The sequence below is a fragment of the Cuneatibacter sp. NSJ-177 genome (assembly GCF_022867805.1).
In the GTDB taxonomy this organism is placed as follows: Bacteria; Bacillota; Clostridia; order Lachnospirales; family Lachnospiraceae; genus Pseudolachnospira.
Window position 1 is genome coordinate 1,152,717 of the sequence record NZ_JALIFO010000006.1, and the last position, 56,634, is coordinate 1,209,350.

General features: G+C 53.0%; 59 protein-coding genes (2 of these 59 running past the window's edge). 52 read left to right on the forward strand and 7 right to left on the reverse strand.

What is annotated here, in order from left to right; translation table 11 throughout:
- The 8 genes from MUB23_RS13175 to MUB23_RS13210 all read left to right on the forward strand — a co-directional run.
- On the forward strand, positions 1-652 hold the 3' portion of the coding sequence (locus MUB23_RS13175; RefSeq protein WP_244801054.1) for an MFS transporter. Its footprint begins 530 nt before the window's first position; only the last 652 of its 1,182 coding nucleotides appear in the window; the start codon falls outside the window, past its left edge; its stop codon occupies positions 650-652.
- A gap of 35 nt (positions 653-687) precedes the next feature.
- Entirely contained in the window at positions 688-1,485 is a 798-nt protein-coding gene (locus MUB23_RS13180) for an acyl-CoA dehydratase activase (RefSeq protein ID WP_244801055.1), read from the forward strand.
- Between the two features lie 14 nt (positions 1,486-1,499).
- Entirely contained in the window at positions 1,500-2,897 is a 1,398-nt protein-coding gene (gene lpdA, locus MUB23_RS13185; protein ID WP_244801056.1) for a dihydrolipoyl dehydrogenase, read from the forward strand.
- Positions 2,898-2,930: 33 nt separating this feature from the next.
- Complete coding sequence (locus MUB23_RS13190; RefSeq protein WP_244801057.1) at positions 2,931-4,094, forward strand: 2-hydroxyacyl-CoA dehydratase subunit D; 1,164 nt, start codon at positions 2,931-2,933, stop codon at positions 4,092-4,094.
- Positions 4,087-5,511 (forward strand): 2-hydroxyacyl-CoA dehydratase family protein, encoded by a 1,425-nt coding sequence (locus MUB23_RS13195; protein ID WP_244801058.1) that lies wholly within the window; start codon positions 4,087-4,089, stop codon positions 5,509-5,511. Before MUB23_RS13190 ends, MUB23_RS13195 begins: the two co-directional genes overlap by 8 nt.
- Before the next feature lie 234 nt (positions 5,512-5,745).
- The gene (locus MUB23_RS13200) at positions 5,746-7,164 is read left to right on the forward strand and encodes a 2-hydroxyacyl-CoA dehydratase family protein (protein ID WP_244801059.1); all 1,419 of its coding nucleotides are present in this window, start codon (positions 5,746-5,748) and stop codon (positions 7,162-7,164) included.
- 74 nt (positions 7,165-7,238) lie between these two features.
- A complete protein-coding gene (locus MUB23_RS13205) occupies positions 7,239-7,820 on the forward strand; it encodes a TetR/AcrR family transcriptional regulator (protein WP_244801060.1) in 582 nt (193 codons plus the stop codon).
- Between the two features lie 17 nt (positions 7,821-7,837).
- Positions 7,838-9,202 (forward strand): 2-hydroxyacyl-CoA dehydratase family protein, encoded by a 1,365-nt coding sequence (locus tag MUB23_RS13210; protein WP_244801061.1) that lies wholly within the window; start codon positions 7,838-7,840, stop codon positions 9,200-9,202.
- Between the two features lie 97 nt (positions 9,203-9,299).
- Here MUB23_RS13210 and glgA read toward each other — a convergent pair whose 3' ends face one another.
- The gene (glgA, locus tag MUB23_RS13215) at positions 9,300-10,739 is read right to left on the reverse strand and encodes a glycogen synthase GlgA (protein ID WP_244801062.1); all 1,440 of its coding nucleotides are present in this window, start codon (positions 10,737-10,739) and stop codon (positions 9,300-9,302) included.
- A 194-nt stretch (positions 10,740-10,933) separates the two neighbouring features.
- Here glgA and MUB23_RS13220 point away from each other — a divergent pair, with 194 nt between their 5' ends.
- From MUB23_RS13220 to pgeF, 14 genes are all read left to right on the forward strand, one after another.
- Positions 10,934-11,215 (forward strand): hypothetical protein, encoded by a 282-nt coding sequence (locus MUB23_RS13220; RefSeq protein WP_244801063.1) that lies wholly within the window; start codon positions 10,934-10,936, stop codon positions 11,213-11,215.
- 72 nt (positions 11,216-11,287) lie between these two features.
- Positions 11,288-11,629: a YlxM family DNA-binding protein gene (ylxM, locus tag MUB23_RS13225; protein ID WP_244801064.1), complete on the forward strand. Its 342-nt coding sequence runs from the start codon at positions 11,288-11,290 to the stop codon at positions 11,627-11,629.
- Positions 11,630-11,632: 3 nt separating this feature from the next.
- Complete coding sequence (ffh, locus tag MUB23_RS13230) at positions 11,633-12,973, forward strand: signal recognition particle protein (protein WP_244801065.1); 1,341 nt, start codon at positions 11,633-11,635, stop codon at positions 12,971-12,973.
- 35 nt (positions 12,974-13,008) lie between these two features.
- The gene (gene rpsP / locus MUB23_RS13235) at positions 13,009-13,254 is read left to right on the forward strand and encodes a 30S ribosomal protein S16 (protein ID WP_244801066.1); all 246 of its coding nucleotides are present in this window, start codon (positions 13,009-13,011) and stop codon (positions 13,252-13,254) included.
- A 21-nt stretch (positions 13,255-13,275) separates the two neighbouring features.
- Positions 13,276-13,503 carry a KH domain-containing protein gene (locus tag MUB23_RS13240; RefSeq protein WP_244801067.1) on the forward strand — a complete coding sequence of 76 codons (228 nt, stop codon included), beginning with the start codon at positions 13,276-13,278 and terminating at the stop codon, positions 13,501-13,503.
- A 92-nt stretch (positions 13,504-13,595) separates the two neighbouring features.
- Positions 13,596-14,108 (forward strand): ribosome maturation factor RimM, encoded by a 513-nt coding sequence (gene rimM, locus MUB23_RS13245; protein ID WP_244801068.1) that lies wholly within the window; start codon positions 13,596-13,598, stop codon positions 14,106-14,108.
- On the forward strand, positions 14,105-14,839 hold the full coding sequence (gene trmD / locus MUB23_RS13250) for a tRNA (guanosine(37)-N1)-methyltransferase TrmD (protein WP_244801069.1): 735 nt from the start codon (positions 14,105-14,107) through the stop codon (positions 14,837-14,839). Before rimM ends, trmD begins: the two co-directional genes overlap by 4 nt.
- A 90-nt stretch (positions 14,840-14,929) precedes the next feature.
- Positions 14,930-15,277, forward strand: a complete 348-nt coding sequence (gene rplS, locus MUB23_RS13255; RefSeq protein ID WP_244801070.1) for a 50S ribosomal protein L19 — start codon at positions 14,930-14,932, stop codon at positions 15,275-15,277.
- Between the two features lie 108 nt (positions 15,278-15,385).
- Complete coding sequence (gene lepB / locus MUB23_RS13260) at positions 15,386-15,997, forward strand: signal peptidase I (RefSeq protein WP_244801071.1); 612 nt, start codon at positions 15,386-15,388, stop codon at positions 15,995-15,997.
- 84 nt (positions 15,998-16,081) lie between these two features.
- Positions 16,082-16,942, forward strand: a complete 861-nt coding sequence (ylqF, locus tag MUB23_RS13265) for a ribosome biogenesis GTPase YlqF (protein ID WP_244801072.1) — start codon at positions 16,082-16,084, stop codon at positions 16,940-16,942.
- Positions 16,939-17,523: a signal peptidase I gene (gene lepB / locus MUB23_RS13270; protein ID WP_244801073.1), complete on the forward strand. Its 585-nt coding sequence runs from the start codon at positions 16,939-16,941 to the stop codon at positions 17,521-17,523. The genes ylqF and lepB (MUB23_RS13270) overlap by 4 nt, the downstream gene beginning before the upstream one ends.
- 9 nt (positions 17,524-17,532) lie before the next feature.
- Positions 17,533-18,177 carry a ribonuclease HII gene (locus tag MUB23_RS13275; protein WP_244801074.1) on the forward strand — a complete coding sequence of 215 codons (645 nt, stop codon included), beginning with the start codon at positions 17,533-17,535 and terminating at the stop codon, positions 18,175-18,177.
- Positions 18,174-18,527, forward strand: a complete 354-nt coding sequence (locus MUB23_RS13280; protein WP_244801075.1) for a YraN family protein — start codon at positions 18,174-18,176, stop codon at positions 18,525-18,527. Before MUB23_RS13275 ends, MUB23_RS13280 begins: the two co-directional genes overlap by 4 nt.
- A gap of 1 nt (position 18,528) precedes the next feature.
- Positions 18,529-19,356: a peptidoglycan editing factor PgeF gene (gene pgeF / locus MUB23_RS13285; RefSeq protein WP_244801076.1), complete on the forward strand. Its 828-nt coding sequence runs from the start codon at positions 18,529-18,531 to the stop codon at positions 19,354-19,356.
- A 41-nt stretch (positions 19,357-19,397) separates the two neighbouring features.
- On the opposite strand, the gene MUB23_RS13290 is transcribed toward pgeF, so the two are convergent.
- Positions 19,398-20,180 carry a sirohydrochlorin cobaltochelatase gene (locus MUB23_RS13290; RefSeq protein ID WP_244801077.1) on the reverse strand — a complete coding sequence of 261 codons (783 nt, stop codon included), beginning with the start codon at positions 20,178-20,180 and terminating at the stop codon, positions 19,398-19,400.
- 144 nt (positions 20,181-20,324) lie between these two features.
- Here MUB23_RS13290 and MUB23_RS13295 point away from each other — a divergent pair, with 144 nt between their 5' ends.
- Both MUB23_RS13295 and MUB23_RS13300 read left to right on the forward strand, forming a co-directional pair.
- Positions 20,325-21,227 carry a S8 family peptidase gene (locus MUB23_RS13295; RefSeq protein ID WP_244801078.1) on the forward strand — a complete coding sequence of 301 codons (903 nt, stop codon included), beginning with the start codon at positions 20,325-20,327 and terminating at the stop codon, positions 21,225-21,227.
- Between the two features lie 96 nt (positions 21,228-21,323).
- A complete protein-coding gene (locus MUB23_RS13300; protein WP_244801079.1) occupies positions 21,324-21,920 on the forward strand; it encodes an SOS response-associated peptidase in 597 nt (198 codons plus the stop codon).
- Here MUB23_RS13300 and MUB23_RS13305 read toward each other — a convergent pair.
- Together MUB23_RS13305 and MUB23_RS13310 are read right to left on the reverse strand one after the other, a co-directional pair.
- The gene (locus tag MUB23_RS13305) at positions 21,881-22,669 is read right to left on the reverse strand and encodes a type III pantothenate kinase (RefSeq protein WP_244801080.1); all 789 of its coding nucleotides are present in this window, start codon (positions 22,667-22,669) and stop codon (positions 21,881-21,883) included. The two genes, MUB23_RS13300 and MUB23_RS13305, sit on opposite strands and share 40 nt — an antisense overlap.
- A 13-nt stretch (positions 22,670-22,682) precedes the next feature.
- A complete protein-coding gene (locus tag MUB23_RS13310) occupies positions 22,683-23,456 on the reverse strand; it encodes a type III pantothenate kinase (protein WP_244801081.1) in 774 nt (257 codons plus the stop codon).
- A 125-nt stretch (positions 23,457-23,581) separates the two neighbouring features.
- Here MUB23_RS13310 and coaBC point away from each other — a divergent pair, with 125 nt between their 5' ends.
- The 3 genes from coaBC to MUB23_RS13325 all read left to right on the forward strand — a co-directional run bounded on the left by coaBC (position 23,582) and on the right by MUB23_RS13325 (position 26,702).
- A complete protein-coding gene (gene coaBC, locus MUB23_RS13315; RefSeq protein ID WP_244801082.1) occupies positions 23,582-24,778 on the forward strand; it encodes a bifunctional phosphopantothenoylcysteine decarboxylase/phosphopantothenate--cysteine ligase CoaBC in 1,197 nt (398 codons plus the stop codon).
- Between the two features lie 15 nt (positions 24,779-24,793).
- Positions 24,794-26,383 carry a peptide chain release factor 3 gene (locus MUB23_RS13320; protein ID WP_244801083.1) on the forward strand — a complete coding sequence of 530 codons (1,590 nt, stop codon included), beginning with the start codon at positions 24,794-24,796 and terminating at the stop codon, positions 26,381-26,383.
- A 64-nt stretch (positions 26,384-26,447) separates the two neighbouring features.
- Entirely contained in the window at positions 26,448-26,702 is a 255-nt protein-coding gene (locus MUB23_RS13325) for a PRC-barrel domain-containing protein (protein ID WP_244801084.1), read from the forward strand.
- Here MUB23_RS13325 and MUB23_RS13330 read toward each other — a convergent pair.
- Positions 26,671-27,600, reverse strand: a complete 930-nt coding sequence (locus MUB23_RS13330; protein WP_244801085.1) for a LysR family transcriptional regulator — start codon at positions 27,598-27,600, stop codon at positions 26,671-26,673. The genes MUB23_RS13325 and MUB23_RS13330 overlap by 32 nt on opposite strands.
- Before the next feature lie 215 nt (positions 27,601-27,815).
- Between MUB23_RS13330 and MUB23_RS13335 the strand changes: the two genes are divergently transcribed.
- From MUB23_RS13335 to MUB23_RS13360, 6 genes are all read left to right on the forward strand, one after another.
- Positions 27,816-29,342, forward strand: coding sequence for an HAL/PAL/TAL family ammonia-lyase (locus MUB23_RS13335; RefSeq protein ID WP_244801086.1), 1,527 nt, complete (start codon positions 27,816-27,818; stop codon positions 29,340-29,342).
- A gap of 2 nt (positions 29,343-29,344) precedes the next feature.
- Positions 29,345-30,337, forward strand: coding sequence for an ornithine cyclodeaminase family protein (locus tag MUB23_RS13340; protein ID WP_244801087.1), 993 nt, complete (start codon positions 29,345-29,347; stop codon positions 30,335-30,337).
- 237 nt (positions 30,338-30,574) lie between these two features.
- Positions 30,575-31,054 (forward strand): MarR family winged helix-turn-helix transcriptional regulator, encoded by a 480-nt coding sequence (locus MUB23_RS13345; protein ID WP_244801088.1) that lies wholly within the window; start codon positions 30,575-30,577, stop codon positions 31,052-31,054.
- Positions 31,051-33,171: an ABC transporter ATP-binding protein gene (locus MUB23_RS13350; RefSeq protein ID WP_244801089.1), complete on the forward strand. Its 2,121-nt coding sequence runs from the start codon at positions 31,051-31,053 to the stop codon at positions 33,169-33,171. The genes MUB23_RS13345 and MUB23_RS13350 overlap by 4 nt, the downstream gene beginning before the upstream one ends.
- Entirely contained in the window at positions 33,164-35,011 is a 1,848-nt protein-coding gene (locus tag MUB23_RS13355) for an ABC transporter ATP-binding protein (RefSeq protein WP_244801090.1), read from the forward strand. The genes MUB23_RS13350 and MUB23_RS13355 overlap by 8 nt, the downstream gene beginning before the upstream one ends.
- A 301-nt stretch (positions 35,012-35,312) precedes the next feature.
- Positions 35,313-36,128, forward strand: a complete 816-nt coding sequence (locus MUB23_RS13360) for a prolipoprotein diacylglyceryl transferase (protein ID WP_244801091.1) — start codon at positions 35,313-35,315, stop codon at positions 36,126-36,128.
- On the opposite strand, the gene MUB23_RS13365 is transcribed toward MUB23_RS13360, so the two are convergent.
- Positions 36,125-36,682 carry a biotin transporter BioY gene (locus MUB23_RS13365; protein ID WP_244801092.1) on the reverse strand — a complete coding sequence of 186 codons (558 nt, stop codon included), beginning with the start codon at positions 36,680-36,682 and terminating at the stop codon, positions 36,125-36,127. The genes MUB23_RS13360 and MUB23_RS13365 overlap by 4 nt on opposite strands.
- A gap of 161 nt (positions 36,683-36,843) precedes the next feature.
- On the opposite strand from MUB23_RS13365, the gene yfcE reads away from it, so the two are divergent.
- The 9 genes from yfcE (at position 36,844) to MUB23_RS13410 (ending at position 43,452) form a co-directional block, all read left to right on the forward strand.
- Complete coding sequence (gene yfcE / locus MUB23_RS13370; protein ID WP_244801093.1) at positions 36,844-37,389, forward strand: phosphodiesterase; 546 nt, start codon at positions 36,844-36,846, stop codon at positions 37,387-37,389.
- Entirely contained in the window at positions 37,364-38,023 is a 660-nt protein-coding gene (locus MUB23_RS13375) for an HAD family hydrolase (protein ID WP_244801094.1), read from the forward strand. Before yfcE ends, MUB23_RS13375 begins: the two co-directional genes overlap by 26 nt.
- Before the next feature lie 25 nt (positions 38,024-38,048).
- Positions 38,049-38,480 (forward strand): CBS domain-containing protein, encoded by a 432-nt coding sequence (locus tag MUB23_RS13380; protein WP_244801095.1) that lies wholly within the window; start codon positions 38,049-38,051, stop codon positions 38,478-38,480.
- Between the two features lie 41 nt (positions 38,481-38,521).
- Positions 38,522-39,808 carry a Na+/H+ antiporter NhaC family protein gene (locus MUB23_RS13385; protein WP_244801096.1) on the forward strand — a complete coding sequence of 429 codons (1,287 nt, stop codon included), beginning with the start codon at positions 38,522-38,524 and terminating at the stop codon, positions 39,806-39,808.
- A gap of 9 nt (positions 39,809-39,817) precedes the next feature.
- Positions 39,818-40,537, forward strand: coding sequence for a tyrosine-protein phosphatase (locus MUB23_RS13390; protein ID WP_244801097.1), 720 nt, complete (start codon positions 39,818-39,820; stop codon positions 40,535-40,537).
- 320 nt (positions 40,538-40,857) lie between these two features.
- The gene (locus MUB23_RS13395) at positions 40,858-41,238 is read left to right on the forward strand and encodes a GntR family transcriptional regulator (protein ID WP_244801098.1); all 381 of its coding nucleotides are present in this window, start codon (positions 40,858-40,860) and stop codon (positions 41,236-41,238) included.
- Complete coding sequence (locus MUB23_RS13400) at positions 41,235-42,092, forward strand: ABC transporter ATP-binding protein (RefSeq protein ID WP_244801099.1); 858 nt, start codon at positions 41,235-41,237, stop codon at positions 42,090-42,092. The genes MUB23_RS13395 and MUB23_RS13400 overlap by 4 nt, the downstream gene beginning before the upstream one ends.
- A complete protein-coding gene (locus MUB23_RS13405) occupies positions 42,089-42,724 on the forward strand; it encodes an ABC-2 transporter permease (RefSeq protein WP_244801100.1) in 636 nt (211 codons plus the stop codon). The genes MUB23_RS13400 and MUB23_RS13405 overlap by 4 nt, the downstream gene beginning before the upstream one ends.
- A 92-nt stretch (positions 42,725-42,816) precedes the next feature.
- Positions 42,817-43,452, forward strand: a complete 636-nt coding sequence (locus tag MUB23_RS13410) for a DUF4317 family protein (RefSeq protein WP_244801101.1) — start codon at positions 42,817-42,819, stop codon at positions 43,450-43,452.
- A 108-nt stretch (positions 43,453-43,560) separates the two neighbouring features.
- On the opposite strand, the gene MUB23_RS13415 is transcribed toward MUB23_RS13410, so the two are convergent.
- A complete protein-coding gene (locus MUB23_RS13415; RefSeq protein WP_244801102.1) occupies positions 43,561-44,748 on the reverse strand; it encodes a ribose-phosphate pyrophosphokinase in 1,188 nt (395 codons plus the stop codon).
- A gap of 317 nt (positions 44,749-45,065) precedes the next feature.
- Between MUB23_RS13415 and MUB23_RS13420 the strand changes: the two genes are divergently transcribed.
- From MUB23_RS13420 to spoIVA, 10 genes are all read left to right on the forward strand, one after another.
- The gene (locus MUB23_RS13420; RefSeq protein WP_244801103.1) at positions 45,066-45,635 is read left to right on the forward strand and encodes an RNA polymerase sigma factor; all 570 of its coding nucleotides are present in this window, start codon (positions 45,066-45,068) and stop codon (positions 45,633-45,635) included.
- Complete coding sequence (locus tag MUB23_RS13425) at positions 45,632-47,095, forward strand: serpin family protein (RefSeq protein WP_244801104.1); 1,464 nt, start codon at positions 45,632-45,634, stop codon at positions 47,093-47,095. The genes MUB23_RS13420 and MUB23_RS13425 overlap by 4 nt, the downstream gene beginning before the upstream one ends.
- A gap of 143 nt (positions 47,096-47,238) precedes the next feature.
- Entirely contained in the window at positions 47,239-48,591 is a 1,353-nt protein-coding gene (locus MUB23_RS13430) for a DUF512 domain-containing protein (RefSeq protein ID WP_244801105.1), read from the forward strand.
- Between the two features lie 11 nt (positions 48,592-48,602).
- Positions 48,603-49,925, forward strand: a complete 1,323-nt coding sequence (gene der, locus MUB23_RS13435; protein WP_244801106.1) for a ribosome biogenesis GTPase Der — start codon at positions 48,603-48,605, stop codon at positions 49,923-49,925.
- 1 nt (position 49,926) lies between these two features.
- On the forward strand, positions 49,927-50,574 hold the full coding sequence (gene plsY, locus MUB23_RS13440; RefSeq protein ID WP_244801107.1) for a glycerol-3-phosphate 1-O-acyltransferase PlsY: 648 nt from the start codon (positions 49,927-49,929) through the stop codon (positions 50,572-50,574).
- Positions 50,575-50,577: 3 nt separating this feature from the next.
- Entirely contained in the window at positions 50,578-51,585 is a 1,008-nt protein-coding gene (locus MUB23_RS13445) for an NAD(P)H-dependent glycerol-3-phosphate dehydrogenase (protein ID WP_244801108.1), read from the forward strand.
- Between the two features lie 20 nt (positions 51,586-51,605).
- The gene (locus MUB23_RS13450; RefSeq protein ID WP_244801109.1) at positions 51,606-53,954 is read left to right on the forward strand and encodes an ABC transporter substrate-binding protein; all 2,349 of its coding nucleotides are present in this window, start codon (positions 51,606-51,608) and stop codon (positions 53,952-53,954) included.
- 15 nt (positions 53,955-53,969) lie between these two features.
- Positions 53,970-54,389 carry a hypothetical protein gene (locus MUB23_RS13455; protein WP_244801110.1) on the forward strand — a complete coding sequence of 140 codons (420 nt, stop codon included), beginning with the start codon at positions 53,970-53,972 and terminating at the stop codon, positions 54,387-54,389.
- A gap of 13 nt (positions 54,390-54,402) precedes the next feature.
- Complete coding sequence (locus MUB23_RS13460) at positions 54,403-55,986, forward strand: ClC family H(+)/Cl(-) exchange transporter (RefSeq protein WP_244801111.1); 1,584 nt, start codon at positions 54,403-54,405, stop codon at positions 55,984-55,986.
- 110 nt (positions 55,987-56,096) lie between these two features.
- Positions 56,097-56,634: the start of a stage IV sporulation protein A gene (gene spoIVA, locus MUB23_RS13465; RefSeq protein ID WP_244801112.1), read on the forward strand. 938 nt of this gene lie beyond the right edge of the window; 538 of the gene's 1,476 nt are visible here — the first part of the coding sequence; the start codon lies at positions 56,097-56,099; its stop codon lies beyond the right edge, outside the window.

The window sequence follows — 56,634 nt, forward strand, 5'->3', positions numbered from 1 at the left end:
CATCATCTGCTTGGCAGTGGTGAAGGATCAGCAGACGGAAGGAACCGAAGAGGCTCCCGCTCCTGCGGAAGCTCCGAGTGTCGGCCGGGTTTTGAAGAACCCGATGATCTGGGTACTGGCCCTTTGTTTCTTTGGCTGCGGTGTCCGTGATGTGGCATTCTCTACCTGGACGCCTACGTTCTTCCAGCAAAACGGCATGACCGCCGCGATGGCCGGGACCATGGGCGGCATCGGTTACCTGGGTTTCTGGATCGGCACGACTCTGGGCGGCACCTTAATCGACAAGAAGATCAGCCCGCGCAAGATCATGCTGGTCAGCGGCATCGGCCTGTTCATCGTCAGTATTTGGTGTTTCTCTATCCCGATGTCGATTGCAGCTCCGTACATCGTTTTGATCGGCCTGTTTGCCGGACCGATCATCACGACGATCTATACGCTGATCCCCATGGCGGTTCAGCCTCAGGATACCGGGTACGGGATGGCCATCGGCAATTTGGCTTTGACGTTGGCCCAGCTGGGAGCTCCGATCGTATCCGGCGCTGTTTTGGATCGCTGGGGATTCGGTAAAAACACAATCGTGGTGGAAGTCGGCGCGGCAGCGATCATCGTGGCAGGCCTCCTGATTCAAAAGTGTAAGGGCGCCAGCGAGTAAAACTATTACAGTGAAAAGGATGGAAGGTGATTCCCATGATATTTGCAGGCGTAGACATTGGTTCCACAACCAGCAAAGCGGTCCTCTTGGATGAAAATGGAAAGAATTTGATTTTTGCCCTGATCTTTACGACCTTTGACCGCAATCAAAGCGGCGAGGACGTTTTGAAAAAGGCATTGGAGCAGTCCGGAAACAAGTGGGAGGATGTCGCTTTTCTGGTCTCCACCGGCTACGGGAGAAAGGCCTTTGAAAGGGCGAATATGGATCTGCCGGAAATTATCTGTCACGCCACCGGCACTCATCATCTTTACCCTGGCGTCCGGACCATCATCGATATCGGCGGCCAGGACAGCAAGGTCATCGAGATGGATGGAAAAGGAATGGTTACCCGGTTCGAGATGAACGATAAGTGTGCGGCGGGAACCGGGCGGTTCTTTGAGGTCCTGACCAACCGGCTTTTGAATGTGCCGATGGAAGAACTGGGAGAATTGGCGCTCCGCTCCGACAATCCCTGCGTCATCAGCAGCATGTGCACGATCTTTGCCGAGTCGGAGATCATCTCTCTGCTGTCCCAGGGAATTCCCAAGGAAGACATTGTGGCGGGCATGTGCAAATCTGTGACCAGGCGGATCGTCAATATGGGAAAATCCGGACAGATTACGTATCAGGAGCCGATCATTTTTTCCGGCGGCGTGGCGAACAACGAAGGCGTCCGCGCATATTTTGAGCAGTTCCTGAAAAAGAAAGTGACCGCCATTTTGATGCCCCAGTCCACAGCAGCCTTCGGGGCGGCTCTGGCGGCGAAAGAAAATTATGAGAAGGCACATGGGTAAGGAGGATATGCGCCATGTACGATTATGATGTAATTTCCATTGGTGCTGGTTCAGGTGGATGTTCATCCGCCATGCGGTCCGCGGATCTCGGCAAGAAAGTGGCGATCGTGGAATACCGGCAGAAGGACGGCGTCGGCGGCACTTGTGTCAACCGGGGCTGTATCCCGACCAAGGCTTTGGTGAAATCTGCCGAGACTTATACCGCGGTCGCATCGGCGGCGAAGTTCGGCATTCAGGTAGACGGATTCCGGGCGGATCAAAAAGCGATCCATGCGAAGAAAAACGCGGCGATCAACAGCCTGCGCTTTGGCCTGACCAATGTTCTGATCAAGCCGAGAAAAATTGATATCCTGAACGGAAAAGCCCGTTTTCTGGATGAACATACCCTGGAACTGACCGATCCCAAAGGAGAAGTCCGCACGGTAACGGCGGAAAACTTTGTCATTGCAGTGGGATCGGAGCCGGCCATGATTCCGGCCTTCCATATCAACGGGACCACGATCATCACCAGCAATGAAGCGTTGAATCTTCCGGAAATCCCGGAGAGCATGACCATCATCGGCGCCGGAGCCCTGGGACTGGAATTTGCCTATGTGTTCTCCTCCTTCGGCTGCAAAGTGACCGTGGTGGAGATGATGCCCCACGTGGTGCCGGCCATGAAGGATGAAGAGATCACCGGCCAGGTCAGCGCTTACCTGAAAAAGCAGGGGGTGGAGATCCGGACGGGAAATAAAATTGAGGAAGTCACGGAGCGGGACGGTATGACGGTTGCCCGGCTGGGAGACGGCGAAGAGGTGGTCAGCGCCATGACGCTGGTGGCCATCGGCCGGAAACTCAACACCGGAGATCTGAATCTGAAAGCGGCCGGAGTGAAGACCACGGAGAGAGGACAGATTATCACGGACGCCCATATGCGAACCTCCGTTCCCCATATCTATGCGGCCGGGGACATCACCGTAGGCCCGCAGCTTTCCCACAAGGCGCAGCGCCAAGGCGTTGTGGCTGCGGAGAATATCGCAGGGATGGATTCCCAAATCCGGTATGATGTGATTCCCTGGGCGATATTCATGAATCCGGAGATCGCCGGCGTTGGCCTGACTCAGGCGGAGGCGGAAGAACAGGGAATCGAGACGACCGTCGGCAGAATGCCTTTCAGCGCCAATGAAAAAGCCATGTGTATGCAGTCCACCACAGGAATGATCAAGATAGTGGCCCGGAAGGCAGACGGTGTCGTGGTGGGCGGTCAGATTTTCGGCGTGGATGCTTCCGTCTTGATTTCCGAGATCGCTCTGGCGGTTCAAAAGGGGATCACGATCGACGATGTTGCAACAATGATTCATGCCCATCCGACCCTGGCTGAAATTGTGATGGAGTGCAGCAAAAACGGTTTGGGTAAGGCATTTCACAAATAATGTGGAATCAACGAAAAAGGAGGTAGATTCAGAGTGGAAGCAATTATGAAGGAACTCGCGAAACAGGCAAAGGCCCGTCCGGTGCTTTTGCAGAAGGCCAAGGAGGAAGGCAAGAAGGTAATCGAGTACACCGGTAATTTTATTCCGGAAGAGTACATCCGCGCGGCAGGGGCGGAACCATTCCTGATGTGCAGAGGCGGCGACCCGGAAGCTCCGGACGCTGTACTAGAGTATATGCTGCGGTTCATGAACCCGCTGGCCCGTTCCATGGCAGGCTACTGGCTGATGGGCATGGACGTTGTGACGCCGATCACCGATTTGATCGTGATGCAGCAGACCGATAACCATGTCGGCCGTATCTCCGAGCTGTTGGAATTCAAAGGACTTCCGGTCTTCAAGGTTGGCGTCCCTCCCGACTGGGATAAACAGCTGGCGGTGGACTACTATAAAGATCAGCTGAAAAAATTTGTTGCCAAGATGGAAGAAGTTACCGGCAACAAGATCGATGAGGACGAGGTCAGAAAGAATTTTGCCAAGACCAATGCGATCAATGAGCGCCTCCGCAAGATCAGCGAGCTTCGCAAAAAGAACAATCCTCCGATCGGATTCAGCGAATTCATCAAACTGAACCACTATTCCTTCGCGGTGGACAATGACGTGATGATCGGGAAACTGGATGAACTGTACGATGAACTAAAAGATGCCCCCGGTAAATTTATGGAAGACTGCCCTCGTATTTTGCTGGTCGGCCACGCCGTAGCCATCGGCGACTATGTTGTTCCGAAGATTCTGGAAGACGCCGGAGCCGCCATCGTGGCGGATTTCCTGGACGAAGGGATCCGTACATACAACGACGACGTAGCCCTCGAAGGCAATCTGATCGACAACTTTGTGGACGCGAAATATGTAAATAAGGTCCCGATCGACATCTTCCAGCCCGCCTGGGAACAGCGCTTTGAGTATATCAAGAAGCTGATCGAAGAGAACCGGATCGACGGTGTGGTTTGGTATCAGCTGGCCTTTGACGAGATTTACGACATGGAGTGTTCCTGCGTGGCAAAATGGCTGAAAGAAATGGATATGCCGATGCTGAAGCTGGAGTCCTCTTACGAGTATTCCCGTGAGTCCATGGGACCGCTGACGACCAGACTGGAGAGCTTTGTCGAGGCTTTGAAGGGAGGAAAAAAGAATGCCTAGAGATGTTAACCGCGAATTACTGGAGCTTGCTGAATTCCACGGAGAAGAGCTGGAAAAAATATATCCTCAATGGAAATATACGGCGGACCGCATGGGGCTCTCCGACGAAGATATTGCCTTTGCCGTAGACCACTATATTCCGGATAACTGGGAAGTCCAGTATAAAGGAATCCGGATGATGATCGGCGCTTACCTGCGCGAGACCATCGACGTGGTTGCCACTCCGAAGATGAAAGAGGATGGCGTGAAAATCGTTTACGGAATTCTCCCGGCCATCGCCACCAACTATACCGCCATCAAGCACGCAGGCGGCGACAAGGTTTTCGTTGGTTTCCCGGACCTGCTTCTGGTAAACGTCATGAATTCCTTCTTCCATGAGGCTGCTCCCTATTTCTACCGTGCGGAGGCCGAGGGCTTTACTTACGGCTGCCGTCACTGCCCGTTAAATAAGATGCGTTTTGCCGCCTTTTCCTCCGGCCTGATCGCAGCTCCTGATATCATCTGGTCCTGGGGCTTCAACTGTGACGAAGGCCCGAAGACTGATGAAATGATCAAATGCCTGATCGGTCAGGACTGGAACTACGTGGTTTCCCGTATTCCTCACGACACCGAGTTCGGCATCATCGACGATGAGATTGAGGACCGTGTAAAATATTTGGCTGATATGATGAAGTTAGGCGCACAGCAGGTCAGCGACGCCATCGGCATAAAGGTTACCGATGAAGCCATGGCTGCCGCAGTGAAAGCAAATAACAAATACAGCTTTAAGATCGGCCAGTTGGTCAATATGTGCTGTAACGCAGATCCGGCGCCTCTGGGCGGCGACGCTCTGACCATGATGCAGCAGCCGATCACCCTGCCGTTCAACACTGGCTTTAAGTATATGGAAGAAGCTCTGGACGTTCTGATTAAGGAAATGCGCGCCGCCATCAAGGAAGGCAGGGGAATCGTGCCGAAGGGTGCTCCGAAGGTCGGTTTCTACAATGTGCCGTTCTGCATTCCGTGGGTAGGAAAGATGTTCCGCGACAATGGCGTTATCATTTCCTTCTCCCATGTGCTGACGGCTTCCAAGAAACAGTTGTCGCCGAGCAAATATGAGGATAGCTGGATGCAGGCTGCGGAGATGTGGCTGCGGATGTCCATCGGCCAGAACCTCGGCTCCGAGCTGGAGGGAATCATCGAAAAGATCGAGATGAATCATCCGGATGCCATGATCATGGGCTTCTTCGATTTCGACCGTTGGCTGGGATCCCACCATAAGATGCTGGCGAAACTTTTGGAAGACCGGATGGGGATTCCGTCCTACTATATCGAGGCGGACTTCTGGGATGACCGTGATTATAGCCCGGAAGCTCTCCGAACCAGAATTGAGAGTGTCTGCCAAATTCTGAAAATGAAAAAGGGTATTGTTGAGTAATGGATTTGCTTGCGGGAGGGGCGCCCCGGCGCCCTTCCTGATTTTTTATTTATCATCTATTGCTTTATGGATAAAAAATTGTTATGATTAAAAATAATTGTTGCTGTAGAATGATTGTTCAGTATACGGAATTTATTTTAAGGAAAAAGAAAAGAATATTTGAACTTCCCGCCGCTATTTTCATAGTGCGAAGTGTGGAGATAAAAAATCCACTTTCAAAGGAGGAACGATAGAATGGGAGCGTTGGCTCATAGAAATTTTTTGAAGCTGCTGGATTTTAGAGGAGAAGAATTGGAATCGTTCCTTCCCCGTTGGGAAGCAGCGGCGGAGAAAATCGGTCTGACGGAAAAAGATGTGGATTTTGCTGTTCAGGAATGGATACCAGCCTATTGGGATACCAGTCTTCGCGGAGTCCGGCTTTGTATGGCCGCCTATATCCGTGAACTAGTGGAGATGTGCAGTCTAGACCAGTGGAAGAAGGCAGGATCTAAGGTCGTGTACGGAATCATGCCGAGCCAGCCGGTGTGCTACCGGGCCATCAAATTCGCCGGAGGAGACAAGGTAAAGATTTCTTATCCGGACTTCCTGATGGCGTCTGTTTTGAATTCGTTTTTTAATCGGGCGGATCCTTTGATGGAAGACACGACGGTTATGACCCCCCGCTGCCGCCACTGCGGCCTCAATAAACTGCGGCTGAACGCGCGGCGTCAAGACCGGATCGTTTCCCCGGATGTGGTATGGAACTGGGGCCTGTACTGCAATGAAGGCCCGAAGACGGAAGAGCTGATCCAATGCCTGGAAGATCCCAAGTGGTCTTACATTACGACAATGGTTCCCCATGATCAGGCATACGGCAGCCATGAGGCGGACAATGAAGAGCGGGTTCAATACCTGGCAGCCCAACTGGAGTATGCTCAAAAAAAGATCGGGGAGATCACAGGCGTCCCGGTGGAGAGGGAACATATGTGTCAGGCCATCGAGGAGTATCACTCCTATATCGTGCGCCTGGACTATCTGAATCACCTGGTGGGAAATGCGGATCCTCAGCCGATTACCGGAAATGAGATTACCCTGTTCGGCGCGCCCACCGGAATGGCCTTTGATACTGGGTTTCGCTATCTGCGGGAAGCGTTGGAAACGATGATCCGGGAGGTGGAGGCGCGGATCGCAGCTGGGATCGGCGTTCTGCCGAAGGGAGCGCCGAAGCTGGGCTGCCACTTTATCCCTTTTTGTCTGCCTTGGGTGGACAAGGCATTTTTAGATCAGGGCGTCAGCTTGAGTTTCAGTACCTGCTTCGCATTTTCCAAAGAACAACTGAATTTTATCGATTGCAAAAACCCCTACTATACGGTGGCGAAGCACTGGTACCAAGGGGCCAATGCCGTCAATATGAAGGATGAGGCGAACATCATATCCGAAATTTTAAAAGAGTATCGGCTGAATGGGATGCTCTACGGTTTTTACACGTTTGACCGCTGGCTGGGAGCTCATCAGAAAACGATGATCCAGATGGTGGAAAAACAGACCGGGATTCAGCATTTTTATATCGAAGGCGATTTTTGGGATGATGAAAATTATCGGATTGAAGATCGGATCCGTCAGATTGAAAATATTTCCTACTTTTTACATATGGAAAAAATGATTTCTATCTGATAAAGAAGTGTGTCTTTCACGCTCCATGATAACTGGACTCATGGCTTAAAATCAAGAAATGGAATTGGCAGACTATGGCTAGAAGTAAAAAAATCTATGATAAACAGAAGATTTTTGAAATATCTTCCCGAATTGTTAACGAGGAGGGGGTAGCAGCGCTTTCCGTGCGCCATTTAGCCGGCGAACTGAAGGTTTCTTCTATGACCCTTTACAATTACGTGGAAAATATTAACGAAATAAAAAAAGAGATCGTTTTGGACGGAATGAACCGCCTCTATCACAGAGTTTATCAGGCGCTGGATGCCAATCAAGAGACCGTCCGCCAGAAAAGTGCCGCGGAGCTATGTATGCTGATCCTCCGGGAAATTTATCTGTTCGCGGAGGACTATCAGGGAAGCTTTGAGCTGATGTTCGGGAAAGATTCGCTGGAGTTTCGTCAGGATGCGGAGATGAGGCCATTGTATGGCCTGTTTTGGAAACTCTTAAAAAAGACATGTCCCTGCGAGGAGATGGAAGACGATTATCAGAAGGGTTGCGTTCTGGTGGAATGTGTGATGTGTTCACTGATTCTGGAACACCTCCAAAATAAACAAAGTTACCCACAGGCGGCCTATGAGGAGTATCTGGGCTTTCTGGTACGGAAATTGTTTGGGTGAGAAGGACGGAAAAGAATATGGAACATAACCGGGCAGCCCTGAATGGGGCTGCATCCTTTTTAAAGGCATGTGATTTTTCCGAAGAGGAAATCCTAGCTTGGTCGGCTGTATTGGAGGAAGCCTGCCGCCCATTTGGGCTGTGTGGGGAGGACCTGCGCCGTGCGGCGGAGGAGATTTTGCCGTCCCACTATGATATGGGGCTGGAGGGGATCCGGCTGCTGATCGGAGCCTATGTGCGGGAATTCTTAAATCTGTACCGGAAGAGTCCGGCGTACCGGATTTATACGACCGTCCCGGCGCCGATCCCGGCTTTGCTGGCGGTTCAGGAAGCCGGAGGGGATTCGGTGCTAGTATGCTCGGCTGATTACCTCTTGATGGTGGTTCTGCGCGGCTTTCTCGGATGGGAAGGGCCGGGGGACGTGATCGGATCGCCCTGCTGCCGCCACTGTGGTCTCAATGAGCTTCGCATCTACTCCGCGGAGTCCGGGCTTCTCCCTGACCCGGATCTCATGTGGAATTGGGGGATGCTCTGCGATGAAAGTGGGAAATCCAATGAATGGCTGAACCTGCGGCTTCAAAGCTGGCCGTTGGCTTCCGTGATTTTGCCCAAAACAGCGGCGGAGGAACCAGAAGCACGCAGGGCGTATATGGCGGCGGAGATCGGGGACACGCTGCGCGAAGTGGGCAAAAAGGCGGGAATCGAGATCGGAGAAGAGGCAAAGGAACGGGCGTGGAAAAAATGGGAGAGACTATCCTTTGCCGTAGAGTCTTTGAACCATTGGAATTGCACCCATATCCAGCTGGGCGGAAATGAAAATGCCCTGGTGCAGGCACTGTTCTTAGCTGGATTTTCCGACTGGGAGCCGGCGCTTCATTCCCTGCAGATTTTGAGAAAAGAGCTTCAGGAACGGGAACGGCTGAACCCAGGGAAGAACAAGCCGTCCTGCCGGATCGGCTGCTTTTTGCTGCCCTTTTTGGTTCCGGAGGTCAGCGACCTCTTTGAGGCGAACGGCGTAAGACTTTTGACCAGCACGGCTGTGATGGCCCGAAAGGACGGCGGGTGCCGGACCGGCAGCTTTGAGGAAAAGGTGGCTTCTTTTTGGATGCGGGCCGGCATCGCCTCCACCATGGAAGAAGAAGCGGAGATGATCGGGGACTATCTGATCCGCTATCAGCTGGACGCGTATTTGATTGGAATGTTTTCCTTCGACCGGTGGATGGGAGCCCATCAGAAACTGTTAGCCCGGAGAATTCAGGAGCGAACCGGAAAAAAGACGTTGTTTTTAGAACTGGATTTTTGGGGGAAGGATATTGAGCTGGGACGGCTGGAGACACAGATTGAGACGTTTTCAGCGATGTTGAAGTCGGAAACAATAAAATGATAAGAGAGCAGTCAAATCCCCTGAATCGGATCTGGACTCAGGGGATTTGACTGCATTTCTATGAACTTTCCAAGATCAGTTCTGCCTTTCCGGCAAATTATAAGCTGTCGTACAGAGTTTCATACTTTTTCGCCGAGGTCTCCCAGGAAAAGTCTTTCTTCATCGCCCGCTCCACCATCTGATTCCAGCGGCGCTTCCCGTCATAGTAGACCTGCTCTGCGTACCGCACCGAAGCCATCATCTCGTGGGCGTTATAGTTGGCAAAGGAGAAACCGGTGCCGGTGTTGGCGAATTCGTTGTAAGGTTCGACCGTGTCCTTCAGGCCTCCGGTCTCTCGCACGATCGGCAAGGTTCCGTAGCGGAGCGCCATCAGCTGGCTGAGGCCGCAGGGCTCGAACAGGGAGGGCATCAAAAACGCATCGCTGCCGGCGTAAATCCGGTGGGAGAGCTGTTCGCTGTAACAAATGTTGGCGGATATCTTTCCGGGGAAATGGGCGGCGAAGCGCCGGAACATTTCTTCGTAGTGCCAGTCTCCGGTTCCGAGGACCGCGAATTGAATGGAATCGGAACAGAGCATTTCCTCCATCACCCGCTCGATCAGATCAAAGCCCTTCTGGTCTGTCATCCGGGAGACAATGCCGATCAGCATGGTTTTGGCGCTGACTTCCAGGCCAAGCTCGCTTTGAAGGGCGATTTTATTCTTCACTTTTTCTTTTCGAAAATTTTTCGTGTCAAATTTCTGATAGATTTTATCGTCGTTGGCTGGGTCGTACTCCCGGTAATCAATACCGTTCAGGATGCCGCAGAAGCAGTTGGAACGGGCCCAGAGCAGCTTATCCAACTTCTCGCCGAAAAACGGGGTCTTGATCTCCTCGACGTAGGTTTCGCTGACCGTGGTCACGTAATCAGCGTAGACGATGCCGCCTTTCAGGAAATTGGCGTCCTTATATGCCTCCAGCTTATCCGGTGTGAAGAGATAATCGGGAAGGCCGGTCATATGTTTGATGTCTTCAATGTTCCAGGTTCCCTGAAAACGCAGGTTATGAATCGTCATAATTGCCTTGATCGAGGGATAGAAAGGATCGGCGGCAAACTCATTTTTCAGATAGACCGGAATCAGGCCGGTGTGCCAGTCGTGGCAATGGATGATATCCGGATGAAAGTCCAGGGACGGCAGAATGGACAGGACTGCCTTGGAGAAAAAGCTGAACTTTTCCAGGTCGTAAAAATGATCGGAATAGGGGGTCGGTCCGGAATAATACTCTTCATTGTCCACGAAATAATAGGTGATACCGGCGTATTCCAGCTTGAGGACTCCGACATAGCGGTTCCTGCCGTTAAAATACATGTAAAAGTGGTTCACATATTCCATTTGGCTCCGGTATTTGTCCGGGATACAGAGATATTTGGGGATGACCACGCGCACGTCGTACTGCTCTTTGTCAAAATACTGGGGAAGAGATCCAACCACGTCGGCCAGACCGCCGGTTTTTACAAAAGGGACACATTCCGATGCTGCGAATAGTATTTTTTTCATAATGATATGCTCCTTGATTTGACTTTTTCGGCTGAGCCAGTATTGGTTGACACTGCTCCTTTAGACCCGATTCTATCTTTGGAAACAGAACTAATTCTATTCTAGCACACTCTGAATTATTATGGTATACTTTATTTTTGAAAAAGGGTTGGGATCGGGGAAGATGGAACCAAAAATCGGAAGGGTGATAAATTTTGATTGAAAGAAAGACTTTGATGTCACTGGGATTCCTGGAAAAGCAAAATTTGACCGGGAGCTATCAGGGGATGCGGTATCTGCTGAAAAAGCAGAAAGAGGAGACGGCCCGGCTGATCGTGATGGTCTGGCCCCAGCCTTATTGTTCGGATGTGGCGCCGGAGGAACTGCGTCAGACAACGGATTTCGACTTCTCCGAGGAAGGCATGCAGGCGGCGGCCCAGTGGCTGAACGAGCAGTACGAGGCGCGGAAAGAAATCTGGGAGAATGCCAAGTTATAGACGCTTCCTTTGTCAAGAAAAAACACTTGACAAACAAGCTTTCATCCTGTATGATAGCAAAGGTGATTCAATATGGAAAAATTTGTGGAACAGGCGCTGCTGTATGATTTTTACGGCGAACTTTTGACCGAGCATCAGAAGCGGATCTATGAGGATGTGGTGTTTAACGACCTTTCCTTAAGTGAGGTCGCAGAACAGCAGAAGATCAGCCGCCAGGGCGTGCATGATCTGATCAAGCGGTGCGACCGCTCCCTGCGGGATTACGAGGCGAAGCTGGGCCTGATCCGGAAATTTGAGGAAACCCGGAGGCTGGTGGGGGAAATCCACCGTCTGGCGCGGGAGTTCGACGCCGGCGGAGACGCTTCCTGTGTGAAGAAGATTGAGCAGATTTCCGAGCAAATAGGAGAGTTGTGATTTATGGCATTTGAAAGCTTGTCCGATAAACTGCAAAATGTGTTCAAAAAGCTCCGGGGCAAGGGTAGGCTGACCGAGGCCGATGTAAAAGCAGCGCTGAAAGAAGTCAAGATGGCGCTCTTAGAGGCCGACGTCAATTTCAAAGTAGTAAAGCAGTTCGTCAAAGCAGTGGAGGAGCGGGCTGTAGGCTCCGACGTGATGAACAGCCTGACCCCCGGCCAGATGGTCATCAAAATCGTAAACGAAGAGATGGTCCGCCTGATGGGCTCCGAGACCACGGAGTTAGAGTTAAATCCGGGCAATGAGCAGACGATCTTTATGATGGCCGGACTTCAGGGCGCGGGCAAGACCACGACTGCGGCGAAGATCGCCGGAAAGCTGAAGGCGAAGGGCAGAAAGCCTCTTCTTGTGGCCTGTGATATCTACCGCCCGGCCGCCATCGAACAGCTGAAAGTAAACGGAGAAAAGCAAGGCGTCCCGGTCTTTTCCATGGGGGACGGAACCTCTCCGGTCCACATCGCCAAAGCGGCATTGGAGCACGCTAAGAAAAATGGCCAGAACGTGGTGATCCTCGATACGGCCGGACGTCTCCATATCGACGAAGCGATGATGGAAGAACTGCAAAAGATCAAAGAAACCGTGCCGGTAAAACAGACAATCCTGGTGGTCGATGCAATGACCGGTCAGGACGCGGTCAACGTAGCCAGCACGTTCAATGAAAAAATCGGGATCGACGGAATCATCGTCACCAAGCTGGACGGCGACACCAGAGGCGGCGCGGCCCTGTCCATCCGGGCAGTGACCGGCAAACCGATCCTCTACGTAGGTATGGGCGAAAAGCTCTCCGATCTGGAGCAGTTTTATCCCGACCGCATGGCGTCCCGGATCCTCGGCATGGGAGATATCCTTTCCCTGATCGAAAAGGCGGAAGCCCAGGTGGATGCGGAGAAAGCCAAGGAGATGGAGCGGAAGCTCCGGAAAGCAGAGTTCGATTTCAACGACTTTCTGGATCAGTTCGCACAGCTTCGAAAGATGGGAAATCTCGGCGACCTGATGGGCATGATCCCCGGCATGGGAAGCAAGCTGAAGGGCGTGGATATGCCTGACGATAAGTCGATGAAGCGGGTGGAATCGATTATCCTTTCCATGACCAAGGAAGAGAGAAGCCGCCCGGATCTGATCAACCCGTCCAGAAAGCGCCGGATTGCCAATGGGGCCGGTGTGGACATCGCGGAAGTGAACCGGCTGATGAAACAGTTTGAGCAGTCAAAAAAAATGATGAAGCAGATGTCGGGCATGATGGGCAAAAAAGGAAAAAGAGGAAGATTTTCTCTTCCCTTTTAATAAATCAAGAGAAAGTGTAAGGAGGTGAAATACGAATGGCAGTAAAGATTCGTTTGAGAAGAATGGGACAGAAGAAGGCTCCTTTCTATAGAGTAGTCGTAGCGGACTCCCGTTCCCCGAGAGATGGACGTTTCATCGAGGAGATCGGTTACTATGATTCCACGAAGGATCCCAGCGTGATTAAGATTGACGAGGAAAAGGCGAAGAAGTGGCTGGAGAGCGGCGCAAAGCCGACCGAGACCGTTGCTAAACTTCTGAAGATTGCCGGCGTAGAGAAATAATCCGCCAGGAGGTAGCCGAACATGAAAGAATTAGTGGAGGTAATCGCAAAAGCCCTGGTAAATCATCCGGAGGAAGTTGTGGTTACGGAAACGGAGAAAGAGCGGGAGACCGTTCTGGAACTGAAAGTCGCGCCTTCCGATATGGGCAAAGTGATCGGCAAACAGGGGCGCATCGCAAAGGCGATCCGTTCCGTTGTCAAGGTGGCGGCTTCTAAGGAAGACAAGAAAGTAACGCTGGATATCCAGTAAACGGGAGGCGGGTGAGCAGCTCAGATGGAGCCGTTTGCCCGTTTCGGCATTTACTGAGGAAGAATGATTGGCCTGAGAAAAGGAGACCAAAAATGGAAGAATACCTGCGTGTCGGCGTCTTTGCCAACACCCACGGCATCCGCGGCGAGATCAAAGTATTTCCGACCACCGACGATATCAGCCGTTTTCGCACGCTGAAAAAACTGGTGATGGAGACCAAAAGGAAGGAACGGATCCCCCTGGAGGTGGAAGGCGTCAAATTTTTGAAAGGGATGGCGATTCTGAAATTCAAAGGAATCGACAACATCAACGACATCGAGAAATATAAGGGCAGCGACCTGCTGGTTTCCCGTGAAGATGCGATTCCCCTTGAAGAAGGCGAGTTTTTTGTGTCAGATCTGATCGGCCTTTCCGCCGTGGATGAGCAGGGCCAGGAGCTTGGGAAACTGACGGAAGTGATCCAGACCGGAGCCAACGACGTGTATGTCATTCAGGGCGGCGGCCGGGAATATCTGCTACCCGCCATTGGAGAGTGCATTTTGGACATCTGCCCCGGCAAAGGATATATCAAAGTTCATATGATGGAGGGGCTGGCGGATCTATGAGGTTCCATGTATTGACATTATTCCCGGAGATGATCGAGCAGGGCTGCCGGACCAGTATCCTGGGCAGGGCTTTGCAGGCCGGGGCAATCTCGGTGACGGCCACGAATATCCGGGATTATTCGGAAAATAAACACGGCCATGTGGACGACTATCCCTACGGCGGAGGAGCCGGTATGGTCATGCAGCCAGGGCCCATCGACCGCGCGTATCAGGCTGTCAAAAGCGGGATTCCCGGAAAAGCCCGTGTGATTTATGTCACGCCTCAGGGAAATGTTTTCAATCAGCAAATCGCCCAGGAGCTGGCAAAAGAGGAGGATTTGATCTTTCTCTGCGGTCACTACGAGGGGGTGGACGAGCGGATCTTAGAAAAGATCGTCACCGACTACGTATCCATCGGAGATTATGTGCTGACCGGCGGCGAGCTTCCGGCCATGGTGATGATCGATGCGATCTCCCGCCTGGTTCCCGGCGTTTTAAGCAACGAAGTCTCTGCGGAATTTGAATCGTTTCACGACAATCTTCTGGAATACCCGCAGTATACGCGGCCGGAAGAGTACGAAGGGCAGAGGGTGCCGGAGGTGCTTCTCTCCGGACACCACGCAAACATTGAAAAATGGCGGCGGGAACAGTCGTTGGAGCGCACGCTTCGCTGGCGTCCCGATTTGTTGGAGCAAGCCTTGCTGACCAAGAAAGACAGGGAATATTTGGCGAAAAAGGGCTTGCAAGTTTGACCGCTTTATGGTAGAATAAATCGCTGTGTAAATATGGATGGTCCGCTGCCAACCCCATTGGTCATGAACATCTGAATATTAGGAGGAATCATGAACGAGATTATCAAGAAAATCGAAGCCGAGCAGCTGCGTGAGGGCGCAGGAAACTTCCAGGTAGGCGACACGGTTCGCGTACATGCCAAGATTAAGGAAGGCAACCGCGAGAGAATTCAGGTTTTTGAAGGCACGGTGCTGAAGCGTCAGAACGGCGGCGTCCGCGAAACCTTCACGGTTCGCAAAACTTCCAACGGCGTCGGCGTCGAGAAGACCTGGCCGGTGCATTCTCCGGAAATCGAGAAGGTGGAAGTGGTCCGCAGAGGTAAAGTAAGAAGAGCGAAACTGAACTATCTGAGAGACCGTGTCGGCAAGGCTGCCAAGGTAAAAGAATTAGTGAAATGATGAAAAAGGGACACATATGAAAATATGCGGTCCCTTTTTTACTCTTTGCATCGCTATTACGATTTAGAAATCCGGTCAATAGCAGAACAGGAAAGTGGGGTGTTGCCGGTGGAAAGCAGAAGAAGAAAGAAGCAGACGGAGGGGCAGGAGGGAAAGCGGCTTCATGCGCTGACGGATTGGGTGGTCGATGTGATCGTCGTCATCGCTTTGGCTGTTTTTTTCGTTCAGATGCTGGGCGATCAGGTCAAGGTGGAGGGCCATTCGATGGAGCCTGCTTTGCTGGCCGAGGATACGGTGCTGATCAACCGGCTGTCCTATCATTTTTTCCAGGTGGAGCGTCTGGACGTGGTATTGTTCCGCAATCCGAAGGTGGCAGAAAAGACCCATATGAAACGGGTCATCGGACTTCCCGGAGAGACCGTACAGATTAAAAACGGACGGATCTTGATTGACGGCAGGGAGCTGGCGGATGAAAATCTTCCGGAGTACACGGTGCCCGGCCTGGCGGAGAACCCGGTGAAGCTGGGGGCGGACGAGTATTTTCTCCTTGGTGACAACGGCGACAGCAGTGAGGACAGCCGCTTTGCCATCATCGGAAATGTACACCGGGATCAGATTCTTGGAAAAGTTTGGTTCCGCATCGCCCCTTTTTCCGAGCTGGGGTTTCTTCCGGAACTCGGCGAGACAAAGCCGGCGGAAAGTCAGGGCCAGCAAAAGTAAGGCGTTGATTTTCCACCGTTTCAAAGAGCACAGCGGGCGCGGCCCGGCTGCGATGAAGTATGAAATAGAATATGAGGGAATAGAATGAAAATACAGTGGTATCCGGGACATATGACAAAGGCGAAGCGGGCGATGGAGGCGGACATCAAGCTGGTGGATCTGGTCATCGAGCTGGTGGATGCGAGGGTCCCGGCCAGCAGCCGGAATCCGGACATCGACCGGCTGGCGCAGAACAAGGCCCGTCTGATTCTCCTGAACAAATCCGATTTGGCGGATGAGAAAGTGAACCGTCAGTGGGAGGAATGGTTTGCTCAAAAAGGCATTTTGGCGGTCCGCCTGAACGCCAAAAGCGGTACGGGAATGAAAACCGTGCAGAATGCCATCCAGGAAGCCTGTAAGGAAAAGACTGAGAGAGACCGGAGAAGGGGAATTCTGAACCGGCCGGTGCGGGCCATGGTGGTGGGAATCCCCAATGTGGGAAAATCCACCTTTATCAATTCCCTGGCGAGAAAAGCTGCTGCGAAAACCGGCAATAAGCCGGGAGTCACCAAGGGGAACCAGTGGATCCGGCTGAATAAAAACGTAGAACTTCTGGATACGCCCGGTATCCTGTGGCCTCGGTTTGAGGATGAGACAACCGGCGTCCGCCTGGCTCTGATCGGGTCGGTCAACGATGAAATACTGGATCTGAGAGAGCTGGCGGCAGAGGGGATCCGGTTTTTGCAAAAGTGGTATCCGGGTGTTCTGAAAGAGCGCTACGGCGCGGAAGAGGAAAACTCTCCCTATGAGATTTTGCAGGAAATTGCCAAAGTGCGCAACTGCCTGCAAAAAGGCGGAGAACCGGACACCGGCAAGGCGATTCGGCTATTTCTCGATGATCTGCGGAACGGCCGTCTGGGAGGGATCAGTCTGGAGCGGCCGCAGGAAGAAATGGGGGCGCAGTGAACAAACACAAAGCCAAGGAACGTCTGAAACAAAAGACGGCAGCGCGGGAATATCCGGGGTTCGTGGAGGATTTTTTGAATACGGCCATCGTCTTTTTGCTGGTCTCTGCGGCTGCGGTATTGATCCTGCTTTTTATCGGCCGGGCCGCGATTGTGAACGGCGACTCCATGCAGCCGACGCTCCATAACGGCGATATGTTGATTGTACAAAAGGTTGCCTACCAGCATCCCAAACGGTTTGATATCATTGTGTTCGATTCTCTGGACGGCAAAGGGACCCTGTTCATCAAGCGGGTCATCGGCCTCCCCGGCGAGACCGTACAGATTGCAGACGGCGTGATCACGATCGACGGAGAAGTGTTGGAAGAACATTACGGGATGGAGCCGATGGAAGCGGCAGGTCTCGCGTCAGAGCCTTTTGTGCTGGGGGAAGAGGAATATTTTGTCCTGGGGGACAACCGGAACAACAGCGGCGACAGCCGGAGCGCCTCCGTGGGGGCGGTGAAGCAAGATCAGATTGCCGGAAAAGCCTTCTTTCGGTTTTGGCCGTTAAAGGATATGGGGCTTTTACAGCATCAATGAGGAGAAGATATGCCAAAGAAATTGGATCCGGAGCAGGAACGCCTGCGTCTGGAACAGATGCGAAGCTACGAAAGACAGTATGGGGATCTGGCCCCGGTCTGCGGGATCGATGAGGCGGGCCGCGGTCCGCTGGCAGGGCCGGTGGTGGCCGCTGCGGTGATCCTGCCGAGGGAGGCGGAGATTTTTTATCTGAATGATTCCAAGAAAGTGACGGAGCGGCGCAGAGAGCTGCTCTTTGATGAAATAAAAGAAAAAGCCATTGCTTTCGGCGTCGGGATCGTCAGCGCGGAAACGATTGATGAAATCAACATCTTGCAGGCTACTTATGAGGCGATGCGCCAGGCCGTCTCGAAGCTTTCGGTGAAGCCGGAGGTCCTGCTGAACGATGCGGTGACGATACCGGGAATCGCTTTGCCTCAAGTACCCATCATCAAAGGAGATGCGAAGAGCGTATCCATCGCGGCGGCCAGTATCCTGGCTAAGGTAACCAGGGACCGGATGATGCGCCAGTATGATGAACTGTATCCGGAATATGGATTTGCCGGCCATAAAGGCTATGGCACGGCGGCACACATCGCAGCCATAAGGGAATTTGGGCCGTGTCCGATCCACCGGCGGTCGTTTATTAAAAATTTCACCGGAGAAAAAGAATGAATCAGAGAATGGTGGGCAGCTGCTTCGAGGAAAAAGCGGCTGCTTATTTGCAGGCGGAAGGGCTTTGCGTGCTTCAAAAGAATTACCGCTGCCGGATCGGAGAGATTGATCTGGTGGCTAAGGACGGAGATACCTTAGTCTTTGTCGAAGTCAAATACCGCAGTGGGGGCTTATATGGAAGCCCGGAGGAGGCGGTCAACCAGGCGAAGCAAAAAAAGATCCGCCGGGTGGCTCAATTCTATCTGATTCAGCAGGGAACGCCGCCGGATACCTGCTGCCGGTTCGACGTGATAGCCATCGGGGGCGACGGAACCATCGTCCATTTTCAAAATGCGTTTGGAGGAATTTAAGATGGAATGGGGAATGAAAGAACAAGAGAAGGCGGGGGTGACCTTTCTGACCTTTCCGCTTCTGGAGCGGGAGGGGATGGTGACCCATGCTTTTTCCACGAGAAAAGGCGGCGTCAGCAAGGGGATGTTTGCCACGATGAACTTTGCGGGAAACCGGGGAGATGATCCGGAGCATGTCCGGGAGAATTACCGGCGGATGGGAACGGCGCTCGGCGTCCCGCCGGAACAGATGGTGCTGTCCCAGCAGACCCACACGACGAACCTGCGGATCGTAACCAGGGAAGATGCAGGGAAAGGCGTGGTCCGAGAGCGGGATTACACGGATGTGGACGGGCTTTTGACCGATGAACCGGGTCTGATGCTGGTGACCTCCTATGCGGATTGTGTGCCGCTCTTCTTTTTGGACCCGGTAAAACGGGTGATCGCCCTCAGCCATTCCGGCTGGCGGGGAACCGTGGGTCGGATGGGGGCTGTGACCGTAGAGCGGATGCAGGAAGTCTTCGGCTGTGAGCCGGGGCAGATTTTGGCCTGCATCGGCCCCAGCATTTGTCAGAGCTGCTATGAAGTCAGCGAGGATGTGGCAGAGGAATTCCGTCTTGTGTTTCCGGAGACGGACTGGCCGGAAATTTTAGAGGAAAAGCCGGAAAAGAAATATCAGCTGGATCTCTGGAATGCCAACCGGAAAATCTTGTTGTCCGCCGGGATCAGAGAGGATCACCTTGCCTCCTCCGGGATTTGTACCTGCTGTCATTCGGATCTCCTGTTTTCCCATCGGGCGACCCAGGGGAAACGGGGAAATCTGGGCGCGTTTTTGATGCTGAATTCCTGACGCCAATCCGGATATAAATCGAAGGGATGCCGCAAAATCTTTTAGGAGCGGATACTCTGCGCCAAGTGTTCCAGGTATATTTTCCGGATCCCCTCATATTCCCCCAGCCCCTTCAAGTGGCAGACCACCTCGTAGCCGGCCGCCTCAAACTGGGAGCGCCAGGAATCATCGTCGTCGCTGGCCATGTCATTGTTGGCATGGTCTCCGGCCACCAGCATAAAGGGAACTAGATGGACCCTTTGGACATCCGTCTCGTTGAGACGCCGGAAAATATGGATCAGGGATGGATATGCCTCCACGGTTCCCATAAAGGCGCGGGGATATCCCAGGTCTTTCAAGGTATAGTCCAGCGCCGCATAGACCGCATTGGCATGGTGGGTGGTGCCGTGGCCCATGAAGACGATCGCATCCTCCTTTGGAATCTCCTTGTATTCCTCCATCAAAGCTGTTAATACAGCAATGTTGTCTTCGGTGGTAGTCAGCAGCGGGGTTCCAAACCGGACAGAGCGGAAGAATTCCTTCTGAGCCAAAACATCTTCTTTCATCTGGTCATTTTCAATTCCATTGATGATGTGCGTCGGCTGAACGATCAGATCGGTGACGCCGTCTTTCTTGATCTGCTCCAGAGCTTCCGGGACTGTCGGTACGATCATATGATCCCGTTCCCGAAGTTTTCGGATAATCATTTTGCTGGTCCATGCACGGTACACGGTATCGTCCGGGTAAGCCTGCCTCATATCTTCTTCGATTCTGTCAATGGTTTTTTCACGGGTCTCCGGATAGCTGGTTCCGAAACTGACCGCGAGAATCGCTTGTTTTTCCATACAGTCCTCCTATTGTCTTGTTCTTATAACAACAAAAAGTGTAGCATGGCGGGTAATCGGTGTCAATGTTTCCGTATGCTTTTCCCTTTTGGCACCGGACGTCTTTTTTCTGAATAGAATAAGAGAAAAAAGAAGGTGAGCTCAATGCAGGAGGCATTTCGAGCCGTCCATGCCGACGCAGCCCATCGGGCCGGGCTCAGCGGGGCGGGAATCGGCGTCGCAATTTTGGACACCGGCATCTTTCCCCACCGGGATTTTGAGGACCGGATCGACGCGTTTCAAGATACGCTCCATCTCTGGACGGAGCCCTACGACGACAACGGCCACGGTACCCATGTGGCGGGGGTAATCGGCGGCAGCGGACGGATGTCGATGGGACAATACGCAGGTATTGCTCCCGGATGCCGGATCATCAGCATCAAGGTACTGGACTCCAAGGGGAACGGAAGCCTGTCCCATATGATGATGGGCTTGTCCTGGATTCTGGAGAACCAGAAAAAATATAATATCCGCGTAGTCAATATTTCCGTCGGGACAAAGACAAAAGGAGATTCCAGCGAGGATTCCCCTCTGGTCCAGAACGTAAACAAGCTCTGGGACGCCGGAATCGTGGTGGTTGTGGCGGCGGGAAACAACGGACCGGGAGAAGGCACGGTGACCACACCCGGCATCAGCCGGAAAGTGATCACCGTAGGATCCTCGGATGACGGGAGACGGGTGGAGATTCACGGGAACCGGATGCAGAATTATTCGGGAAGGGGGCCGACCGCCGAGTGTATTCTAAAGCCGGAGGTGATTGCGCCGGGATCCAGCATCATATCCTGTAATGTATGTCCGACGCCGCGGTCCCGCTATTATACGATGAAAAGCGGCACTTCGATGTCGACGCCCATTGTATCCGGAGCCGTTGCCCTGCTGTTGGAAAAATATCCGTATATGACCAATGTGGACGTCAAACTGGCTCTGCGTGAAAGCTGCCGGAAGACAGGGGCGCCTGTGACAAAGGAGGGGTGGGGTCTGCTTGATATCCGGCGTTTGCTCCACTGATGGTTTTTTCCGGAACAGCTTGTAAAGTCAAAGATAGTTTGGTAGAATAAAGTAGGAATAAATCAAGAATTTTACGTCGGAAAAGGGGAATCATTTATGTGCGGAAGATATTATTTTACTTATGAAGCGGCACAGGAGGCATTGACACTGGCCGACCTTCTGGACACGAGAAGCGAGACGGTGGGCGAGGGCGACGTACATCCGGCGGATTTAGCTTGGGTGGTGTGTTCGGATGCCCAAAAGCACCGCCTGGTGCTGGCCTCCATGCGCTGGGGATTTCCGGGACATGAGCGTTCCCAGGTGATTTTTAATGCCCGTGCTGAAACGGCGATGGAAAAAAGTTTGTTCCGTGACAGTATGCTGTTTCGCCGCTGCGCAATCCCGGCCGGAGGGTTTTATGAGTGGAATCCAAAGGGGGAGAAGGTAAGTTTTACCGGAAGGGAAAAGAAAATTTTGTACTTGGCTGGTTTTTACCGCTGCTTTGAGGAGATGAATTGTTTCGTCATCCTGACGACGGAGGCCAATCGTTCTCTGCAAGGCGTCCATGACCGGATGCCTTTGGTGTTAAAAGAAGAGGATGTGAAAAGATGGATATTGGATAAGGAGCGGGCGGAAATCCTTTTGTCGCAGGCCCCGCCGCTCCTGTCGTCTTTTCAGGAATATGAACAGCAGACGCTTCCGTTGTTTTTCTGATAGATCAGGTACAGTCCCCGCAGAAGGAGGTTTTCGTCCACCTGGACCAAATGGCGGCAGTGGGGGACGATGGAGGAGGCCAGGCCGCCGGTTGCGACGACGGTGGCCGTCTCGCCCAGCTCCAATTCCACCCGGTCGATCAGCCCGTCCAGCATCGAGGCGTTTCCCAGGATGATACCGCTTTTGATACAGTCCACGGTGTTGGTTCCGATGATTTTCCGGGGAGATTCAAAGGGAATCCGCGGTAGCTGGGAGGTGGTCTGAATTAATGCGTCCAGGGCCACCTGGGCTCCGGGAGCGATGATGGTTCCGAGATAAGCGGGACCTCTCCCCACGATGGAGAGTGTCGTGGCCGTGCCCATGTCGATCAAAATCAGCGGAAGCGGATACCCGGCCACACCGGCGACCGCGTCGACGATCAGATCGCTTCCGACCTTGGCCGGATCATCCATGCGGATGGCAAGGCCGGTTTTGATTCCGGGACCGACGATGAGAGCCGGGGTTCCGATAATCTTTTGAAGAGCCCGGTTTAAAGTGGCGGTCACCGGGGGCACCACAGAGGAAATGACGCTTCCCTTTAATTGATCCGGCATAATCTCATGAAGTTCCAGAACTGTCCGGAGTGCAATCGCGTACTCCAAATCCGTCTTGCGGGGGTCGGAGGAAAACCGTTCGACAAAATAAACCCTTTCCCGGTCAATGGCTCCCACTACAATGTTGCTGTTTCCTATGTCAACTGCTAGAATCATGTCGTCCTCCTGTTCAGCCGTCCGTACGATTTTTCATATAAATGCGGTACAAGCCCTTCATCGGCAGCATCTCATCGTATAAAATAGGATGCGTACAGTGAGGGATAACGGCTTTCGCCAGGTCGCCGGTGGCGACGGCGTGGGCGGGACGTCCGAGCTCTCCCTCCATCCGGTCGATCATACCGTCCAGCATGGCTGCATTTCCGTATACAATCCCGCATTTCATCGAATCCACCGTATTCTTGGCAATGGCCGTATCCGGCGCTTCAAAGGAAATACGCGGAAGCTGTGCGGTGCGGTTCACAAGGGAATCCAGGGCGATTCCGGCTCCGGGCAAAATCGCTCCGCCCAAATAAGAGCCGTTTTCATCGATGACGGAGAGGGTTGTGGCCGTGCCCATGTCGATTAGGATCAGAGGCAGCGGGTATTCTGCCGCTGCGGCCACGGCGTTTACTACCATATCGCTGCCAAGCTGGGCCGGATTGTCAATCCGGATCGGAAGACCGGTTTTCACGCCGGGGCCCACGACCAATGCCGGTTTTCCGATGATCTTCGTCAGGGCGCGGTTGATCACGGCGGTCAGCGGCGGGACGACTGAGGAGAGGATGCTTCCGGTCAGCGGCCGGGATGGAATTTGATAAAGCTCCAGGATCGTGCGGAACGCGATGGCGTATTCCAGATCCGTCTTTTTGGTGTCGGTGGAAATGTGCTCCACGAAATGGGTTCCGGTTTTGCTGACGGTGCCCACAGTGATCACGGTATTTCCGATATCGATGGTCAAAATCATGGCAAATTAGCCCTCCTGCCTCGTAGACATTTCTTCAAAAATATGCTACACTGATAAATCGGTATAGCAGAATTAACCAGATTATATCATAAACCACTTCCATAGTAAACAGATAGGAGTCCAATATGTTGCAGGGAAAAAATATCATACTAGGCGTTTCCAGCAGCATCGCCTGCTATAAAAGCGCCTACCTGGCCCGCGCCCTGATCAAAAAAGGGGCGAATGTCCAGGTGGTCATGACAAAGAATGCCACTCAGTTTTTGACGCCGCTGACCTTTGAACAGCTGACCGGCAGAAAGTGCCTTGTGGATACCTTTGACCGGAATTTCGAAATCAAGGTGGAGCATATCTCGCTGGCCCAGTGGGCGGACGCCTGTCTGATCGCTCCGGCCTCCGCCAATGTGCTGGCGAAGATGGCCCACGGCATCGCCGACGATATGCTGACCACGACTGTGCTGGCCTGCGACTGCCCCAAGCTTGCGGCCCCGGCGATGAATACCCGGATGTATGAAAACCCGGCTACCAGGGAAAACCTGGAAACCTTGCGGCGTCACGGGTTTACCTTGGTTGAGCCGGAGGAGGGATTTTTGGCCTGCGGCGATGTAGGCAAAGGAAAGCTTGCCAATGAGGAAGTGATCCTGGATTACCTGGAAGCCGTGATCGGAGCAGAAAAAGACTTTAACGGGCAACGTGTGCTGGTGACGGCAGGCCCGACCAGAGAAGCCCTGGACCCGGTTCGGTTTTTAACGAATCATTCCACGGGAAAGATGGGATACGCCATTGCCAAGGCGGCATTTCTGCGGGGCGCTAAAGTGACGCTGGTGACCGGAAAGACCGAGACGCCGAAGCCCCGGTTTGTGGATGTCGTCGAGGTGGTGTCGGCGCGGCAGATGTATGAGGCGGTGATGAGCCGGGCGTCGGAACAGGATATCCTGATCATGGCGGCGGCGGTCGCCGATTACCGGCCCCAAAATATCGCCGCGGAGAAAATTAAGAAGATGGACGGAGATTCGGTGCTCCCGCTGGAGCGGACCGACGATATCCTGGCCTCCGCCGGCGCGGCCAGACGCCCCGGACAGTTCCTTTGCGGATTTTCCATGGAAACCGAGCATATGTTGGAGAATTCTAGGAAAAAATTGGAGAAGAAGAATATTGATATGATTGTTGCCAACAACCTGCGGCAGGAAGGCGCGGGGTTCGGCGTGGACACCAATATCGTCACGCTGATCACCAAAGATTCGGAGGAGTCCCTTCCGATGCTGAGTAAGGACGAGGTGGCAATGAAGATTTTAGACGCCATTGCGGCGCGCATCAAAGAGTAACAGGAGGAGCTTTTTGTGGCAGATTTAGCAGAAGAGATAAAGAAACGCCGGACATTCGCGATCATTTCCCATCCGGATGCCGGTAAAACCACATTGACGGAGAAATTTTTGCTCTACGGAGGAGCCATCAACCTGGCCGGGTCCGTAAAGGGAAAGAAGACGGCGAAGCATGCGGTCTCCGACTGGATGGAGATCGAAAAGGAGAGAGGAATCTCTGTCACCTCGTCGGTGCTGCAGTTTCACTATGACGATTACTGCATCAATATTTTGGATACGCCGGGGCATCAGGACTTTTCCGAGGATACCTACCGGACGCTGATGGCTGCGGATTCCGCGGTCATGGTCGTGGATGGTTCCAAGGGCGTGGAGGCCCAGACCATCAAACTGTTCAAGGTCTGTATGATGCGGCATATCCCGATTTTTACCTTCATTAACAAAATGGACCGGGAGGCCAAGGATCCGTTTGAGCTGATGGAAGATATCGAAAACGTGCTGGGGATTGAGACATGCCCGGTCAACTGGCCCATCGGCTCCGGAAAGTCCTTCAAAGGCGTGTTCGAGAGAGATATCAAGAAGATCACCACCTTCACGGCCGAGGGAGCCGGACAGCGGGAGATCGAGACCAAACATCTGGATCCGGAGAGCGAAGAGGCTTTAAGCGAGATCGGCCCGATGGCTCTGGATCAGCTAAAAGAAGAGATTGAGCTGTTGGACGGCGCCGGTCAGGAACTCGATATGGAGATGGTGCTGAAAGGTCAGCTGAGCCCTGTTTTCTTTGGCTCCGCCTTGACAAATTTCGGCGTAGAAACCTTCCTTCGGCATTTCTTAAATATGACGCTGCCGCCGACGCCCCGTGTGGCGGACTGCGGGGTCATCGATCCGGTAAAGGAGCCTTTTTCCGCCTTTGTGTTCAAGATCCAGGCCAACATGAATAAGGCCCACCGGGACCGGATCGCATTCATGCGGATCTGTTCCGGAAAATATGAGACGGGCATGGAAGTGAACCACATCCAGGGTGGGAAGAAGATCCGCCTTTCCCAGTCCACCCAGATGATGGCCCAGGAACGGACCATCGTCGAGGAGGCTTATGCCGGAGATATCATCGGCGTTTTTGATCCGGGGATTTTTTCCATCGGGGACACCCTCTGCGCGGGTTCGGAGAAGTTTGCCTTTGAGGGGATTCCGACCTTTGCTCCGGAGCATTTTGCGAGGGTGCGGCAGGTGGATACCATGAAGCGGAAACAGTTTATCAAAGGGATTTCTCAGATTGCCCAGGAAGGCGCGATTCAGATCTTCCAGGAGTTTCATACCGGCATGGAAGAGATCATCGTCGGTGTGGTCGGCGTCCTTCAGTTTGACGTGCTGATGTACCGCCTGGAAAACGAGTACAACGTGGAGGCGAAGCTGGAACAGCTTCCTTATGAATATATCCGCTGGATCGAGAATCAGGAGATCGACGCGGAGAAGATCCAGGGTACCTCGGATATGAAACGGATCAAGGATCTAAAGGGCCGCCCGCTCCTCCTCTTTGTCAACAGCTGGAGCGTCGGTATGGTTCAGGACCGGAATCCGGGATTGGAGCTTTCGGAATTTGGGCGTGTTTAACTTTTATACACAAAACAGATAAAAGCGCATACCATGATAGAAAGAACCTTTCGGAGGGATCGGTATGCGCATCTGCGATTTACAGGAAAAAGAAGTGATCAATGTCTGCGACTGCAGGCGCCTTGGCTTTGTGGCAGATTTGGACTTTGATATCTGCAACGGTCAGATCCTGGCCCTGATCGTTCCCGGACCGGCCCAGTTCTGCGGTTTTCTTGGCCGTGACAGCGAATATGTCATCCCCTTTTGCCAAGTCCGCCAGATCGGGGAGGACATTATCCTGGTGGATATCAAGATCGACGAATGTCAGGTCCGCCGTTAACTTTTAGGCTCTGGAAATCCGACGAGGCCGCCAGCCGGCGGCAGAGATCGATAAATTCTTTCACTTGGGGCCGGTATTCCCGGTCCTTTCGGTAAATCAGGGAAAACCCTCGCTGCAGATGCAGATCGGTCAGGCGGCAGGCATGGAGACGGCCTTCCGCCAATTCTTTTTGAATTAGCATTTCCGATACGATGGATACCCCCTTGTTTTCTTCTACCGCCTTTTTCAGTGCGTCGATATTGTGGAAGACCGGTCCCTGACAGAGTTCCAGCTTCTTTTCGCGCATCGCGGCTTCGATGGCGGTCCGGGTACTGTTGCCTTCCTCCCGCAGCAAGAGCGGCTCCGTCCCAAAATTTGCACAGGACAAGGTGTCCCGGCCGGCAAACGGGTGGGAAGGGCTGCAGATAAGTACAAAGGAATCCTCCAGCAGAGGCGTATAGACCAATCCGCCATGGTTTCCCGGATATTCGCTCAGCGCGATATCCAGCTCGCTGCTTTCCAGTTTTCTTTCCAGGACATGAGGTTCGTCAATGGTAAAACGGGTTGTGGTGTCCGGATACTGGATATGATACTGCACGATAAGTTCCTGCAAAAGACAGGAGAACGCGATGAAGGTGGAGCCGATATGGATCTGGCGGGTGTGGATTTCCCGGAGGGCCGAATCCATTTCCTGACAGAGAGCCAGGATCCGATCCACATAATGCAGCAAAAGCTCCCCCTGTTCGGTCAGTTTTAAACGCTTCCCCAGGCGGGAGAAAAGGCGGATCTGATAGGTTTTTTCAATCTCAGCCACAGCCAGGCTTACCGTGGACTGGGACAGGTATAAATTCTTAGCGGCTGCGGTCATATTACAGCAGGCGGCCACTTCTCGGAAAATCATCATGTGACGGAATGTCATCTTTATTCCTCATTTCCCTTGAATTTACTATTAAAAAAATCAATAGTTTAATGAGATTTTACTGTTTTACAACCGGTTTGTCAAATGATAAACTATATTTACTACACAGGAACAGACAACGAAGCTCTTCTTCCAAGCAGTTCCTATGAAATGCGGCAAAGCCAGGTTCGAAGTGCGGCCGATGAGCGAGCCGTTTTACAGGGGGTGAAAACATCGTGATTTTAGATGGAAAAGGGCTGACCCTGGAAGGGGTGGTCCGGGTTGCCAGAAAGGGAGAGACGGTTTCCATCTCACAGGAATCCCGAAAAGCGCTGCAAGAGGCCAGAGAGCTGGTATTTGAGCTGGCCGGAAAGGATATCCCGATTTATGGGTGCAATACCGGCGTGGGATGGAATAAAGACCAGAAGGTGACAAAAGAGTTTATCGAACGCTTTAACCGGAATGTGATTTATTCCCATACCGTGGGAATCCGTCCGGACGCTCCGGTCGAGGTGGTGCGCGCGGTGATGCTGGTGCGGCTGAACTGCCTGCTTTCCAACTGTACCGGGATTACGCCCGCCATAGCAAATCAGTTTGAAGAATTTTTAAACCGAAAGATCCACCCGGTTCTGCCAATGAAAGGGTCCATCGGTCAGGCGGACATCGGCCCGATGTCCCATATCGCTCTGGCCATGACCGGCGGCGGAAAAGCAGAGTACCGCGGCGAGATCCTTCCAACAGAACAGATTCTGCGCCTGGAAGGGCTTTCCCCGGTTATTCCCCTGGAGAAAGACGGACTGGCCATCATGAGTTCCAATGCGCTGAGCGCAGGGCACGGCGCCCTGGTGCTTTACGATATCGGCCGCCTTCTTGCGATGGCCGATCTTGTGGCCTGTCTATCTCTGGAGGGATTAAACGGCAATACCACGCAGCTTAAGCCGGCCGCCTACGAAAAACGGGGCTATGAGAATCAAAAAGCGACGGCTCAGGCCATGAACCGGTATTTAGAAGGCAGTGACCTCTACCGGCCGGATGCGGAAAAACCGCTGCAGGATCCGCTGTCCTACCGGAATATCGCCCAGCTCCACGGTTCCATCCGGGACGCCTGGGACTTTGCCTGCCGGGAACTGACCGTACAGATCAATTCTTCTGACGACAATCCCTGCATGGTCCTGGAAGAACGGGATATTATGCCTACGGGAAACTTTGAGCCTTTGGCCTGGGTTCTTCCGATGGAGATGCTGGCGATCGCCTTGTCCCATCTCTCCAAGGCATCCTGCCTGCGGACGGTGAAGTTTGCGGATCCCCGCTTTACCGGGCTGTCCAGGAATTTGTCGCCGAATCAAACCACGATTGCCTTCTCGACGCTCCAGAAGACTTACACTGCTCTGGATGCCGAGATTCGCCATCTGGCAAATCCGGTCTCCATGGACAGCATTCCGCTGGCCGGAGGGATTGAAGACCGGAGCACCAACGCGCCTTATGTGGTGCAGAAATTGGAGAAAATGATAGACCTCCTGTACTATGTCCTGGGCATCGAGATGATTCATGCGGCCCAGGCGATGGACCTTCGCCCGGAGAAGCAGTTTGGACGGATTACCGGGCAGGTTCATGATATCCTGCGGGAGCGGGTCGCCTTCTATGATTCGGATAACCGAATGATATCGGATGATATTGAGGCAGCCTATGAACTTCTGCGTTCGGGTGAACTGTTGGGCCGGCTGGCGCTGCCGGATGACTTTGGAAAATCAAAGGAGGAGTAAATATGGATTTATTATATTTAAACGCCATGGACATCGAGAAGCTGGAGCTGTCCAACGAGGAGATCCTGGGCGCGGTGGAGCAAAGCCTGAAAGCCCAGGGAAATCAGCAGACGGTCATTGAGCCGCGCGTCCACCTGATTCCCAATCCGGAATTCAACGGCCATTTTAATGTACTGAGAGGCTATATTGAGCCGATGAATGTGGCAGGCGTCAAGGTGGTGGGAGATTACGTGGATAATTATAAGCAGAATCTCCCTTCGGAGATGGCTTTGCTGAACTTGTACGATCCGAGGACAGGGGCTCCGCGGGCTGTCATCGATGCGACCGAAATCACTTCCATGCGGACCGGAGCCATGACGGCCATCGGCGCAAAATATCTGGCAAACCGGGAAAACCGGATTTTAGGCCATTTGGGATCCAGAGGAACGGCTTTCTGGAATGTTGTTTTGCTGGATTCTCTCTATCACTTTGAGGAGATCCGGGTCAACAGCCGGAGACGGGAGTCCGTGGAAGCCTTTGCCCGCCGCCTGACCGAAAGGCTGGGCAAGCCGGTGACAATCGCAGAAGACAGCGAGGCGTGCCTGAAGGGGGCGGACATCATGGTAGAGGCCACGCGGCTGACCACCCCGACTCCTTTGCTGAAAACCGAATGGGTGCGGCCCGGCAATTTTGTAGTCCCTTACGGAACCATCAGCGCAGTGGAGCTATCCCTGACGGATGTGATGGATAAGATCGTGGTGGATGACTGGGGGCAGTGTAAAGGAGGAATCCTGGGAAGCCTGCGCCGCCACGTGGAGACCGGAAAACTGACGGCGGAGACGTTGTATGGAGAACTGGGAGAGATTGTGGCTGGAAAGAAGCCGGGCCGGGAGAAAGAGGACGAGAAGATTTTGTTCTGGCACCGGGGGCTTTCCACCAGCGATATTGCGCTGGGGCAGCTTTGCTACGAAAAAGCTTTGAAAACGGGACAGGGAACCTTATTAAAGTATCGATAAAAATTCAGACGCAATGCAGTTTACCAGCTCCATGTTGGTGGGGAATCAACTCAGTATTCAAAGAAAAAATGGGAACAGGGAAGCGGAATCCGGGCTTCCTTGTTCCTATTTTTTTTACAAAAATTTTCTATTTCTCATCTTGACAATCAACAAGAAGAAGTTATAATGGATAAATGTTAACCAAAGCAACTATTGTTCGGGGTTAATTATTGAGAGCGAGGGAGAACCATGAGAAAAATGAAAGATCAACAGATGGAGGAGTTGATCCGGGTTACGCAGCAGTTCCATGGCCTGCGCCGGTATCTTAACTTCTGCGAGGGGCTGCCGCCCAGCGAATTTTTTATGCTGGCAACCATCAAACGGTTTTTGTGCAGAAAAAAACGGGAGGGGCAGAAGGTACTGGGAATCGCGGTTTCCGAGCTGGCCTTGGAACTGGAAATTACCAATCCGGCCGCATCGAAGATGCTGAGAAGCGTGGAGGACAAAGGCTATATTATGCGTCTGCCCGATCCGTCCGACCGGCGTGTCACCTACATTACGCTGTCGGAGGCAGGGGAAGCAATCCTGGAGCAGGCAAAAACACACATGGATGAGGTGTCCTCCCGGCTGATGGCCCGAATGGGTAAGGAAGACACGGAGGAGCTGACCCGTCTGCTGAACAAGTTATTTCTCTTGATGGAACAAGAATTAAAAGAAGCGAAGAAGGGATCTGTATGAAAAGTATTTTGAGATTTGTCCGGCCATACTGGAAAACTGTATGTCTGGTCGTCGTCCTCCTGGTCGTGCAGGCGTACTGCGATCTGGCGCTGCCGGCCTACACTTCGGATATCGTAGATACCGGAATCCAGTACAATGGGATTGAGCATGTGACGCCCACGGCAATCCGGCGCAGCGAACTGGATCATCTGAAAGTGTTTATGAACCAGGAGGATCAAACCTATGTGGAATCCCTCTACACCGAAGAGGGGGAAATCTGCCGTCTGACGGAGATGAAAAAGAGCGATTGGGAGAAGGCGGACGCCATTTTCTCCATGCCGATCCTGCTCCGTTCCACAGTCGGAGATCAGATTTCGATGATAGACTCCGAAGCCGCGGCTGCAATGCGGGAGAAGGCGGAGGCGCAGTATCAGGAATTGGGAGAGTCCATGGTGAACCAGATGGCGCGTTCCTGGGTAAAGACCGAAGCGTCCGCCTGCGGGCTGGATCTGGAAGCCATCCAGAATTCCTACATGTGGAAAACCGGGGCGAAGATGATGGGCCTAGCCCTAATCATGCTGGTGGTTTCCGTGTCCGTCAGCTTCTGCGCGTCCCGTGTGGCGGCGTCCATGAGCCGCGGCGTGCGCGGCCAGGTGTTTCGGAAAGTCGTGTCCTTTTCCAACGCGGAGATGGATCAGTTTTCCACCGCATCTCTGATCACCCGGAGCACCAACGACGTGCAGCAGGTGCAGATGGTCGTGATGCTTTTGCTTAGGATGGTTTTGTACGCCCCGATTATCGGAATCGGCGGAGTCTTCCGGGTCATGCAGACCAATACCTCGATGACCTGGGTGATCGCGCTGGCTGTATTGGTTGTGGTGGGGATCGTCCTGCTTTTGACCTCCATGGCCATGCCGAAATTCAAGAAAATGCAGACCTTGGTCGACCGCCTGAACCTGGTGACCAGAGAGATTCTGACGGGACTTCCTGTCATCCGCGCGTTCAGCCGGGAACGGCATGAGGAAGAACGGTTTGACGGCGCCAACCGGGACCTGACGAAGACTATGCTGTTCACCAACCGGGTGATGACCTTTATGATGCCGGCCATGATGTTCGTGATGAATGGAGTTACCGTACTGATCGTATGGGTCGGATCCCATCACATTGATTTGGGAAAGCTGCAGGTCGGCGATCTGATGGCGTTTATCACCTATACCATGCAGATTATCATGTCCTTCCTGATGCTGACCATGATGTCGATCATGCTGCCCCGCGCCATCGTGGCCGCCAACCGGATCCGGGAGGTGCTGGATACCGAGCCCAGCATTCGGGATGCGGAAAAGACGGTTCTGCCGGAGCAAAACAGAGGCGTGCTGGAGTTTCGGGATGTTTCCTTCCATTACCCCAATGCGGAAGAGGATGTGCTGGAACATATCAGTTTCACGGCCCGGCCCGGAGAGACCACGGCGGTGATCGGAAGTACCGGAAGCGGAAAATCGACGCTGGTGCATTTAATACCGCGTCTGTACGATGTGACCGGCGGCGAGATTCTGCTGGATGGGGTGGATATCCGCCAGATGGACCGGCACGAGCTGCGGGAGCGGTTGGGCTATGTTCCGCAGAAAGGGATTTTATTTTCCGGCAGCATCGCGGAAAATATTCGTTATGGATGCCCTGAAGCGCCGGATGAAGTGGTGACGCAGGCGGCGGAGATCGCCCAGGCCACGGAATTCATCGAAGAAAAACCGGATCGCTACGATACTTATATCTCCCAGGGCGGCGGCAATGTCTCCGGAGGACAAAAGCAACGCCTCTCCATCGCCAGGGCAATCGCCAAAGCGCCGAAAGTTTATCTGTTTGACGACAGTTTTTCCGCTCTGGACTATAAGACGGATGTTACGCTGCGGACAGCGCTGAAAGAAAAGGTAGCGGACAGCACCGTGCTGATCGTGGCACAGCGGATCAGCACCATCCTTCATGCGGAACAGATTATCGTGATGGATGAGGGGCGTGTCGTGGGAACCGGCACCCATGAAGAGTTATTGGAGAGCTGTGAAACGTATCAGCAGATTGCCAGAAGCCAGCTGTCCGAAGCCGAGCTGGACGGCGTGAAGAAAGGAGGTGTTTCCCATGAGTGAACAGGCAAACCGGACGGCCCGGCCGCCGAGAGGTCCGATGGGAAGAGGGCATCGAGGTACCGGCGAGAAGCCGAAAGACTTTAAGGGTACGATTGGGAAGCTCGTCGCTTATATCGGCCGCTACAAATTTGCCGTTTTGGCGGTATTGATCTTTGCCGTGGGCAGCACGATTTTTAACGTAGCCGGCCCGAAAATTCTGGGAAAGGCCACGACAGCCGTCTTTGAGGGACTGACCTCGAAGGTATCCGGCCTAGGGGGCATTGATTTTGACAAGATTGGAACGATCCTGCTGTTTTTGCTGGGACTCTACGTCCTGAGCGCTGCCCTCAACTTTGTACAGGGCTGGATCATGACCGGAATCTCACAAAAAGTCACCTATCGGATGAGACGGGAAATCTCGGAAAAAATCAGCCGGATGCCCCTGGGGTATTTTGAAAGCCGCCCTCACGGGGAAGTTTTATCCCGTGTCACCAACGATGTGGACACCTTGGGACAGAGCCTGAACCAAAGTATCACTCAGCTGATCACCTCCGTCACCACCATGGTCGGGGTCTTGGTGATGATGCTCTCGATCAGCGTCTGGATGACGCTGATCGCCCTGCTGATTCTGCCGGTTTCCGCCTTCCTGGTGATGAATATCGTAAAGCATTCCCAGAAATACTTTGTGAAGCAGCAGAGTTCCCTCGGCAAGATCAATGGTCAGATCGAGGAAACCTTCGGCGGCCAGAACGTGGTGACTGCGTTTAACCGTCAGGAGATGGTGATCAAAGAATTTGACGAAACCAACGGAGCTCTCTATGAATCCGCTTGGAAGTCTCAGTTCCTTTCGGGACTGATGCAGCCTCTGATGACCTTTGTGGGGAATCTGGGGTACGTGGCTGTGGCAATCCTCGGCGGCATCTTGACGGTCCGCGGGACCATCGAGGTGGGAGACATTCAATCCTTTATCCAGTACGTGCGCCAATTTACCCAGCCGATCAATCAATTAGCCCAGGTCTCCAATATGCTCCAGTCCATGGCGGCTGCGGCGGAGCGGGTCTTTGAATTTTTGAACGAGGCCGAGGAAGATCAGGGCGAAGGCTGCCCGGTTCCGATGGAAAAACTCCAGGGATCCGTGACCTTTGAGCACGTCCAGTTCGGATATACGCCGGAGAAAATTATCATCCACGATTTCAGTGAAGAGATTGCCCCCGGCAAAAAAATCGCCATCGTCGGGCCGACCGGAGCCGGAAAGACCACGATGGTGAAGCTGCTGATGCGTTTCTACGACGTCAACAGCGGCCGCATCCTGATCGACGGCCACGATGTCAAGGAATTCGAACGGACGAAGCTCCGGGAAGCCTTTGGCATGGTATTGCAGGACACCTGGCTGTTCAAGGGAACGATTATGGAAAACATCCGTTACGGCAGATTGGATGCTACGGATGAGGAAGTGATCGCGGCGGCCAAGGCGGCCCATGCCCATCGCTTTATCCAGACGCTGCCCGGCGGCTATCAGATGGAGCTGAACGAGGAAGCCAGCAATGTGTCTCAGGGACAAAAACAGCTCTTGACCATTGCGCGCGCCATCTTGGCGGATAACCGGATTTTGATTCTGGATGAGGCCACTAGCTCGGTGGATACCAGAACCGAACAGCTGATCCAGAAAGCGATGGATAACCTGATGAAAGGGCGCACCAGTTTTGTGATCGCCCACCGGCTTTCCACCATTCGGGATGCGGATCTGATCCTGGTCATGAAGGATGGGGATATCATCGAACAGGGCAACCATGAAGAGCTGATGGCCCAGGACGGATTCTACGCCCAGCTTTACAATTCTCAGTTTGAGGAAACGGCCTGACGCGAAAAAAGAAAGTCTTTCTTTCCGGAATGTAATATGATATAATGTTCCACGAAGTGGATCTGAGATCGTGCCGCCGGCCTGGATTCGAGGAGCAGCGGCACAATCCACAGAGCGGATCGGATATCGCGTCGGCGATCGGAACTCCAAGCGGCGCGGTGCCGGAGACATGGAATCATGCGAGCACTGTATGAAGAACCATTCCGCAGAAATTTTCTCTGCGGGATGGTTCTTTTTGGAAGCGTTCCGACTCAGTGTTTAAGGGCTCCAAATAATATCGAAGGAAAGTGATGGGATTAAGATGAGACCGATACTGTTTTCCATTGGAAACTTGAATTTTTACAGCTACGGACTGATGATCGCAATCGGCGTGCTGGCTGCGTTCTGGGTGATGCAGCGGCGGGCGCCAAAGTACGGACTGGACAAGGACAAGGGGTTTAACCTGGGGGTCTGCTGCGCTCTCTGTGGAATTTTAGGAGCAAAGCTTCTCTATATTATTGTGGAACTCCCGGCCTTTATCGCCAATCCTGCGCTCTGGAAAAACGTAGGGGAAGGCTTTGTGGTTTACGGAGGCATCATCGGCGGAATCGCCGGAGGGCTGATCTACTGCCGGATCAAGAAGCTGCGTTTTGTGAAATATTTTGATCTGTTTATGCCCTCCATCGCACTGGCCCAGGGCTTCGGACGTCTTGGCTGTTTTATGGCGGGCTGCTGCTATGGAAAAGAGACCACCGGATGGTTTCATATTATCTTTCCGGGGGCGGAGGCTTGCCAGGCGCCGGTCGGCGTCCCGCTGATTCCGACTCAGCTGATTTCCAGCGGTGCAAACTTCCTTCATTTCTTTATCCTGCTTTGGTTTGCCAAGAAAGTAAAAAAAGACGGCCAGGTCGGCGGGATGTACCTGATTCTCTACAGCATCGGCCGTTTTCTGATCGAAGGCCTGCGGAACGACCCGCGCGGCGCGCTGGGAATCTTTTCTACTTCCCAGTTCATCTCGCTCTTTACGCTGGCTCTTGGGATCTTGATTTTTGTGATCGCCGGAAAGAAAGGCACAGAGCGGGTACTTGCATCTGCCTCCAAAGAACCGGGCGAAGGGGAGAAAAAACAAGAAGACTAAACGGTCTGCCCCGCCTGCATGCGGCTGACTGCTTTTCGGAGCGTCGGCCCCAGCAGGACGGCGGCGGCTATTTTTAGGGCGTCCCCAATCAGATAAGGGAATACGCCGGTCATCAAACCGGCCCAGAAGGTCAGGTTCAATTGATAAGCCAGCCAGGCCGTCCCAAAGGCATAGGCAACGATCATGCCGCAGACCATGCCGGCCACGCAGAGAAATGGACGGCTGGGGTATCTTTCCACAAAGATACCGGCGATGAAAATTAAAAAGAAAAAACCGATCAGATACCCGCCGGTCGGACCGGCCGCCTTTCCGAAGCCTCCGGTGAATCCGGAAAATACCGGAAGCCCCGCCAGCCCCAGCAGATAATAGACGCCAAAGCTGACCAGACTCCATTTCCAGCCAATCAGGTACAAGGAAAAGAAGATCACAAGGTTGGTCAGAGATATCGGAACCGGCGTCATAGGGAGAGGGATCGCAAACGGCGCCAGAACGCAGGTGACCGCGGCGATCAGGGCGGCAAGTACCAGGGAATACAGTTTCTTTTGTGTTTTCATAACTACCTCCTGTTGGATGCTGGAATTGATTATAACGGTTTCTTTTTTGATTGTCAACTAATTAATCTATTTGGTTGACAATGGAGGGAAAGTATTGGTTGAATTCATTTGTACCGCATGGTATGATTTGAATGGATAAAAGAGACAGAAAGGATCTGCAAATGAAATATATGATAGCTTCTGACCTGCACGGGTCAGCCTTTTATTGCCGGAAAATGGTGGAAGCCTACCGGCGGGAGCAGGCGGACAGGCTGCTTCTTTTGGGGGATATCCTGTATCATGGCCCCAGAAACGACTTGCCCAAAGAATATGCGCCGAAGGACGTGATTTCTCAGTTAAATGAGATCAAGAACGAGATTCTCTGCGTGCGCGGAAACTGTGACTGTGAAGTGGATCAGATGGTGCTGGAATTCCCGATTCTGGCGGAAACCTGCATTCTGGATCTGGGAGAGCGGATGGTTTATGCCACCCACGGCCACGTGTTCCATGAAAAGAATCTGCCGATGTTAAAACCCGGCGACATTCTGCTGCACGGCCACACCCATGTGCCTGTCTGCCGGGCGGTGGAGGAGATTATGATTATGAATCCGGGATCTCTCTCCATTCCAAAAGAGAATAGCCCCCACAGCTATATGACCCTGGAGAATGGTGTCTTTACCTGGAAAACCCTGGAGGATGGGAATGAATTTCAGATATTTACTGTTTGATTTGGACGGGACGCTGACTGATCCCAAGGAAGGAATCACGAAAAGCGTGCAGTATGCTCTTAAAGCCATGGGGGTCGACGAGCCGGATTTGGACCGGCTGACCTGTTTTATCGGCCCGCCGCTGATTGATTCTTTTATGGAGTATTACGAATTTACCAGGGAACAGGCGAAGATCGCTTTAGCCCGCTACCGGGAACGGTTTCAAGGCACCGGAATTTTTGAAAACCGGGTGCTGCCGGGGATTCCGGAGATGCTGGAAAAGTTGAAATCGTCCGGAAAAGTCTTGGCGCTCGCCACCTCAAAGCCGGAGCCCTTTGCCAGAAAAATACTGGAAAAGTTTGGGCTGCTTGGCTATTTTGACGAGGTGGTCGGCAGTGGAATGGATGAGAGCCGCTGTACGAAAGAAGAGGTGATTCAGGAAGTTTTCCTCCGTTTGGGCTTGTCGGAAGAGCAAAAGAAGCAAGCGTTGATGATCGGAGACAGAAAGCATGATATCGTCGGAGCGAAAGCCTGCGGCATCGCTTCCCTCGGCGTCCGGATTGGATATGCCGAGGAGGGGGAGCTGGAGGCAGCCGGCGCGGACTTCGTGAAAGACACGGTAAAGGACATGGAAGCGTTTCTCTTGGAAGCGTAAAAAGGATAAGGAGGCACTTGGGCCAGTGAATATTTTGTTTTTTCTGACTCCGAAAAGTGACGTAGCTTACCTGACGGATGAGATGACACTCCGCCAGGCTCTGGAAAAGATGGAACATCACCGCTATACTTGTATTCCAATGCTGGACCGGAATGGCCGTTACGTGGGCACGGTGACTGAGGGAGATTTACTCTGGGCAGTCAAGAATCAGTACGATCTCAGCGTGAAAAACGCAGAGGAGGTCCCGATCCTGGATGTGAAACGCCGCCGGGACTACGAGCCGGTCAATATCAACGCTAAAATTGAAGATATGGTATTTCTGGCAATGGGACAGAACTTTGTGCCGGTGGTGGATGACCGGGGCGCATTCATTGGGATCGTGACCAGAAAAGATATTATGCGGTACTGTTATGATGAGTACATAGTAAAACGGAACGAAAAGACAACGGAGAACTGAGGGAAAACGGCGTCAGCCGCATAAAGGAGAGGGAGAGAACTATGGGGAAGGACAAAGAAAAAGAAGGCCGGGCATCGGCTCTGCTGCCGATCGGCGTATTTCTGGTACTGTTTTTAGGGGTAAGTCTGCTGTCGGGGGATTTTTACGCCATGCCTGCAATCGTAGCATTTTTGATTGCCCTCTTGGTGGCTTTCTTGCAGAATCGGGATTTGAATTTTGCGCAGAAACTCCATATCGTAGCAGAAGGGGTGGGAGATGACAACATCATCACCATGTGCCTGATTTTCCTGGCGGCCGGCGCTTTTTCCGGTACGGTTACCGCGGCGGGAGGAGCGGACAGCACGGTTTATCTGGGGCTTTCCGTGCTTCCGACCGGCGTGGCGGTCATGGGCCTGATGGTGATCGGCTGCTTTATCTCTGTTTCCATGGGAACCAGTATGGGGACGATTGCCGCCCTGGCGCCGATTGCGGTGGGGATCAGCAATAATACCGGTTTTCCGATGGCGATCTGCATCGGCGCCGTGATGAGCGGAGCTATGTTTGGCGACAACCTGTCCATGATATCCGATACCACGATCGCCGCGGTGCGGACCCAGGGCTGTGAGATGAAGGATAAATTCCGTGAAAACTTTTTCCTGGTCCTTCCGGCCGCCGTGATTTCCCTGGTGCTCTATGTGGCCCTGGGCAGCGGCGGAAGTTATGAACTTCAGGAGGCGCACAGCTATAATCTGCTTCAGGTGCTTCCCTATCTGGTGGTTTTAATCGGCGCTCTGATCGGAATCAATGTATTTGTCGTATTGATTAGCGGGACGGTCTTATCTCTGGCGGCCGGAATGATCACCGGTACCATTGCCATGAGCGAGATGTTTACGGTGATGAAATCGGGGATTGTGGAGATGTACGATATCACAGTGATCTCGATCATCGTGGCCTGCATTGTATCCTTGATCAAGAAAAACGGCGGCATCGCCTATATCATCCGGGTGATTCGGGCCCGCACGCACGGAAAGACCGGCGGAGAGTACGGAATCGCATTTCTGGCTGTTTTGGTCGACCTGGTTACCGCAAACAACACGGTTGCGATTGTCATGGCAGGCCCCATTGCCAAAGAGATCAGCGCGGAATACGAGATTACCCCGCGGCGCACAGCGTCGCTGTTGGATATTTTCGCCTCGGTGACCCAGGGATTGATTCCCTATGGCGCGCAGATGCTGCTGGCTGCGGAAAAAGCAGGCCTGTCGCCAGTTGAAATCATTCCGTACACGTTCTATCCGATCCTAATGGGGGTCAGCGTTTTGATCATCATCGGCGTGAGGAAAGGAAAATAAGGAGACGTTATGAAAAATTACCGTAGGCTCCCTCTGAAAGGAGCCGGAAACTGCCGGGATCTCGGAGGGTATCCCTGTGAAGGGGGGATCACCCGCTTTCACCGTCTGTACCGCTCGGACAGCCTTCATCTGCTGACCGGGCAGGATTGGAATCTCCTTGAGGAGGCGGGTGTCCGGACCATTCTGGATCTGCGCTCCGATAGCGAGCGGAGTTTCCAGCCGGATCAGGCGGAGGCGCATGGATTTCATTTTGCGGCTGTTCCGCTGCAAAGCCAGGATATTGACCTGAAAAATTTGAAGGCTCTGGCGGCGGATGAGGCCTTTTTAAAAAGCATGACGGAAGGCTATCTGGATATGGTGAAGGGAAATCCGGACCAGGTGGCCAAAGCGCTGAACGTCCTGGCGGACGGGCTAAGGGAAGGCGCTGTCTTATTTCACTGTACCGCCGGAAAGGACCGGACCGGAATTTTATCGGCGCTGGTACTCTCATTCTGCGGCGTGGCGGATCCGGATATCGTTGCGGACTATCAAGTGACGGCAACTTACCTTCTTCAAAGTAAGAAAAAAAAGTTCCCTCCCGAAGCGCTTCCGTTCCTTTCCTCCGGGCCGGAGAAGATGGAACATCTCTTAGAAGGATTCCACCGCATTGGGGTGGAAGAACTGTTATATGATTCAGGACTCAAAAAGGAAAGCGTCCGTTTGATCCGGGAAGCGATGATCGAAGGGTAAGTTCAAGAAAAAGGATGGGCAGGGCATGCAAGTTTGCATGTCCTGTTTTTTGTTTGATAGGGAATTCCAAAGGAATTTCCTATCAAACAAAAAACGTTCCGCTATGGATGCACAGGGTCTGCCCCTTAGGGTACGCAAATGCAAAGGAAGATGTCGCTAACGCGACAAATTGCGGGGCAGAATTTCGCTCTGCGAAATTCTTTGTTCGAAAAATTATCTCTAGGATTCTCTCAAAAAATGGTTGACAGTTTCGAACTGTCAGTGTATAGTGTGAATATAAGGTATATACAGTATAGACACTTGAAACTCCGGAGGAAAACATGAATATTGTGATCAGCAATTCCAGTGGAAAGCCGATTTATGAGCAAATCGCCGAACAGATCAAGGCCATGATCTTAAACGGCGAGCTGGAGACAGGGGCGGCGCTGCCGTCCATCCGCCTGCTGGCGAAGGAACTTCGCATCAGCGTGATTACGACGAAGCGGGCTTATGAGGAGCTGGAGCGAGAGGGATTTCTCGTGACGGCGCCGGGAAAAGGCAGCTTTGTAGCGGAAAAAAACCTGGATTTTGTGCGGGAAGAACGGCTTCGGCAGATGGAGGAGCATTTACAGGAAGCGGTGGCTTGCGCACATTCCATTGGACTGACCCAAGAAGAACTTTGGGAGACATTGCGGGTCTTATTTGAGGAGGAGTTATCATGAAGGCTGCGGTCAGCTGCAAAAATGTGACCAAACGGTATGCCGGTTTTTCTCTGGAAAACTTGAATTTGGAAATTCCGGCAGGAACCATCGTCGGTTTTGTTGGAGAGAATGGCGCGGGAAAGACGACAACCATCAAAGCGATCCTGAATCTGGTGCAACCAGATCAGGGGAGTATCACTGTGCTGGGGGAGGACAGCCAGCGGCTGTCCCGGAGTACAAAAGAAAAAATCGGCGTTGTGTTCGACGGCTGCCACCTGCCCAAAGAACTGAAAACCGGTCAGGTGGAAAAAATATTATCGGCCATGTACAGCAAATGGGATGCCGCCTGCTTTCAACGTCTGGCTGGGAAATTCCGGCTGGACAAAGAAAAACGAGTGAAGGAACTGTCGAGAGGCATGCAGATGAAGCTGGCGATCGCAGCGGCTTTATCCCATCAGCCGGAGCTGCTGCTTTTAGACGAAGCAACCAGCGGGCTGGATCCCATCGTTCGGGATGAAATTTTAGATATTTTTCTGGAATTTCTTCAAGAGGAAGAAAATACCATATTTCTTTCCTCCCATATTATCAGCGACATTGAAAAGGTGGCGGACTATGTGGCTTTTATCCACAAGGGAAAGCTGGTCTTTATGGAGGAAAAGGATTTGCTGAAGGAAACCTACGGCCTGATTTCCTGCCGCAAGGAGGAAGCTGATCAGATCCCGGAGGACCTGGTGGCGGGCAGCCGCACAAGCGCCTTTAACACCACGCTCTTAATCCGGGGAAGAGAAGAGGCATCGAAGATTTTCCACCGGGAAGTCCCGGCGGCTTCTATGGAGGATATTATGCTGTATCTGAGCAAGGGGGATGCAAGATGAAAGGATTAATACTAAAAGATTTTTACAACATGGCCAAATCCTTCAAATTTTTTCTGCTCATAATCCTGATCTATGGGGGCATTTCCTATTTTAACGGCAGCGGAGCATTCCTTACCTTCATGATTATCCTGATTTCCATGATGGTGCCGATCACCGCGCTTTCCACGGATGAAAAAGATCAGTGGGATGTTCTGGGCCTGACCATGCCGGTCACTCCTCTTACCATGGTTGGGGAGAAATTTTTGCTGGCCCTGGCTTGCTGTGTGATTGGTCTGGGAGGCGGCCTGGCCGTCAGTCTCCTGTTTACCGTGACAGGAGGACAGATCAGTATCTCAGAAATTCTGAGTACGCTGATCCCCGGTGCTTTTATCTCTCTTCTTTACAACTGCGTTTTACTTCCGGTTGTCTATAAGTTCGGATGTGAGCGGGGGCGTGTGATTTCCATCGTCGTCGTCATGGCGCCGGCTCTGGTGCTGATGATATTGGAGAAGCAGGAAATGCTGCCGGAGCTGCCTGTGGTCCTGTCCTGGCTGAAAAATACCGGCGGATTGATCATTCTGATCGCAGTGCCGGTTCTGTTTCTCATTTCCTTCTTCCTCTCCCTTCATCTTTACCGGGCGAAAGAGTGGTAAACTGCCAAAAAGGGAAAGATCCACACAATAACTTGAAGCGGCGGGTTCGGAATGATATAATGGGTCCATCGAAAAAAGGAAGGATGAAAAAGATGATTGACCGCGAAGATATGCTGGAACTGACCCGCCGCATGACCATTTCCCGGAATTGCCTCACGCGGGTTGCGGGCTGTTATGTGGATGCGGACGGAGAATTTGACGGGAGCTTTAACATTAACTTCCGTAAGCTCAGTGCGTCCGATCAGGAGAAAAATCTGAGATTTGCAAAGACAATCCCTTTTGCGGAGACCAATAAGAACCTAAAGCAATATCGAATAGAGAGGGGAAACCGTCCGGATGCCAGTATGTGGACGCTTCTCATGACGCTGCGAAATGTGGGCTTGAAAAACGACGCCATGATGGATACGTTTTACGACCTCGTTATGGAACATTATCAGGCGGAAGGCCCTTACGCAATTTTTATGTACCATGGAAGCTACGATGTCCCCCGGAAGGGGAAGGACAAGGAGTATCAGGGCGAGTCGGAGGAAGTCTATCAGTTTCTGGTCGGCACCATCAGCCCCCAGGCGGCCTATCAGGAGCCGGGAAAACCAGTCTGCGGATTCCTGTTTCCCGCCTTTACTGATCACAGCGCCGACACCAGGCATATCAACGTATATCAGTCGGACATTTTGCATCCGCACCGGGAACTGGAAAAAAATATCCTTGGGGTGACCGCGGAGCGATAGGAATCTGTTTGTCTAGGAAATTCCTGCTGATTTTCTAAAAAAGGGACTGCTGCGATTGACGCGGCGGTCCCTTTTGGTAAGAGAAAAATTCGATTTATCCTGGATTTCTTACATATCGTCGTCTTTGTAGCGGTTGATCAGGCGCTGAATCTTCTCGGTCGGGGACATCACGCCGGAGGTGGAAACGTCATGATTCAGCGTGTTGATGATGGTCGCAACGTATTTGGCCATATCCGCTTCCCGGTACCAGGGCTTTTCCAAAAGCTCCGGTTTGCGGTAATTCAGATTCGTGGTGATCACATAGTCGAAGTCGCCGCTCTCATACGCTTCGTCAAAATGCTGGAATCCGCCGGTGAACAGGCCGAAGGTACAGCAGACAATCACTTTCTTCGCTTTCCGGCGCTTTAATTCCCTGGCCGTATCCAGCATGCTGTCGCCGGAAGCAATCATATCGTCGATAATGATCACGTCTTTCCCCTCCACGTCGGACCCCAGGAACTCATGGGCGACAATGGGGTTCTTTCCGTTCACGATTTTGGAGTAGTCGCGGCGTTTGTAAAACATTCCCATGTCCACGCCGAGGTTATTGGCCAGATAGACCGCACGTCCCATGGCGCCTTCGTCCGGGCTGATGACCATCAGGGAATTTTTGTCGATGGTCAAAGTTTTATCCGCGTTCAGGAGGGTTTTCATAAACTGATACACCGCGGGAAAACTGTCGAAATCGTGGAGTGGGATCGCATTTTGGACGCGGGGGTCATGGGCGTCAAAGGTGATGATATTGGCTACGCCCATATTTGCCAGCTCTTCCAAAGCCATCGCACAGTCCAGCGACTCCCTCTGGGTGCGCTTGTGCTGACGGCTTTCATAGAGAAATGGCATCACTACATTCACACGGCGGGCAGTGGACAGAGCGGTGGAGACAAGACGCTTCATATCCTGATAATGATCGTCAGGGGACATCTGATGCTCCCGGCCGTATAACCGGTAGGTCATGCTGTAGTTGATCACGTCGGCCATGATGAAGACGTCGGCGCCGCGGACCGATTCGTTGATCATACCCTTGGATTCCCCGGAGCCGAAACGGGGACAGTCGACGCTGGTCAGATAGGAGGCGCGGTCATATCCGCGGAACTCTACATTGTTTTCACGGGCTTTCAGGATCTCTTCATCATTTTTCCGAAAAGAAACAATGTATTCATCTACTTTCTTGCCGAAATCGCTGCAATTTTCCATTGCAATAATTTTCAGAGGCGCAAGAGGAATTGTGTTTTTAAACGTATAATCTTTAGCCATGGGAAACCCTCCGATTTTATTCTTTGCTAACATTTATACCATTTTAGAAGCAGAAACGCAAGGCCCTTTCTCTATTGCGGATTCCTCCCGGATATGGTAACCTGTCCACGACAGATAAGCGGTTCTCCGGAAAGAAACAAAGGCAGTAAGGTTGATGGAAATGGAAGATGACCAATGATCAGCTCAAAGAGAACTCGGCTCAGATCAATCAGGCCAGGCAATAAAATATTTTATAGAAAAATTGGCCAATCCGTGTTAGAAATCCTTCCTTCTGTCGTCTTATGGGATAGAAGGGAAGCTTTTTCAAGGGGAAGGAGATGAAACGTGTGGAGGACAGCCGGATTATAGAGCTTTACTGGAAAAGAGAAGAGCACGCAATTCTGGAAACCAGCAGGAGATACGGCGCTTATTGCTTTGCTGTTGCGGACCATATTCTATCCAACGTTCAGGATTCGGAGGAATGTGTCAACGATACTTGGCTGCGCGCCTGGAATTCCATGCCGCCGCAGCGGCCGAATCAACTGCGTTTATTTCTGGCAAAGATTACACGCAATCTATCATTTGATAAATTTAAAGCCAGGTCCGCGGGAAAACGGGGAAGCGGGGAGACGGCAGTGGCTCTGGACGAATTGGAAGAATGCCTCCCGTCTTCCTCCAGCGTGGAGGCTGAGATTGCGGCCAAGGAGTTGGAAGACTGCGTCAATCGATTCCTCCACGCACTGCCGGAAAGAGAGTGCAATGTGTTTCTGCGGCGGTACTTTTATGTGGAATCTGTGGCTGAGATTGCGGAAGCTTACGGATTAAAGGAAAGCAATGTCTGGATGATCCTATCCAGGACCAGGAAAAAGCTGAGGAGTTTTCTGGAAAAGGAGGACTATGCGATATGAAAAAAGAGCAGTTATTTGAGGCCATCGGCGGAGCTGAGGAGGAACTTCTTGCGCGCAGTGAGAAAAAACGAAAGAAGCGGAACCGGTGGATCGGGGGAGGGGTATTGGCCGCCTGCCTTTGCCTGGCTGCGGCCGGCGTGCTGTGGAACAAAACGGAGGGAGGAAATGGCGGCGGCAGCATCTATGCGGCGGCGATTTCCCAGGCGGCCTACCCGGAGATGGCGCCTTATCCGAATGAGATGGATTTTATCGATGAAAAGACCGGCGAGTTCGACGATGAAGGGTTCTCCGCCGTATATGACAAATGGAGGGAAGGGAAGCTGGCCCAGTTGGATCAGCCAGAAGGATATGCGGACAATCTGATTTCGTTTACCGCCAGGACCACGCAGCAGTTTTTGTCCGGCGCGGACGGCCAAAACCGCGTTTATTCGCCGGTCAACCTCTACATGGCTCTGAGCATGCTGGCCGAGACGACGGACGGAGAAAGCCGGGAAGAGATTTTGAATCTGCTGGGCGTGAACGATATGGCGGCGCTCCGGACAAAGGCTTCCGCCATCTGGAACGCCAATTACTGCCGGGACGGCGCGGTGACGAGCATCCTTGCCAACTCCCTCTGGCTGAACCAGAATCTAAGTTACAAACAATCCACGATGGACACCTTGGCAAAGACCTACTATGCTTCCTCGTTCCAGGGCGAAATGGGAAGCAACTCCTTGAACCAGGAATTACAGAATTGGCTGAATGAGCAGACCGGAGGGCTGCTGAAAGAGCAGGCGTCCCAGATCGAATTGGAGCCTGAAACCGTTTTGGCGCTTGCCTCCACGATCTATTTCCAGGCAAAATGGAGCAGTGAATTTTCTGAAAGCAATACGGAAAATGGTGTTTTCCATGGGCCGGACGGGGATCAGAATTGTGATTTCATGCGTCAGAGCAGCAGCGGGGCATATTATTGGGGAGAACACTTTTCTGCCGTGCCAAAAAGGCTGGAGGAAAGCGGACGCATGTGGCTGATTTTGCCGGACGACGGAGTTTCGGCGGAAGATCTGCTCTCTGATGACGAGGTGATGAAACTGCTTTCCTCCGGAGATGAATGGACAAACCGGAAAAATCTGATGATCCATCTGTCCATGCCGAAATTCGACGTATCTTCGGATTTAAGCCTGGTTGAAGGGTTGAAGACGCTGGGAGTCCAGGATGTGTTCGATCCGGAAGCTGCGGATTTTTCGCCGATGACGGAGGATGCGGACGGAATCTATGTGTCCCAGGCCAAGCATGCCGCCCGTGTGATGGTAGATGAAAAAGGCTGTACGGCCGCCGCCTATACCGTCATGGCGATGGCCGGAGGAGCGATGCCGCCTGCGGATGAAATAGACTTTGTGCTGGACCGTCCGTTCTTGTTTGTCATCACAAGCGAAGCAGGAACGCCGCTCTTTATCGGCCTGGTCAATCAGCCGGTCTGACAGACAGAAAAAAATTGGCAGCAGGATGACGCAGTGAAAGACTGCGCGTCCTGCTGTTTTTTTGATAAAGACGCTTGACGGAACTTATTTGCAAATCCGGTGGATCTATGCTAGAATAAGACCCAGAATAATAGGAGGTACTCATGGAAACGAAAGAGCACCGGATCCGGGAGATACAGCCCGGCTCCATCGGGGAGGAGCTGGAACTGGTCCCCGGCGATCTTGTTTTAGCGGTGAACGGACAGACTTTAGAAGATGTATTTGACTATGAATTTTTGTGCCGGGACGAATATGTAGAGCTCCTGATCCGCAAAGAGAGCGGGGAAGAAGTGATTTATGAGATAGAAAAAGAGGAGGACGAAGATCTGGGAATCCTCTTTGAGAACGGCTTGATGGATGAATACCGCTCCTGCCGTAACCGATGTGTATTCTGCTTTATCGATCAGATGCCGAAGGGGATGCGGGAGACGCTCTACTTTAAGGACGACGATGCCCGCTTGTCTTTCTTGCAGGGAAACTATATCACCCTGACCAATCTGAACGACTCCGATCTGGACCGGTTGATCCGCTACCGGATGGAACCGATCAATGTGTCCGTCCACACGATGAACCCTGACCTGCGCTGCCAAATGCTTCACAACCGATTTGCCGGGGATGCGCTGAAAAAACTGGACCGGCTGTATGAAGCGGAACTGGAGCTGAACGGGCAGATCGTGCTCTGTCCCGGATACAACGATGGGGACGAGCTGGAGAGTACGATTGAAAAGCTGACCGCCTATCTTCCTTATATGAAGAGCGTATCCGTGGTTCCGGTGGGGCTGACCCGGTTTCGGGAGGGACTGGCGCCGCTGAAATCCGTTACCGCCGAGGAAGCCGCCCGCACCATCGACACGGTGGAGCGTTGGCAAAAGCAGCTGTTTGACCGGCATGGCATACATTTCATCCATGCCAGTGATGAGTTTTATATTCTGGCAGGGCGGGAGCTGCCGGAGGAGGAGCGATACGACGGATACTTGCAGCTGGAAAACGGAGTCGGTTCCATGCGGCTTCTCTGGGAAGAATTCTCCGAGGCGCTGCGGGAAGAACCGGGCCGGGAAATTTCCGCGGCGGTTTCCGTCGCCACAGGCAGGCTGGCAGCCCCGTACATCGAAAAAATGGCCCGTCTGGCCGAGGAAAAATTTCCGGGACTTCAAATCCGGATCTATCCGATCTGCAATGATTTCTTTGGGGAGGCCATCACGGTGGCCGGTCTTTTGACCGGAGGGGATCTCATGCGCCAGCTTTCCGGGAAAGAACTGGGGGAGCGGCTTTTGCTGCCGGTTACGATGCTCCGCAGCGGAGAAGAAGTTTTTCTGGATGATGTGACGGTTTCCCAGGTTCAGGGGGCTTTACAAGTACCTGTGAATATAGTAAAATCGAGCGGAGCCGATGTTTTGGCGGCTTTTTTGGGACAGGGCGGTTTTCGGGACACCGATTACCCTGGATACGAATTATAAGGAGTAAATAGATGAGCAGACCGATTGTGGCCGTGGTAGGCCGACCAAATGTGGGGAAATCGACCCTTTTTAACGTACTGGCCGGGGAGAGAATCTCCATTGTCCAGGATACGCCGGGCGTGACCCGTGACCGGATTTACGCCGACTGTACCTGGCTGAATTATAATTATACGCTGATCGATACCGGAGGGATTGAGCCGGACAGTCAGGATGTCATTTTAAAACAGATGCGGGAACAGGCGCAGATCGCCATTGAGACCGCCGATGTCATCTTGTTTTTGACCGATGTGCGCCAGGGACTGGTGGACGCGGACTCCAAGGTGGCGGACCTGCTGCGCAAGTCCGGGAAACCGGTGGTCCTTGTGGTAAACAAGGTGGATAGTTTTGAAAAATTCATGCCGGACGTCTACGAATTTTATAATCTGGGGATCGGGGATCCGGTTCCGATTTCCGCTGCCTCCAGGCTTGGAATCGGAGATATGCTGGACGTGGTGACATCCTATTTCCAGAACCCGGATTTAGGGGAGGAGGAAGATGAACGCCCCCGCATTGCCATTGTGGGCAAGCCCAACGTAGGAAAGTCTTCCATCGTAAACCACATGGTTGGAGAGAACCGGGTGATCGTCTCGGACGTGGCCGGCACGACCAGGGACGCGATTGACACCACCGTAAAATATCACAAAAAAGAATATGTGCTGATCGACACGGCGGGGCTCCGCCGCAAGAGTAAAATCAAAGAAGAAATCGAGCGCTACAGCATCATCCGGGCCGTCACGGCGGTGGAGCGCGCCGATGTGGTCCTGATGGTGATCGATGCGGCCGAAGGCATCAGCGAGCAGGACGCCAAGATCGCCGGGATTGCTCACGAACGGGGCAAAGGTATTTTGATCGTCGTCAATAAATGGGACCTGGTGGAAAAGAACGATAAGACCATTAAAGAACAGACGAACCGCATCCGGGAGGTTCTGTCCTTCCTGCCTTACGCGGAGATCTTGTTTATCTCGGCGGAGACCGGGCAGCGGACCGGCAAGCTGTTTGAGTATGTGGACATGATCCTGGCAAACCAGTCCATGCGCGTGGCCACCGGCGTCCTGAACGAGATCATGGCCGAGGCTGTGGCAATGCAGCAGCCTCCGTCGGACAAGGGAAAACGGCTGAAGCTTTATTATATCACCCAGGTGGGGGTCAAGCCTCCGACCTTCGTGATCTTTGTCAACGACAAGGAGCTGATGCACTTTTCCTATACAAGATATATTGAAAATAAAATTCGGGAAGCCTTTGGATTCAAGGGGACTTCTCTGAAATTTATCATACGGGAGAGGAAAGAGAAATAGGATGGAACGGATTCTTTGTCTGGCGATCGGCTATGTCTGCGGATTGTTTCAGACCGGCTATTTGTATGGAAAGATGAATGGGATCGATATCCGTCAGCACGGCAGTGGGAATTCCGGCACGACCAATGCCCTTCGGGTGTTGGGGAAAAAAGCCGGAGCCATTGTCTTTCTGGGGGATGTTTTGAAGGTCGTGGTGGCAATGTTGATCGCCCATTATGTTTTGGGCGGAGGCCCCCTGCACGAGGGGAAAAGTCTATTATGGATGCTCTACGCCGGATTTGGCGCGGTGTTGGGCCACAATTATCCCTTTTACCTGAACTTTAAAGGCGGCAAGGGGATTGCGGTCACGGCCGGAGTGATCCTGATGCTGGACTGGCGGATCACGCTGGTCTGTTTGGTCGCTTTCGTGGGAGTGGTTCTGGTGACCCGTTACGTCTCAGCCGGATCATTGACCGTGGTCACCCTGTTCTTTCTGCTCTGGGTGATCCTGGGGCAGACGGGGAATTTAGGGCTATTGCCGGAATATTTGACGGAATCGTATCTTGTTGTGTTTCTCTGGGCGGCTTTGGCCTTCTGGCGTCACCGGGCAAACCTGGTGCGGCTGATCCATGGAACAGAAAATAAATTTGGATCGAAAAAAAAGGAGTAAGTTATGGCAAAAATCAGCGTATTTGGTGCAGGCACCTGGGGCCTTGGGATTGCGATTCTGCTACATAACAACGGTCATCAGGTGACGGTCTGGTCGGCGGTTCCGGCGGAGCTTGATTCGCTTCGGACTACGAGAGAGCAAAAAAATCTTCCCGGAGTAAAAATGCCGGAGGGAATTCGGTTTACCGGAGATCTGGCGGAAGCTACGGCGGACGCGGATCTGATGGTGATGGCGGTGGCATCCGTCTACACCCGCGCCACGGCAAAACGGCTGAAACCCTATATCAAAGAAGGCCAGATTATCATCAATGTGGCAAAAGGCATTGAAGAAGTAACCCTGGCGACCTTGAGCGATCAGATTGAGGAAGAAATTCCCCAGGCGGATGTGGCAGTGCTGTCGGGTCCGAGCCATGCCGAGGAGGTGAGCCGCGGGCTTCCCACCACCTGCGTGGCGGGCGCAAAAACGCAGAAGACCGCGGAAACGATCCAGAATATATTCATGAGCCCGGTATTCCGAGTCTATACCAGCCCGGACGTCCTGGGAATCGAACTGGGAGGCGCGTTGAAAAATGTCATTGCCCTGGCGGCAGGCATAGCCGACGGCCTCGGCTATGGCGACAATACGAAGGCGGCTTTGATCACCCGCGGAATGGCGGAGATCGCCCGTCTGGGCACTGTGATGGGAGCCAAGGTAGAAACGCTTTACGGCCTCTCCGGAATCGGGGATCTGATTGTGACCTGCGCCAGCATGCACAGCCGGAACCGCCGGGCCGGCATTTTGATGGGAAAGGGCTACACGATGGAAGAAGCCATGAAGGAAGTCAAGATGGTGGTGGAAGGCGTTTATTCGGCAAAGGCAGCCAGGGCGCTGGCTGAAAAATACCAGGTGACGATGCCGATTGTCGATCAGGTCAACCAGATTTTATTTGAAGGGAAGCCGGCTGCACAGGCAGTGGAAGATCTGATGCTCCGGGATAAGAGGATCGAGCATCCGAGCCTGCCCTGGGCTTAGGTTACGAAAGGAGTTTTTTTATGAAGTTACGAAAGACGGCGGCCTGGCTGATGGCGATCGGCATGTGCGCGGGTCTTCTGGCCGGCTGTAAAGAAGATACTGGGGAGGCGGGCGGAACGGTTTCCGCTACCGAGGCCCCGCAGACGGAGACGGTGACGACGGCTGCCCCGGAGACTACCACGGCGGCGGTCCCGGTGGAAGATCAGACGCTGATCATTGGTTCCGGGGAATTCGGCCAGATGTTTTTGCCCCTATTTGCCTCCGCGGAAGGCGATCAGACCGTGGTAGACCTGACACAGGCGAAGCTTTTGACTTTGGCCAGAGACGGTTCCGTGATAAATGCCGCCGCTGCCGGAGCTACTTTGAATTATCAGGGGAAGGACTATACTTATACCGGCCTGGCGGATATCTCTCAGGCCTATGACGAGGCATCCAATGTCACAACCTACACGGTAAAACTGAAAGACGGGGTCACCTTTTCCGATGGAACGCCTATGACGGCGGACGATATTGTTTTTACCTATTATGTGCTCTGCGACGCTGCCTATGACGGCGGCCTGGCGATAAAAAATCAGGGCATTTTAGGCGTGGAGGCCTACCAGAAGAATAACTCGGCCGCACCGGGCGTATCGGTCGCGGACGAGGAGATTTCCGCAGCGCTGGAAGCGCCCAGTGAAGAACTGAAAAATGCGATCATCGAGAAGATTACCCGCCCGGTGCTCCAGGAGGAGCGGACCTGGTGCGAGGCCAACTGGGAAAAGTACAAAGACCGAGGCTACGGCGAATCGGCGGAAGCATTTTTTATTACCCTTTACACGGCGTCGGTCGACGGCGCTTATAGCGCGGAGGGCAAGAGCTTTGACGATATCGTGAATGATACCATCAACCTGTATGGGATGAACTATACCCATCTGGCGAAAAACTACCAGGGCGACCCGACGTATTTTGACGGGCAGGTCCACGAGATCACTTACAATCTGCTGCTGAATGGAAAAATGCAGGCAGCAGGCGGAACCGAGGTTCCGAATATCGAAGGAATCCGAAAGGTGGACGCCTCCACCGTCACCATCGCGGTATCCGGCTTTGACAATCAGAAGATCTACCGGCTGTTTGACGTGCCGGTTTTATCTCTTGCTTACTACGGAGACGCGGCTAACTATAATTATGAGGCCAATCAATTCGGACTGGCCCGCGGGGATCTGTCCGCGGTTAAAGCGAAATCCGCTGCTCCGATGGGAGCCGGGCCGTACCGTCTGGTGAAATTTGAAAATAATACGGCGTATCTGGAAGCCAATCCGTCCTACTATAAAGGGGCGCCTGCCACGAAGTATGTGCAGGTGCAAAACGTAGCCGAGGATATCCGCGCGGCTTCGGTAGTACAGGGAAAGATCGATTTGGCGGATTCCAGCTTGACCTCCTCCACCTTGACGCAGGCGGGAGCGGGAGAGACCTGGGAGGCCGTTTTATCCGGCGTTCCTTACTACACTTATATCGGGATCAATGCCTCGACGGTCAAAGTGGGGGAAGATCTCGACTCAGAGGCGAGCGTTGCCCTGCGGAACGCATTTGCCGTTCTGTTTGCGGCAAACCGGACGGAAATCTGCGGAACCTATCTGGGGGAGGCGGCGAAGATTTTGCAGTACCCGGCCCTGAACGGTTCCTGGACGGCTCTTTCCGAGGGCCAGGAAGGATGGCAGGAAGCCTATTCTGTAAAGCCGGACAGTACGCCTGTCTTCACGGCCGATATGAATCCGGAGGCCAGGTCTGCGGCAGCCGTCGAGGCCGCCAAAGAATATTTGAAGCTGGCTGGATTTACCTATGACGAAACGGCAGGGACCTTCACAGCAGCTCCGGAAGGGGCGAAACTTTCTTACCGGGTCTTGGTTCCGCCTTATTACGCCGGAGACAATCAGATGACCGCCCTGTTGAACCGGACCAACGAGCTCTTAAGCCAGATGGGCATGAGCCTTGAGATCGCCTCCCTGGACGATGCGGATGATTTTAATAATCAGATGGCGTCCGGAGCCCAGGAAATCTGGTGCGCCGAGAGAGTCGTGGCGAACGATCCGGATCTCTATGCCAGCTATCACAGCGGAAACGGGCAGAATTATTACGGCGCCCACGGGGAGATTGACAATCTGGTTACGGAATCTCAACGGCCCGGCGATCTGGCAGCAAGGCAAGGCATCTACCGTCAGTGTTACGGAGAGGTGCTCCGGTTAGGGCTGGAAGTCCCTTATTACCAGCGTCAAAGCGCAACATTCTTTAATATCACGAAGGTGGCGGCCGGTTCTTATGCCGGCGCGTATACCACGGCCTACGATTGGATGGATGAGGTTCATTTGATCTCGCTGAAACCGCAGGCGTAAGGAGCAATCACGGAGATGGAGGAAAAACAGCCAAATCATTCGGAAACGGAAATCCTGACATTGATGAAGGAGATTCGGAACAGTCATGAGGAGGAGGTGCAGCTGCTGAAAAAGCAGCTGTGCCACTCCCGCATTGTGAACTGGGTCAGTCTGACCGTATTGGTCTGCGTGCTGGGCGCGATGCTGTTTGCGGCCTTTCAGCTGGGGCCTGCGGTGGAAAATACCGTGGCCAGCCTGGAGGTCGTGACCAGGGAGCTGGCGGAAGCGGATCTTCCAAAGATGTTGAAGGATGTCGATTCGTTGGTGCAGCAGGGAGGACAAAGCATCACCGAGGCGATGGATAAACTGAATCAGGTGGATTTTGATACGTTGAATGGGGCGATCGAGCATCTGAACAGTGTTTTGAAGCCGTTTGCGGATTTCTTTGGCCGGTAAAAGGGATGGGAAAATGAAAAAGGATAAGCATGTGAGCACGCTGAAGCAGCTGGAGCAGAAACGAACGGACAGCCTGCTGTATGTGTTCTATGGTCTGTTGGTCGGCCTTTTGGCCGGCCTGGTTGCGATTTTGTACCGGTTTCTTTTGGGGAAAGCGGAGGATATCCTGTTTTTCGTGGTCAGCTGGATTCAGGACGCCCCTTTGCATATTCTGATTTGGTTTCTTCTTTTAATCCCCCTGGGGCTGATCGTCGGACTGATCGCAAAATGGGAGCCCATGTCGGCGGGCAGCGGTATCCCGCAGGTGTCCGGAGAAGTGCGCGGTCATCTGGATCCGGTTTGGTGGAGAGTGCTGATCGCAAAGATTTCCGGGGGCGCGCTGGCCATTTTGGGCGGCCTCTCCCTGGGGCGGGAGGGCCCTTCGATTCAGCTGGGCGCCATGGCGGCCAAAGGATTGTCGAGAGGGCTCAAGCTGGATGTGACAAAAGAACGCCATCTGATCTCCTGCGGAGCCGGAGCCGGGCTGGCCGCCGCCTTCAACGCCCCCCTTGCCGGGATTATGTTCGTGCTGGAGGAGATTCACCGCACCTTTGACCGGAGGGTGCTGGCGGTGGGAATCGTGGCCGCTGTTGTGGCAGACTATATGTCCAAGCTGGTTTTCGGGCAGGACACGGTTTTTTCCTATGAAAGCCCGATCATGAACCTGAAAAATTACTGGCTGCTTCTGGTCCTTGGCATCATTTTGGGACTTGCCGGCGTGCTTTATAACGTGATCATGGCCAAAGGTCAGGAGCTCTTCGGCCGTATGAAAAAGATTCCGCAGCCGGTGAAAGTGATGATCCCTTTTCTGCTTGCCGGCGTGCTGGCCGTGTTTTTGCCTCAGGTTCTCGGCGGCGGCCACGCCATGGTGGAGCTTTTGATGTCGGACGCGCCGCCCGGACTTTCCATGCTGATCGTACTTCTTCTGGTCAAGTTTGTCTTCTCCGTCGTCAGCTTTGGTTCCGGAGCTCCGGGGGGAATCTTTTTCCCGCTTTTGATTCTGGGTTCCTATATCGGCGCGATTTTCGGGAGCATTGTGATTCCGCTTCTGGGACTGCCGGGTGACCGGATGCACAAATTCATCATTCTGGCGATGGCCGGAATCTTTGCCTCCATCGTCCGGGCGCCGATCACCGGGATTGTGCTCATTGCCGAGATGACAGGCAGCATGACCAGCCTGATTGACATCGTGGTGGTCAGCATCACGTCCTATCTGGTGGCGAACCTTTTGGGGAATCCCCCGATTTATACGACGCTGCTGGAACGGATCCTGGAAAAACAAAAGGAGCCGCCCGACGTGGAGGAAGGGGCGGAGAAACTTTTGACTTCCTATATTGTGCCGGTGGGAAGCCCGGTGGAAGGCAAATTGATCAAAGAAATTTCCTGGCATAAGAACTGCCTCGTCGCTTCGGTGATCCGGGAGGGCCGTACCCTGACGCCCAAAGGGGACACGGCGATTGAGACCGGAGATGAACTGCTGATTCTGATCGCTCAGCCGACATTTGCTGACGACAGCGCCTATATCGACCGGCTGGTGTACGGCGACAGCGAAGAGTGATCCGGGTCAGGGAAACCGCATCACAAAATTTTCCATGGAAAAAAGAAAAAATGGCATAGACAGACCCCCTCGCGTATATATTTATACCAGTATATACGAGGGGGTTTTGTATGGACAGTTTTCACGTTTATAAAGATATACAGGCTCGGACCGGCGGCGAAATCTACATCGGAGTGGTCGGGCCGGTGCGGACGGGGAAGTCCACATTTATCAAGCGGTTTATGGAATTGCTGGTGCTGCCTTCCATGGAAGACGAACCGGAACGGGAGAGGACCAGGGATCAGATGCCGCAGAGCGCGGCTGGCCGCACCATCATGACGACCGAGCCGAAATTCATCCCGAAGGATGGGGCGGCCGTCAAGATCGGCGGGGAAATCCAGGCCAAAGTGCGCCTGATCGACTGCGTCGGCTACATGGCAGAAGGCGCGGCCGGGCATGAGGAAAACGGCGAGGAGCGCATGGTCAGAACGCCTTGGTTTGAGTATGAGATTCCGTTTACCAAGGCGGCTGAAATCGGAACCAGAAAGGTCATCGCCGACCATTCGACCATCGGCATTGTGGTGACCACCGACGGTTCCTTTGGAGATCTTCCGAGGGATGCTTATCTGAATGCCGAGGAGAAAACCGTTCGGGAATTAAAGGAGTTGG

What these genes read in the sequence shown, in the direction of transcription:
- MUB23_RS13180 (WP_244801055.1), top strand. Translation starts at nt 688, where the DNA reads ATGATATTTGCAGGCGTAGACATTGGTTCCACAACCAGCAAAGCGGTC.
- lpdA (WP_244801056.1), top strand. Translation starts at nt 1,500, where the DNA reads ATGTACGATTATGATGTAATTTCCATTGGTGCTGGTTCAGGTGGATGT.
- MUB23_RS13195 (WP_244801058.1), top strand. Translation starts at nt 4,087, where the DNA reads ATGCCTAGAGATGTTAACCGCGAATTACTGGAGCTTGCTGAATTCCAC.
- MUB23_RS13200 (WP_244801059.1), top strand. Translation starts at nt 5,746, where the DNA reads ATGGGAGCGTTGGCTCATAGAAATTTTTTGAAGCTGCTGGATTTTAGA.
- MUB23_RS13205 (WP_244801060.1), top strand. Translation starts at nt 7,239, where the DNA reads ATGGCTAGAAGTAAAAAAATCTATGATAAACAGAAGATTTTTGAAATA.
- MUB23_RS13210 (WP_244801061.1), top strand. Translation starts at nt 7,838, where the DNA reads ATGGAACATAACCGGGCAGCCCTGAATGGGGCTGCATCCTTTTTAAAG.
- glgA (WP_244801062.1), bottom strand. Translation starts at nt 10,739, where the DNA reads ATGAAAAAAATACTATTCGCAGCATCGGAATGTGTCCCTTTTGTAAAA.
- ylxM (WP_244801064.1), top strand. Translation starts at nt 11,288, where the DNA reads ATGGAAAAATTTGTGGAACAGGCGCTGCTGTATGATTTTTACGGCGAA.
- ffh (WP_244801065.1), top strand. Translation starts at nt 11,633, where the DNA reads ATGGCATTTGAAAGCTTGTCCGATAAACTGCAAAATGTGTTCAAAAAG.
- rpsP (WP_244801066.1), top strand. Translation starts at nt 13,009, where the DNA reads ATGGCAGTAAAGATTCGTTTGAGAAGAATGGGACAGAAGAAGGCTCCT.
- MUB23_RS13240 (WP_244801067.1), top strand. Translation starts at nt 13,276, where the DNA reads ATGAAAGAATTAGTGGAGGTAATCGCAAAAGCCCTGGTAAATCATCCG.
- rimM (WP_244801068.1), top strand. Translation starts at nt 13,596, where the DNA reads ATGGAAGAATACCTGCGTGTCGGCGTCTTTGCCAACACCCACGGCATC.
- trmD (WP_244801069.1), top strand. Translation starts at nt 14,105, where the DNA reads ATGAGGTTCCATGTATTGACATTATTCCCGGAGATGATCGAGCAGGGC.
- rplS (WP_244801070.1), top strand. Translation starts at nt 14,930, where the DNA reads ATGAACGAGATTATCAAGAAAATCGAAGCCGAGCAGCTGCGTGAGGGC.
- ylqF (WP_244801072.1), top strand. Translation starts at nt 16,082, where the DNA reads ATGAAAATACAGTGGTATCCGGGACATATGACAAAGGCGAAGCGGGCG.
- MUB23_RS13275 (WP_244801074.1), top strand. Translation starts at nt 17,533, where the DNA reads ATGCCAAAGAAATTGGATCCGGAGCAGGAACGCCTGCGTCTGGAACAG.
- MUB23_RS13280 (WP_244801075.1), top strand. Translation starts at nt 18,174, where the DNA reads ATGAATCAGAGAATGGTGGGCAGCTGCTTCGAGGAAAAAGCGGCTGCT.
- pgeF (WP_244801076.1), top strand. Translation starts at nt 18,529, where the DNA reads ATGGAATGGGGAATGAAAGAACAAGAGAAGGCGGGGGTGACCTTTCTG.
- MUB23_RS13290 (WP_244801077.1), bottom strand. Translation starts at nt 20,180, where the DNA reads ATGGAAAAACAAGCGATTCTCGCGGTCAGTTTCGGAACCAGCTATCCG.
- MUB23_RS13295 (WP_244801078.1), top strand. Translation starts at nt 20,325, where the DNA reads ATGCAGGAGGCATTTCGAGCCGTCCATGCCGACGCAGCCCATCGGGCC.
- MUB23_RS13300 (WP_244801079.1), top strand. Translation starts at nt 21,324, where the DNA reads ATGTGCGGAAGATATTATTTTACTTATGAAGCGGCACAGGAGGCATTG.
- MUB23_RS13305 (WP_244801080.1), bottom strand. Translation starts at nt 22,669, where the DNA reads ATGATTCTAGCAGTTGACATAGGAAACAGCAACATTGTAGTGGGAGCC.
- MUB23_RS13310 (WP_244801081.1), bottom strand. Translation starts at nt 23,456, where the DNA reads ATGATTTTGACCATCGATATCGGAAATACCGTGATCACTGTGGGCACC.
- coaBC (WP_244801082.1), top strand. Translation starts at nt 23,582, where the DNA reads ATGTTGCAGGGAAAAAATATCATACTAGGCGTTTCCAGCAGCATCGCC.
- MUB23_RS13325 (WP_244801084.1), top strand. Translation starts at nt 26,448, where the DNA reads ATGCGCATCTGCGATTTACAGGAAAAAGAAGTGATCAATGTCTGCGAC.
- MUB23_RS13330 (WP_244801085.1), bottom strand. Translation starts at nt 27,600, where the DNA reads ATGACATTCCGTCACATGATGATTTTCCGAGAAGTGGCCGCCTGCTGT.
- MUB23_RS13340 (WP_244801087.1), top strand. Translation starts at nt 29,345, where the DNA reads ATGGATTTATTATATTTAAACGCCATGGACATCGAGAAGCTGGAGCTG.
- MUB23_RS13345 (WP_244801088.1), top strand. Translation starts at nt 30,575, where the DNA reads ATGAAAGATCAACAGATGGAGGAGTTGATCCGGGTTACGCAGCAGTTC.
- MUB23_RS13350 (WP_244801089.1), top strand. Translation starts at nt 31,051, where the DNA reads ATGAAAAGTATTTTGAGATTTGTCCGGCCATACTGGAAAACTGTATGT.
- MUB23_RS13355 (WP_244801090.1), top strand. Translation starts at nt 33,164, where the DNA reads ATGAGTGAACAGGCAAACCGGACGGCCCGGCCGCCGAGAGGTCCGATG.
- MUB23_RS13360 (WP_244801091.1), top strand. Translation starts at nt 35,313, where the DNA reads ATGAGACCGATACTGTTTTCCATTGGAAACTTGAATTTTTACAGCTAC.
- MUB23_RS13365 (WP_244801092.1), bottom strand. Translation starts at nt 36,682, where the DNA reads ATGAAAACACAAAAGAAACTGTATTCCCTGGTACTTGCCGCCCTGATC.
- yfcE (WP_244801093.1), top strand. Translation starts at nt 36,844, where the DNA reads ATGAAATATATGATAGCTTCTGACCTGCACGGGTCAGCCTTTTATTGC.
- MUB23_RS13375 (WP_244801094.1), top strand. Translation starts at nt 37,364, where the DNA reads ATGAATTTCAGATATTTACTGTTTGATTTGGACGGGACGCTGACTGAT.
- MUB23_RS13385 (WP_244801096.1), top strand. Translation starts at nt 38,522, where the DNA reads ATGGGGAAGGACAAAGAAAAAGAAGGCCGGGCATCGGCTCTGCTGCCG.
- MUB23_RS13390 (WP_244801097.1), top strand. Translation starts at nt 39,818, where the DNA reads ATGAAAAATTACCGTAGGCTCCCTCTGAAAGGAGCCGGAAACTGCCGG.
- MUB23_RS13395 (WP_244801098.1), top strand. Translation starts at nt 40,858, where the DNA reads ATGAATATTGTGATCAGCAATTCCAGTGGAAAGCCGATTTATGAGCAA.
- MUB23_RS13400 (WP_244801099.1), top strand. Translation starts at nt 41,235, where the DNA reads ATGAAGGCTGCGGTCAGCTGCAAAAATGTGACCAAACGGTATGCCGGT.
- MUB23_RS13405 (WP_244801100.1), top strand. Translation starts at nt 42,089, where the DNA reads ATGAAAGGATTAATACTAAAAGATTTTTACAACATGGCCAAATCCTTC.
- MUB23_RS13410 (WP_244801101.1), top strand. Translation starts at nt 42,817, where the DNA reads ATGATTGACCGCGAAGATATGCTGGAACTGACCCGCCGCATGACCATT.
- MUB23_RS13415 (WP_244801102.1), bottom strand. Translation starts at nt 44,748, where the DNA reads ATGGCTAAAGATTATACGTTTAAAAACACAATTCCTCTTGCGCCTCTG.
- MUB23_RS13420 (WP_244801103.1), top strand. Translation starts at nt 45,066, where the DNA reads ATGAAACGTGTGGAGGACAGCCGGATTATAGAGCTTTACTGGAAAAGA.
- MUB23_RS13425 (WP_244801104.1), top strand. Translation starts at nt 45,632, where the DNA reads ATGAAAAAAGAGCAGTTATTTGAGGCCATCGGCGGAGCTGAGGAGGAA.
- MUB23_RS13430 (WP_244801105.1), top strand. Translation starts at nt 47,239, where the DNA reads ATGGAAACGAAAGAGCACCGGATCCGGGAGATACAGCCCGGCTCCATC.
- der (WP_244801106.1), top strand. Translation starts at nt 48,603, where the DNA reads ATGAGCAGACCGATTGTGGCCGTGGTAGGCCGACCAAATGTGGGGAAA.
- plsY (WP_244801107.1), top strand. Translation starts at nt 49,927, where the DNA reads ATGGAACGGATTCTTTGTCTGGCGATCGGCTATGTCTGCGGATTGTTT.
- MUB23_RS13445 (WP_244801108.1), top strand. Translation starts at nt 50,578, where the DNA reads ATGGCAAAAATCAGCGTATTTGGTGCAGGCACCTGGGGCCTTGGGATT.
- MUB23_RS13450 (WP_244801109.1), top strand. Translation starts at nt 51,606, where the DNA reads ATGAAGTTACGAAAGACGGCGGCCTGGCTGATGGCGATCGGCATGTGC.
- MUB23_RS13455 (WP_244801110.1), top strand. Translation starts at nt 53,970, where the DNA reads ATGGAGGAAAAACAGCCAAATCATTCGGAAACGGAAATCCTGACATTG.
- MUB23_RS13460 (WP_244801111.1), top strand. Translation starts at nt 54,403, where the DNA reads ATGAAAAAGGATAAGCATGTGAGCACGCTGAAGCAGCTGGAGCAGAAA.